Raw genomic sequence first — 53,046 nt, forward strand, 5'->3', positions numbered from 1 at the left:
CAGGTTCACGTTGTCGACGGCCGTGCTGTCGCCGAATTTCTTCACGACGTTTTCGATGCGCACGAAGGCGTCGTTCGGCTTGAGCATGTCCGTCGTCGCGTCGCGACGCACTGCATCAGGTATGCTGAATGAATCCCGTTTCATGATGGTCCGTGTTGAAAAAGTAAGCGAATGTCGGATGTCAGGCGCGACCGGCTGTACGGTCGCACGGTGCCGGCGGAGAGGGATCGAGCGATTCCTCATCCGGATCGTGTGGCGCAGGACGGCGGGTGTCGGGGGCAAGGCGCGACGATCGGCGGCGGCATCCGGCCGGCGCACGCAACGGTGGCGACACATTGCGCATGGCGATCGTCGGCGGCCGCTCGGGCACATCGCCGGCTTCGTTCGCCATGCTGGCTGTCGTGATGGTTTCATCGGTTTTCATCGGGCTTTCCACACGCATCTGTCGTCTCCAGTGCGAATTTTTAAACCCGTCAAAAACTTTTTGGATCGCGGATTTCCGTTCCGGACATTGAACGGAATCGATGTGAGAAAGGGCGGGAAAACGGGGTGCGGCTAGCGCCCGCGCGGCCATGCGGGAAACCCGGCCGGCACGATGGCCGGCGGGCGAAGCGGAGGGTGGGGAAAACGAGCGGTCGCGGCAGCGGTGCCGCGCCGCACGACCTCGCGGCCACGGCGCGGCAGCCGCATCAGAACGGCTTGGTCGGCAGGTAATTGCCGTCGAGCGTGATCACCGCGCGCGAACCGCCGTCCGGATCGTCGACCTTCTTCACGTCGCGCCGGAAATTGATCGCGCTGATGATGCCGTCGCCGAACTTCTCGTGGACGAGCGGCGGCAGCCTGCCCGACTACGAAGGCCGCGACTGGTGCTACAAGAGTCCGGATCCGAACTCGAAGGTGCCGCCGTTCACCTTCGGTGAACGCCGCACGGTCGACGACATTTCGGACAAGACGGTGCGCGCCCTGGCTACCGCATGGGTACATCTACCGAGCCAGATTCCTCATGGCGGGTCAAGCAGCGATCTCTCCGGCGATTGAGCCACCTGCTTCATCGCTCCAGTCTGTCTGCATGCTATTCGCCCGCCCGAACGCGGCAAGCTGACGCAGCTGTCAGCTTGCCCGCATCAAGACCACGTTCGACACCGCGTCAGTTGTATCCGAGAATCGCCACCGCCGCGACATCCGGCCGATCGAACGTGCCGCCGACGAGCGACGTCGTCGGCTCCAGCATCGCGGCCTGATACGACGTCACGTGTGCTTCTTTCGGCGCACCCGTTTCGTCCCAAACCGGCTCGTCGAACGCGTCGAGGCTGCTGAAAAATCCGGGTTGCGTTTTTGCAGGATTCATCTCCACTCCTTTGATATGTCGTTAATGTTTTAGCTTGCCTGCTTCAACGCCGCCGCATGCACGGGTGGGCCGTCATGCGCGGCCTCCGAGCGCGCCAGCTGCGCGCGCGTGCGCCGCGTGATGTGAATCACCGCGAACACGACCGGCGCGATCAGCAGGCCCTCCGCCAGTTCGGGATCGACCGGCAGGTTCATCACGTGCAGCGCCTTGAACGCCGCGGCCGCAAGCGACAGCACGTAGTACGAAATGGCTGCCACCGACAGCCCTTCGACCGCGTGCTGCAGATGAAGCTGGTTGCGAGCGGTGCGCTCCATGCCCGCCAGCAATCGCGTCACATCCTTTTCCTGTGCGAGATTCACGCGCGTGCGCAGCAGGTCGACGGCACGCGCGATCCGCGCGGCGATCTGCTCGTGACGCGCCCACACGCTGCGGCAGGTTTCCATCGCCGGCGCGAAGCGCCGCTCCATGAACTCGGCGATCGTCGGCATGCCTTCGATGCGCTCCTCGCGCAGTTCCTGGATGCGCGCCAGCACGAGCTTCTCGTACGCGCGCGACGCGCTGAAACGCCCGCCGGAGCCCGACAGCGCCTCGACGCGCACCGCGAGATGCGTGAGCTTCACGAGCAGCGCCGCGTCGTCGCCGGCCGCGCCGCTCGCATCCATCCGCTGCATCAGCGCATGCAGCGCCGCATGGATCTCGTCGAGCTCGCGGCTCATCTGCCGCGCAACCGGCAACGCGAGCAGCGCCATCATCCGGTACGTCTCGATCTCATAGAGGCGCTGCAGCAAACGGCCGCCCTGCTCCTCGCGGAAATCCTCGTCGACGACGAGAAAGCGCATGAAGCCGTCGGCACGCACATGCCAGTCGCAGAACACCTTGCCGCCGCCGAGCACGTTGCTGCCGACGAGCGCGGGCCCGTCGATCCAGCGGCGCAGGTCGCCGCACACGAGCCGAGCGGCGTCGCCCGACAGCAACTCCATGCGCACCGCGACGAAACGGATCCCGGCGAGCCGCGCGAACCACGCGGCCGGGATGCCCTCGATCGCGAGATCGTCGAAATAGCCGGTGTCGCGGCGCGGCGCGACGAACGTGAAGGTCGAGAATTCGGTGTGGCGTTCCCACTTCAGATGCCAGCCGGACGACGACTGCACCGCGTAGTGCGTCGCGCCTTCGTGCGGCGCTTCGATGCCGGTGTCGCGGCACAGCGCGTGCAATAGCGTTTCGTGAAGATCGGGTTGGCCGTCCGCGTAGATCGCATAGTGCGTGAGCGACACGGCTTCGGCGAGCCGCAGGAACGGCCGGGCATGCAATTCCGCGGCCAGTGCGGCGCGCAACGGATGATCGATCATCGGTACACCACTTTCCCTGTTCAACGCTGCATGTCGGCCACGCCGGCGCAATTGCCGTGCTGCATCGGACGATGCAGCCGGTGTGATTCCACTATGGCAGACACCTTGCGACAATAAAAACGCATAATGTTGATCGTTACATTCAGTTTTCCTGATACCGATGAAGATGCTCGATCACGACGTGCTGGCCACCGTCGTCGCCGTCGCCGAAACCGGCAACATGACCCGTGCGGCCGAGGCCGTGAACCGCTCGCAGTCGGCCGTGAGCATGCAGATCAAGAGCCTCGAGGACGCAATCGGTCGGCCGCTGTTCGTGCGCAAGCCGCGCAGCATCGTGCTCACGCGCGAAGGCGAGGTCTTGCTGGGATTCGCCAGACGAATGCTGGCGCTGCGCGACGAGGCATGGGCGGCCGTGGTGCGCCCGGAAGTGACCGGCAAGGTGGTGATCGGCGTGCCGGACGACTATGCGTCGTCGCTGCTGCCGTCGGTGCTGAAGAAATTCTCGGCGACCTATCCGAAGGTCGAGATCCAGGTGATCGGGCTGCCGAGTAGCGCGCTCGCGCCGCTGCTGAAGGACGGCACCGTCGACCTCGTGTGCGGCACGCGCATCAAGGGGCTGTCGGGCGACTTCATCCGCCATGAGCCGATGGCATGGGCCGCGATGACGAACGGGCCGCGCGTATGGGAGGAACGGCCGCTGCCGATCGCGGTGTTCATGCCGGGCAGCGTCGCGCGCGAGAACGCGATCCGCAGCCTCGAACGCGCGAAGCTGCCGTTCCGGACCTCTTACGAAAGCCCGAGCCTGCTCGGACTGCTGAGCATGGTCGAAGCCGGCCTCGCGGTCGCGCCGCTCGCGCGCTGCGCGATTCCCGCGCAGCTGTCGATGCTCGGCCGCTCGCACGGGCTGCCCGATCTGCCGCCGCTCGAGCTGATCCTCGCGCGCAGCACGAAATCGAAGCGCCCGCCATGCGACTTTCTCGCGGAACAACTGATGGAAGATCTGCAAAGGCAAACCGGGCAGACCAGCGACGCCTGAGCGCGATCAGGCGCCGCTGCAGGCGGCGTCACGAATCGCCCGCTCGCGGATGGCCCGCGGCCAGCAGCGCCGCGTTGACGATGCCCGCAACCGTGTCGACGAGCGCCTCGAGCGTGTCGCCATGCACGTGCCGCCCGGCGGGCGGAATGCATTCGTTGCGCCGGCCGCCCCACTGCGACCCGGCCGTCACCGACAGCGTCGCGCCGAACCGGTTGCCATGCCGCCGGCCGAAAATGCCGACACGCTGTTCGCCCAGATAGGCCTGCTCGGGCAGAAACAACCGGATGTCGACGGCGACCTGGTCGGGATCGCCGGCCCGCGCGTTCGCGTCGACAGCCGGCTCGAACACCTTGGCGATGCGGAACGTCACGTGTGAATCCCATGCGGCCAACGGGCCGCCGGCCGCGTCGACCCGCTCGAGGTCGACCGACCACTGATGCCGATCCGGCATCCGGATCGCCTGGCGCAGCAGCACGTCTGCCGCGCGAACCGTCACCATCAACTGCCGGGCTAGCTGCCTGCCCGACGGCAGCGTCTCGACCCGCACGCGCCGGCCTGCCGGCCGCGCGATGCGCACTTCTTCCGCGAGATACATGAATCCTCCCTGTCGAGGGCCAGCGCCGCGTACGACGCGGCGCACGAACGTCCACCGCGACCGGTTCACCGACAACACGGCAACCGGAGAAAAGGTGGCGGACCGAACAAGCAATCAGCGCGCCCCGGGTTGGCGGTGCTGCGATCCGACATGCAACCGGCGGGCGACGGGGCCGATCATCGCGTCGGCCTGCAGCGCGATCAGCATGCGCAGCGTGAAGTCCAGATCCTCCGCCGCGATGTCGAATTGCACGTGGATCACGTTGCGCACGGTGCGCGCGCTGACGACATGGACGCCGAGCGGGGAATGCAGGAGCGCCGCGAGCCGGGCGTGGGCGCGCGCGGCGGAACCGGCCGTCAGCGTGACGGGCAGTTGCAGGCGCGGGCGCGCCAAAGGAAACGGAATGACGCTGCGGCGCTCATCGGTGCGCAACTGGCGGCCGGCGACATCGAAAGCGGGGACGGGATGGATGAAGGTCATGGAACGGACGGAGGCCGTCGCGGCTGTTCAACACATCCCGAGCTTAGAAGAAGAGATATAAACGCCGTGCAAAAAAACGGCATTGCGGCGCAAAAAGCGGCATGCGGCAGCACCCGCGCCGTCCACCGGCCTTCCCGATTCCGGGACTCCCGGCTCGACGGAATGCCGGCCTGCCGCCCCGGCATCCACGCGCCGGGCGCTCGACTACGCGAACGCCTCGAGCGACGCCCGCCGCCGTTCGTCGACCATCGCCTCGATCAGCGAGACCAGATCGTCGGTCAACGGATCGCAGATGCCGGGCGAGCGATGCAACTCGAGATCGGCCGGCGGCAACGGCGGCAAACCGTCTGCGTCGTCCAGCACGCGCCAGTTCCCGGGGAGCGTGCAGCGGTCGATCATCGTGACGGCCGCGCCGTGGTTCACCGCGATCTTGATGCCGGTCGGGCTCTGGCTCGTATAGACGACGTGATACGGCCGCTCGGCGGTCGCGAGCGCCTGCAGCCCGCGTTGCCGGTAGCAGCAGGTTTCAGGAAACAGCGCGAGCGGCACCGAGGCGAGCGGGTCGAGCACAAAGTCACGATGCGCGGCCCACACGACGTCGTGGCGGCCGAGCAACCGCCCGCCCGCATTCGGCCCATGCCGCACCACCAGCGCGACATCGAGCTCGCCTGCCTGCAGCCGCTCGACCAGTTCGAGCGACATCCGGCAATGCACGTGCAGGCGCGCACCCTGCCGCAGCGCGTAAAACGACTTCAGCAGGTCGGGCAGCCACAACTCCGCGTAATCCTCGGGCAACCCGAAACGCACGACGCCGCGGTCGCTGCTCGTCTGCTTCAGCGCGATGATCGCGTCGTTCTGCACCTGGATGATCCGCCGCGCGTGAATCAGGAAGTTCTCGCCGTCCCGCGACAGTTCGAGCCGCCGGCTGTTGCGCATGAACAAGTGCGTGTCGAGCCGCTCCTCGAGCGTCCGGATCCGCAGGCTGATGGTCGACTGCGTGCGATGCAGCTGCCGGGCCGCCGCGGTAAAGCCGCCGCTCTCGACGACGGCAACGAATGCGCGGATCAGCTCCGGGTCGAGCGAACTCAGCTTCGACCAATCGGGCTTCTGAATGGCTGCCATCGGAATTACTCGCTTTCGAAAAAGGACGGGGCGACGAAAGATAGGACTGGCGATGCCGATTGTTGTCCAGACCCGCACGGCCCTCCAACCCCTGCCCGGGTATGACAAACCCGGAGCCGGCAGGCAGCCGTCCGCCCGCACCGCCCGTTCCGCGACACCGTCCCGAAGCACCGGCCGCCCGGCCGGCGGGCGTTCGCGCGCGGCGTTCAGGGCTTTCCCGGAGACGACGAAAACTCATACCTCGATCAGAAAACATCGATTCACCGGCCGCGCCGCGGCCCCCGACAATCGCCTCACATCAACCTCATCGACGAGACACAGCAATGACCGCACTGCAACCCAGACAGCTTTTCATCGGCGAAGGCTTCGAGGGCCCCGGCGTCAACCTCGCGCACATCAACGTGCTGATCGGCCCGCGCAACGGTCCCGCCGGGCAGGCGTTCGCGACCGCACTCGCGACGCCGTCGGCCGGCCATGCGCCGTTCGTCGTGATCGCGCAGCCGGGCATACCGACCAAGCCGCTCACGCTGTACGTGAACAAGGCGCAGATCGACGGCGACTTCCACGGCAATGCGACGTGGGGCGCCTCGCAGGCCGGCATCGCGAAGGCGGTCGCCGAAGCGCTCGAAAACGGCACGCTGCCGCCCGAAGCGGAGAACGACTGGGTCGTCGTGTCGGCGAACTGGGTGAACCCGAAGACCGACGATCTCGACGCCGTGTTCGAGAACAACTACCGCGCGTGCCGCAACGCGATCGTCGCCGCGATGGAGGGGCTGCCGCATCGCGACGCGGTGTTCGCCGCCGCGCGCGACGTATCGAACCCGTTCTACACGCCGAACAAGCACTGACCGACAACGAACGGCCGGCAAGGCCGAATCAGGAGGAAGCATGGAATACGTCCGCCTCGGCCAGTCCGGCCTGAAGGTGTCCCGGCTGTGCCTCGGCACGATGAACATGGGCACGCCCGAATGGAAGCCGTGGATCTTCGACGAAGCGCAGAGCGAACCGATCGTGCGCCGCGCGCTCGATGCCGGCGTCAACTTCATCGATCTCGCGGATTTCTATTCGACAGGCGTCGGCGAGGAAGTGGTTGGCCGCATCCTGAAGCGCAACGCGCGCCGCGAGGAGCTCGTCGTCACGACGAAGGTCGGCTACGACATGGGCAGCTATCCGAACGCCGGCGGCCATTCGCGCAAGCACGTGCTGGACGGCATCGATGGGTCGCTGAAGCGTCTCGGAATGGACTACGTCGACATCTTCATGCTGCACTTCTTCGACGTGAACACCCCCGTCGAGGAAACGATGAGCGCGATGCACGACATCGTGCGCGCGGGCAAGGCCCGCTATATCGGCGTGTCGACGATGTATACGTGGCAATTCGCAAAGATCATGCAGGCGTGCGAGCGCAACGGCTGGGACAAGCCGATCAACATGCAGTTGCAGCTGAACCTCGCATATCGCGAGGAAGAGCGCGAAATGGTGCCGTACTGCATCGACCAGGGCGTCGGCGTGTCGGTATTCAGCCCGCTCGCACGCGGCCTGCTGACCTGCGAGTCGCAATCGACGCGCAACCAGACCGACTTCTTCACCGCGCAGATGTACGGTGACGAGGCATCGCTCGCGATCGCCGAATCGGTCGCGAAGGTCGCGAAGCGGCGCGGCGTGCCGCCCGCGCAAATCGCGCAGGCCTGGGTGCTGAGCCGTCCCGGCATTGCCAGCATGCTGGTCGGCGCCGATTCCGTCGCGCAATTCGACAGCGCACTCGGCGCGCTCGAAACCCGGCTCGGCGAAGACGAACTGCACGAGCTCGAACGCAACTACACGCCGTGCGACCTGATCAACGACTACACGGCCGGCCGGCGCATCGCGCGCGCGTCGCGCCCGGCGCAGGGCAGCTTCACGGATTGAAGGGACCACACACGATGACCGAATTTCTCAGAACCGGCCACTACATCGGCGGCGAATGGCACGAACCGCATGGCGCGAGCGACGCGACCTATGCGGTGCTGAACCCCGCGACCGGCGAGACCATCGCGAAAGTCGCGAAAGGCGGCGCGGACGACGCCCAGCGCGCGATCGACGCCGCGGCGTGCGCGTTGCCCGGCTGGCGCGCGCTGACCGCGAAGGCGCGCGGCGCCCGGGTAAAACGCTGGGGCGAACTGATGCTCGAACATCGCGACGCGCTCGCCGAGCTGCTGACGCGCGAACAGGGCAAGCCGCTCGCGGAAGCCCGCGGCGAAGTCGCGTACGCGGCGAGCTTTCTCGAATGGTTCGCGGAAGAGGCGAAGCGGATGTACGGCGACGTGATCCCGAGCCCGAAGCCTGACGCGCAGATCGTCGTCACGCGCGAACCGGTCGGTGTCGTCGCGGCTATCACGCCGTGGAATTTCCCGCTCGCGATGATCACGCGCAAGGCCGGCCCCGCGCTCGCGGCGGGCTGCACGATGGTGCTGAAGCCGTCCGAGGAAACACCGCTGTCGGCGTTCGCGCTCGCGGTGCTCGCCGAGCGTGCGGGCGTGCCGGCCGGCGTGTTCAACGTCGTGTCGGGCGACGCGGTCGCCATCGGCGAGGCGCTCACGCATTCGCCCGTCGTGCGCAAGCTGTCGTTTACGGGCTCGACACGCGTCGGCAAGCTGCTCGCGAAGCAGTCGGCCGACACGCTGAAAAAGCTGTCGCTCGAACTCGGCGGCAACGCGCCGTTCATCGTGTTCGACGACGCCGATCTCGACGCGGCCGTGCAGGGTGCGATCGCATCGAAGTTCCGCAACACGGGGCAGACCTGCGTGTGCGTGAACCGCTTCCTCGTGCAGGACGGCGTGTACGACGCCTTCACGCGCAAGCTCGCCGACGCGGTGCGCGCACTGCGCGTCGGCAACGCGCTCGCGGGCGACGTCGACCAGGGGCCGCTGATCAACGAAGCGGCGCTCGGCAAGGTCGAGCGGCATGTGGCCGACGCGACCGCGAAAGGCGCGAGCGTGCTCACCGGCGGCAAGCGCCACGCGCTCGGCGGCACCTTCTACGAACCGACCGTGCTGACCAGCATGACACCCGACATGCTGATCGCCGAAGAGGAAACCTTCGGCCCCGTTGCCGGCTGCTTCCGCTTCACGACCGAGGAAGAAGCCGTCGCCGCGGCCAACGACACGCCGTTCGGTCTGTCGGCGTACTTCTACACGCGCGACCTCGGCCGCGCATGGCGCGTGTCCGGCGCGCTCGAAAGCGGGATGGTCGGCGTCAACGACGGGATCATCTCGACGGAGGTCGCGCCGTTCGGCGGCGTCAAGCAATCGGGGCTCGGCCGCGAAGGCTCGAAGTACGGCCTCGACGAGTACGTGGAGCTCAAGTACACGCTGATGGCCGGTCTCGGCCGCTGACCGCGCCCGGCGGTCCCGACGCTCGACATGCGCCGCGCGCCATCCGGCCGCGCGGCGCCCGGCACGGCTTCCCGGCGTCGTTCGATGCCCGCACGTCGCATGCCGGACGCACAACAATCCAGGAGACAGCTTGAATCAAGCCAACCTTCAATCCGGCACGGCGCGCGCATTGCCGCCGTCGCGCGGCGCCGATGTGCCGCACCACCCCGTCGCACTCGACGACGTGCCGCTCAACCGCTTCCACGTGAAGATCGCGGGGCTGACGTTCGGCGCGCATTTCACCGAAGGCTATACGCTCGGCACGATCGGCTACGCGCTGGCCGCGCTCGGCAAGCAGATGCCGCTCGATGCGTTCTGGATGGGGATGATCGGCAGCTCGGCACTGGTCGGCATCTTCTTCGGCAGCCTCGTGTTCGGCTGGTTGTCCGACCGGATGGGCCGCCAGAAGATCTTCCTGACGAGCTTCGTGATCATCACCGCAGCCGCGTTCGCGCAGTTCTTCGTGTCGTCGCCGCTCGAACTGTGCCTGCTGCGCGTGCTGATCGGCTTCGGGATGGGCGGCGACTTCACGGTCGGCCACGCGATCCTCGCCGAATTCTCGCCGCGCAAGCATCGCGGCGCGCTGCTCGGTTCGTTCAGCGTGATCTGGACGATCGGCTATGTCGCCGCGAACGTGCTCGGCCTCGCCTACAGCGACGTCGCGCCCGACGCATGGCGCTGGCTGCTGGCGTCGGCCGCGCTGCCGGCGTTCGTCGTGCTCGTGTTGCGGATCGGCACGCCCGAATCGCCGCGCTGGCTGCTCGGCAAGGGCCGCGAGCGCGAAGCGCGCGCGATCGTCGCAAAGCACTTCGGGCCGCACGTGATGCTCGACGGCGCCACCGAACCGCACGCGCACGGCGGCTTTGCCCGACTGTTCCAGCGCGACCTGATTCGCCGCACGATCTTCAACTGCGCGTTCTTCGTGTGCCTGGTGATTCCGTACTTCGCGATCTACACGTTCCTGCCGACGATCCTGAAGACGATCGGCCTCGCCGAAGGCTTCGGCGCCGACCTGATGCTGAACGGCTTCCTCGTGCTCGGCGCGCTGATCGGAATCTGGCTCACGATCCGGCTGTCGCGGCGCGGCTTCCTGATCGGGTCGTTCGCGGTAACGTGCGCGTCGCTCGTCGCGCTGGCGCTGCTGCCGTCGTCGGCGGCCATCGCGATGATCGTTGCGTTTGCCGTGTTCACGCTGACGATGTCGGCATTCAGCAATCTTGTCGGCGTGTTTCCGCCCGAGTGCTTCCCGACCGAAGTACGCGCAAGCGGCGTCGGCCTCGCGATCGCGTGCAGCCGGCTCGGATCGGCGATCGGCACGTTCCTGCTGCCGGTCGGCATCGCGACGCTCGGTTTTCACGCGACGATGTTCGCGCTGGCCGGCGTGTTGCTGGTCGGGATGATCGTGTCGATCGCGTGGGCACCGGAGACGAAGCACCTGACGCTGGAGGAGGCGGCCGGGCATTGAAAGACCGATGCGCGGCGCGCTTGCCGGAAGGGCCGGGCCTGCCGGCAGGCGCGACGCGACATCGTGTGTATCGGTACGAACCGGGCGGAAGCCCGGCGGGACACCCCGCTGCGGCACGTTCGAGCTGACTGTTCGGCAGACTGGGGCCGCCGGATTCGCGGCGATATGCTGGGGCTTTCCGTTTCCTGTGCACGACCATGCCGGCCCTTCATGTCGATCTCAGCCATGTTCTCCCGTACGAAGCGATTTACTTCGACGATCGACTGACAGTCGAGCGAAACGATCTGGACATTCCCGCGCTGCTTGGTATCGAAGGCGAAGTCACCGACGAGTTGCTCGTGTCCCTGTGCGGCGCGCCGGCCGAATCGGATATCCAGAGCTATCTCGACAGTTCAGGCTGGCTGACTTTCGCCGTCACCCACCCGGCGTTGATCCGATCCGAGAATCGGATATCCGTCCTTCGAAGCACGGACGCGTCCGTACTCGAACTAGAGACCATCGATCTTTCCGACAGCGCGGTCGTCGGACTCGGCGCGGCCATGCTCTGGAGAATCGCTCGAGCGTGCGCTACCTTGGGCATCCCTCGGATCGTCGCACTGGCCGTGGGCGGTCGAAAGGCTGCGCCGAAACCCGGCGGCCCACGACTCTACGGATACTACGCGTGGCCGAGATTCGGCTTCGATGCACCGATTCCCGGCGAGCATGATGACGAAGCAGCGCTGTTCCAGTACTTCCGCGGATACCCGATCGGGCTGGCCGACGGGTCCCTTCGATCGCTGCGGGCACTTTACGCGACGAGAGTCGGTCGCGACTTCTGGCGAGTAGCCGGGTCCCACCGGTGGATGACATTCGACGTCGCACCGCATCGCGAGTCCGTGCGGGCGCTGCGCGCATACCTGATTGAAAAGGAGATTTACGAATGACTGTAAAGCGCTGTCGCATCACGGGATTCCGGATCGAACGCACTGCGGCGAAGCGAGATCGCTCGACAATCGGGCACCGCGTAGAAACCATGCAGGTCATCGGTACGTTCATCGCGAACGCGCTCCATGACAGCCTGGCGCGCGTCATGCGCGGCTTTGCCGCGGAGCACGGCCTGCGCCCCGCCAGCCAGCCCATATCACGGCCACCAAGAAAAGTCTTCGATACGGGGCGCATCGATCACTCGAAGAGTCAGTTGCCCATCATTTCGGAAGCTGAAGCAAGGGCCGTCGGGCGCCGGAAAACCCTTCTCCATTTCGGCCAGGACCCCGATCAATGACCCAATGACCCACAGCCGGCACGGTAACCATCTTTAACGGATAACAACGCGGAGACCATGCGTGCCGGATTAGGACGAGGCTCGGGTTTTCCAACGTCCCGATCAGCCGCGTCGCATCGTCGCCCCCCCTACCCCTTCCTCGCCGCCTGCTCCCGCAGCCACGCGGCGAACGCGCGCACCGGCTCGATCGCGACGTTCTCCGGCGCGATGTCGAGCCAATAACCGAACGGCCCGATCGGCAGCACCGGCGACAGCTCCACGAGGCTGCCCTCGGCGATCTCCTCCTCGATCATCGTGAGGTCGACCACGGCAAGCCCGGCGCCCTTGCGCGCCGCGCGGATCGCCTGTTCGAGGGTCGAGAACTCGATGCTGTCGCCGATCCGCTCGACCGCGATCCCTGCCTGCTCGCACCAGTCGGCCCACAACGTCAGGCGCTTGCCCTCGTGCAGCACGTGCAGCGACGGCAGCCGGCCGAGCAGCGCATCGAGCGCGTCGCCGCGGTGGCGCGGCGCGCCAACCAGCGCATGGCGCTCCATCATCAGCAGCTCCGACTGCATGCCCGGCCGCGCCACGCGCCCGAAGCGGATGTGGCAATGGCAATCGTCGGCCGGCTCGGTGCGGATCGACAGCTCGACATCCGGCAGCACCTCCGCGAGCGAGCCGAGCCGCGGCGAAAACCACTGCGTCGCGAACGTCGGCGGCAGCGACACCGTAAGGCGCCGCTTCGCGCCGGGCCGTGCGGCGGCGATCTCGCCGACGCCGCGCTCGATCGTGTCGAACGCTTGCCCGACGAACGGCAGCAGCCGCTCGCCGGCATCCGTCAGACGCACGCCCTTGTGATCGCGCTCGAACAGCCTCGCGCCGAGCGCCTCCTCGAGCAAGCGGATCTGCCGGCTCACCGCGCCTTGCGTCACGCACAGCGAAACCGCCGCGCGGTTGAAGCTCAGATGACGCGCGGCTTCTTCGAAAAATCGCAATGCGATCAACGATGGCAGGCGTCGCATGATATGTGTTTCCTCTCCGTCTTTCGTCTGGCTGCCGGCCAGGCCGCCGGCAATCTTGCGCGCAGCTTTATCGCAGAAAAGCGCGCCGCCCGGCAGGTCGTGAAAACCCCGATATCCGTTGCACGCGGCCCATCGGCCGGCCACGTCATTCGTCGTTCCCGCCGCGCCGCCGTCCACCCGCCTACAATAAGCATCCCGCACCAAACACGACACCGCCCCGTGAGACGCAAGATGCCGGCGCTGAATGCGCTGAAAGCCTTCGAGATGGCCGGCCGCACCGGCAGCTTTACACGCGCGGCCGAACTGCTCAACGTGACGCAGAGCGCGGTGAGCCGGCAGGTGCGCCAGCTCGAAGGCCAGCTCGGCGAAACGCTGCTCGAGCGCCGCCATCACCAGCTCGAACTGACGGCGGCCGGGCGCGTGCTGCTGCGCGCGCTGCAGCAGTCGTTCGACAAGATCGAGCTGACCGTGCGCAGCCTGCAGGAGAAAACCCATCTGAACCGCCTGCGCGCCAACGTCCCGCCGACCTTCGCCGCGCGCTGGCTGATGCCGCGCCTCGGCCGGCTGCGCGACGCACATCCCGAATTCGAGCTGAGCCTCACGACCCGGATCCACGACAGCCTCGGCGAATCGCGCGTGCTCGACTGCGCGATCCGCTTCGGCGACGGTGAATGGGATGGCTTCGACAACGCACTGCTGATGCAGGAGCAGCATATCGCCGTCTGCGCCCCCGCGCTCTACGCACGGCTGCGGCAAGACGGCGCGCCGATCGACCTGAACCGCTTCACGCTGCTGCACGTGCTCGCGACCGACGACCAGCGCTACCTGACCTGGCAGCACTGGCTGAAAGCCGCCGGCATCGCCGATGTCGATACGCGCGGCGGCTACGAGTTCGACCTGCTCGACCACGCGATCCGCGCGGCGATCGACGGCCTCGGGATCACGATCGCCGACCGCCACATGGTCGCGCGCGAGCTCGCGACCGGGCAATTGATGCAGGTGCTCAACGTACACGTCGACGGCCATCAATCGTACTGGTTCGTCACGCGCCCCGAACAGACGAACCTGCCGCACATCGTGCAGTTCCGCGACTGGCTGCAACAGGAAGTGTGGCTCGCGAAACGCCACCTCGAACCTTCATCGCCGCTGCCGCAGGTGCCGCTGCGCTAGGGCCTGTTCACGCGTCGCCTGGCTGACGGGCGCCGCCCTGCCGGCTCCCGCGCCCCGACACACGCAAATCAGTCGGGGAATACCCCCGCCGGTGCCGCCGCCGCCCGCCGTCCCGGTCGACGCGGTGGCCTTGTATGACGGGCGATTCCGGTTGCCCGGCCGAGTAACGTGCGTTTTTCTCATGCTCGACGCGAAAATAAGTCGTTTGTCGTGCAATAAACGCATGAACAGAATGGCTCCTGTCCTGTTGTCGCGCGTTTCGCCATCCGAAGCGATCCGCCCGCACCCCTTGGAGGAGCCTCTTCATGCGAACCGAACGCAACTACGTGAACGGCCGCTTCGTCGTCCCGGAAAGCGACGCGTTCATCGTCGTCCACGATCCCGCCACCGAAGCGCCGTTCGCGCGCGTGCCCGCCGCGACGCCGGCCCACGCGCTCGCTGCGGCCGCCGCGGCCGCCGCCGCGCAAAAGGGCTGGCGCACGCTGCCGAGCGCCGAGCGCGCGGCGTACCTGCATCGTTTCGCCGATGCGCTCACCGCACGCGCACCGCAGATCGGCGCGGCGCTGGCTCGGGAATCCGGCAAGAGCGTCGAGGACGCGTCGAACGAAGCCGTCTACGCGGGCCAGATCACGCGCTATCACGCCGAATGGGCGCGCCGGATCGAAGGTGAAATCATTCCGAGCGACACGCCCGACGAGAACCTGTTCCTGCACCGCGAGCCGATCGGCGTCGTCGCGTGCCTGATCCCGTTCAACTATCCGGTCTACACGCTGCTGCGCAAGATCGCGCCTGCGCTGATCGCCGGCAACACGGTGGTCGTGCGGCCGAGCAACCACACGCCGGTGTCGGCATTCGAGATCGCGAAAGCCGTCGACGACGCGGGCTTCCCGCCGGGCGTCGTCAACATCCTGACGATGGATCATGCGACGGCCGAGGCGCTGTGCACGCATCCGGCGGTCGGGATGATCACGCTCACGGGCAGCGTGAACGCGGGCCGCAAGGTGCTCGACTACTGCAAGGCGAACATCGCGAAGCCGTCGCTCGAACTCGGCGGCAAGACACCCGCGATCATCGAACCCGATGCCGATCTGGAACGCGCGGCTGCGGCGCTCGTCGCGTCGAAGACCACACACTGCGGGCAGCTCTGCACCGCCGTCGAACGCGTGTACGTGCATGACGGCGTATACGACCGCTTTGTCGCGTTGCTGAAGGCGAAGATGGCCGCGGTGCGCAGCGGCGATCGCGCGGCCGATCCGTCGAACATGGGCCCGCTCGTCAGCGCATCGGCGCGCGCGCGCATCCATGCAATGGTCGAACGCGCGGTCGCGGCCGGCGCGACGCTCGAAACGGGCGGCGCAATTCCCGACGGCCCCGGCTTCTTCTACCCGGCCACGCTGCTCACCGGCTGCCGGCAGGACATGGAAATCGTGCAGGAGGAAACCTTCGGCCCGATCATGCCGGTGCTGCGCTACACGACGATCGACGCGGCCATCGCGTTCGCGAACGATCACCAGTTCGGGCTGTCGTCGGTGCTCTACACCGAGAACTACCGCACCGCGATGAAGGTGGCGAACGCGATCGAAGCCGGCGAGCTGTACGTCAATCGCACGCCGGCCGATCCGTACCAGGGCTTTCACGCGGGCTGGAAACGCTCGGGGCTCGGCGGCGACGACGGCAAGCACGGCATGCTCGAATTCACGCAGACGCGCCTCGTCGTCATGAAGTACTGACACTGACGCACGCCCCGGCGCCATTTCCCGGCGCGCATGGCAACGGCCCCCGTCGCACGTGCCGTTCCCACGATCGACCTGCACATAACAAATCTGCAGACGCCCGCTTCCAGGGCGCCTGATGGAGGAAGACATCATGCCCACCCAGCCGTCGACGCCCGCCGCGTCGCTCGCATTGCCCGGCGCCGCACACGAGTCGCGCGCGCAACGCTACCTGCAGCTGCTGCTGCTCGTGATCGCCGCCGGCGCGATCTACCCGATGCTGTACCTGCGGCAGGTGTACCAGCCGACGATGCTGCAGTTCTTCCGGATCGACGACGTGCAACTCGGCTACCTGTACTCGTCGCTCGGCACGATTTTCCTTCTCAGCTACCTGCCGAGCGGCTGGCTCGCCGACCGTCTGTCGCCGCGCTGGCTGATCTGCTTCTCGCTGCTCGCGACCGGCGCGCTCGGCCTCGTCTACGCGACCGGACCGTCGTTCAACGCGCTCGTACTGATCTTCGGCGGCTGGGGGCTGACGACGGGCCTCACGTTCTGGGCGGCCGTGATCAAGCGCGTGAACATGATCGCCGGCCCCGACGAACAGGGCCGCTTCTTCGGGCTGCTCGACGGCGGGCGCGGGCTCGTCGAGGCACTGCTCGCGACGATCGCGATCACGCTGTTCGCGTACGTGACGCAGGCGCGAGGCGGCACCGACGCGGCCGGCTTCACGCTCGTCGTGCATCTGTACGCGTGCTTCTGCATCGCGCTCGGTGTGCTGCTTGCGCTGGTGAAGGATCGACCGCGCGCCGACCGGCGCCAGGCAGCGCAGCACCGCCGCGGTGACGACCGCCGCACCAATGTGCTGACCGATCTGAAGACGCTCGCGGCGATTCCCGAGCTGTGGCTCGTCGCGGCGATCGTGTTCTGCGGCTATCAGGTGTTCTGGGCAACCTACAGCTTCTCGGCATACCTGCATGAAGGCAATTTCGGGCTGAGCGCGACCGCGGCCGGCTTCATCACGACCCTCAAGCTGTGGATGCGCCCCGTCGGCGGGATCGGCGGCGGCTTCCTCGGCGACCGCGTATCGAAGGTGTCCGTGCTGTTCTGGGCACTCGTGCTCGCGGCGCTGTCGCTCGTCGGGCTGATCGCTGCGCCGCCGCACAGCCCACAAGCGATGCTCGTCGTGCTCGTGCTGTTCATCGGCATCCTTACCTATGCGATACGCGGCCTCTACTGGTCGCTGCTCGACGACTGCCGCGTGCCCACGCACTGCGCGGGTCTCGCCATCGGCCTGATCTCGGTGCTCGGCTATTCGCCCGACGTGTTCGTGCCGCTGATCAACGGCTACGTGACGCAGACCTGGCCTGGCGCACACGGCTATCAGCTCTATTTCGGCTATATCGCGGCCATCGCTCTGTGTGGCGCGGGCGCCGCGGCATGCCTCAAACATCGTCTCAACCGCATCAATCGTGTCAACCGCCTCAAGGAGTCCGCATGAAGATCGTTTCGCTCGAAACCCACATCGTCGCCGTCCCGCCGCCGCATATTGGCGGGATGTACTGGATCTTCGTGAAGCTGAGGACCGACTGCGGCATCGAAGGCGTCGGCGAGATCTACTCGGCGACGTTCCACCCGAAGGCGATGGGCCCGATCATCGACGACGTGTTCGACCGCTACCTGCTGAACCACGATCCGCACCACGTCGAGCGGCTGTTCCGCGAGACCTACTCGAGCGGCTTCACGCAACGGCCCGACCTGACGATGATGGGGGTCGTCAGCGGGCTCGAGATGGCGTGCTGGGACATCGTCGGCAAGGCCGCAGGCAAGCCCGTGTACGAGTTGCTCGGCGGCCGGATCCACGAACGGCTGCGCTCGTACACGTACCTGTACCCGAAGAACGCGAACGGCGAATACGATTACGACGATCCCGATCTCGCCGCCGAATGCGCGGCCGAGAACGTGAAGCGCGGCTTCACGGCGGTCAAGTTCGATCCGGCCGGCCCGTACACGGCCTATTCGGGCCACCAGCTGTCGCTGGAAGTGCTCGATCGCTGCGAGCTGTTCTGTCGCCGCGTACGCGAAGCAGTCGGCAGCAAGGCCGACCTGCTGTTCGGCACGCACGGTCAGATGGTGCCGTCGTCGGCGATCCGGCTCGCGAAGCGGCTCGAGAAGTACGACCCGCTGTGGTTCGAGGAGCCCGTGCCGCCGGGTCAGGAAGAAGCGATCGCCGACGTCGCGAAGCACACGTCGATTCCGATCGCGACCGGCGAGCGCCTGACGACCAAATACGAATTCCACAAGCTGCTGCAGGCGGGCGGCGCGTCGATCCTGCAATTGAACGTCGCCCGTGTCGGGGGGCTGCTCGAAGCGAAGAAAATCGCGACCCTCGCCGAAGTGCACTACGCGCAGATCGCGCCGCACCTGTACAACGGACCGGTGGGCGCGGCCGCGAGCATCCAGCTCGCGACCTGCACGCCGAACTTCCTGATCCAGGAAAGCATCATGACCTGGGGCGGCTTCCACGCGGAGGTCGTGAAGACCCCGATCCGCTGGGAAGACGGCTACATCATCCCGTCGAACGAGCCGGGCCTCGGCATCGAGCTCGACATGGACGTCGTGCGCCGGCACACGCCGTACACCGGCGAGCGGCTGCATCTGCAGATGGGCGAGAAACCCGTCGACGTGAAGGATCTCGCGCCCGCGAAGGGCTGAGCACGAAGGACGAGACATGACCTACGACTACATCATCGTCGGCGCGGGATCGGCTGGCTGCATTCTCGCGAACCGCCTGAGCGAATCGGGCCGGCACTCGGTGCTGCTCCTCGAAGCGGGTGAACAGGACGCGTCGTTCTGGTTCAAGGTGCCGGTCGGCTTCACGAAGACCTACTACAACCGCCGCTACAACTGGATGTACTACAGCGAACCGGAAGCGCAGCTCGACGGTCGCAGCCTGTACTGCCCGCGCGGCAAGGTGGTCGGCGGCTCGGGCTCGATCAACGCGATGGTCTACGTGCGCGGCCAGCGCAGCGACTACGACGACTGGGCAGCGGCCGGGAATGCCGGCTGGGCCTACGACGACGTGCTGCCGTACTTCCGCAAGCTCGAAACGCACGCGGCCGGCGCAACCGATCCGCAGCATCACGGCACGTCGGGGCCGATCCACATCACGTCGATGAAGGCCGACGTGCATCCGATCGTCCATGAATTCCTGAAGGGTTGCGAGCAGTTGAACCTGCCGCGCACCGACGATTTCAACGGCGCGCGGTTCGAAGGTGCGGGCATCTACGACCTGAACACGAAGCACGGCGAACGCTGTTCGAGCAGTTTTGCCTATTTGCGACCCGCGCTCGGCCGGCCGAATCTCACGCTGCGCGCCGGTGTGCTCGTGCGCCGCGTGACGTTCGACGGTACGCGTGCGGCCGGCGTGATCGTCGCGGGCGAACGCGGCGACGAAACGCTGAGCGCCGCGCGCGAAGTCATTCTCGCGGCCGGCGCGGTCGATACGCCGAAGCTGCTGCAACTGTCGGGCGTCGGCGATCCGGCGCTGCTCGCGCGTCATCGCGTGCCGCTCGTGCATGCGTTGCCGGCCGTCGGCCGCAACCTGCAGGACCACCTGTGCGTGAGCTTCTATTTCAAGGCGAACCGGCCGACGCTCAACGACGAGATGGGGACGCTGCTCGGCAAGGTGAAGATCGGATTGCGCTATCTGCTGACGAAGCGCGGCCCGCTCGCGATGAGCGTGAACCAGGCCGGCGGGTTCTTCCGCGGCACGGCGGACACGCACGAGCCGAACCTGCAGCTTTACTTCAACCCGCTGTCGTACCGGATCCCGAAGAGCGATCGCGCAAGCATCAAGCCCGAGCCCTACTCCGGTTTTCTGATCGCGTTCAACCCGTGCCGGCCCACGAGCCGCGGCACGATCGAGATCGCATCGAACCGCGCGGAAGATGCCGCGAAAATCCGCATCAATGCGCTCACCACGCAAAAGGATCTCGACGAAGCCGTGCAGGGCAGCAAGGTGATCCGCGCGCTGATGCAGGCGCCGGCGCTGAAGGCGATGACGGTCGAGGAAATTTCGCCGGGGCCGCAGGTCGATTCCGACGAAGCGATGCGGCAGTACTTCCGCGAGCAGTCGGGTTCGATCTACCACCTGTGCGGGTCGTGCGCGATGGGGCCGGATGCGGCGACGTCGGTCGTCGACGCATCGCTGCGCGTGCACGGGCTGAAGGCGTTGCGCATCGTCGATGCGTCGGTGTTCCCGAACATCACGTCGGGGAACATCAATGCGCCGACGATGATGGTCGCGGAAAAAGGCGCGGATCTGATCCTGGCCGATGCGTTGCGCGGCGAGGCGGGCGGCGTGCCGGCCGGCGCGCGGGAAACCGTCGCACATTGATCCGGCGGCCGGGCGCGTCGGTACGGATCGCACACCGCAGCCCGGCTTCCCTACAGGCATCCGTATGAGGTTATAGAATCGACGACTCCGCTTCCACGTATATCCGTCATGTCGAACGTCGATTCCACGCTTTCAGAAAACCTTTTCTCGTACGGCACGCTTCAGCTCGAACAGGTGCAGCTTGCAACGTTCGGCCGATTACTGGGCGGTCATGCCGATCACATGCCCGGCTATTCGCTCGCGATGCTGGAAATCAAGGATCCCGAGGTCGTCGCGACCAGCGGAAAGACGCATCACCCGGTCGTGACCTATACCAGGTAATCCTGGCGACAAGGTCAGCGGCACCGTGTTCGCGATCACGCCCGAGGAACTGAAGCACGCGGACGACTACGAGGTCGATGCATACCGCCGCGATCTCGTCGTGCTCGCGTCGGGCGCATCGGCGTGGGTGTACGTGGACGCGAACTCACCGCGTCAGGGCTGACGGCGAAACGCCGGCACGCCGCGCGGGTTCGTATCGCCGGAGCCCGGTAAAAAACCGGCGCACCGCTCGTCGCGATGCGCCGCGTTTCATGCACGAGCCGACCCGACCGGTCAGTTCACGCCGGTCCGCTTCTCCACGAACCGCCGTACATACTCGTCGGCCGGCCGCGACAGGATATCGTCCGGCGTGCCGACCTGCACGAGCGTGCCATCGCGCAGGATCGCGATCCGGTCGCCGATGCGCAACGCCTCGTCGAGATCATGCGTGATGAACACGATCGTTTTCGAAAGCGTCGCCTGCAACTCGAGCAATTGATCCTGCATCTCGGTGCGAATCAGCGGATCGAGCGCGGAAAACGCCTCGTCCATCAGCAGCACGTCAGTGTCGGCCGCCAGCGCCCGCGCGAGCCCGACACGCTGCCGCATCCCGCCCGACAGCTCGTCCGGGTAATGCTCGCCATACCCGTCGAGCCCCACCTTCGTCAGCCAGTTGCGCGCGGCATCGAGCGCGTCGGGCCGGTTCTCGCCGCGCGTGCGCAGCGCGTACGCGGCATTGTCGAGCACGGTCTGGTGCGGCAGCAGCCCGAAATTCTGGAACACCATGCTGACCTTGTAGCGGCGCAATTCCCGCAATCCGTTCGCATCGAGCCTGATCACGTCGTTGCCGTCGATCACGATCTCGCCGGCCGTCGGTTCGATCAGCCGGTTGAAGTGACGCACGAGCGTGGATTTCCCCGAGCCCGACAGCCCCATGATCACGAAGATCTCGCCCGACGCGATGCCGAGGCTCACGTCGTTGAGGCCGACGTTGCAGCCCGTTTCCGACAGCACGTCGGCCTTGCGCTTGCCCGCCCGCAACAGGTCGAGCACGCGCGGATGCGCGGCCTCCGGCCCGAACAGCTTGTATACGTGCCTGACGTCGATGGTTGCCATGTGTGCCTCCGTGGCTATGCGCGCGACGATTGCGCCGGCGGGTTCGAATCGGTGCCGGACGGCGCCGCCTTGCGCGGCAGACGGTACGGCACGCGCGACGCGCCCTTCTGCCGGCGCTGCTGCGCAAGCCGCCGCCGCGCGCGCCGCTCCTGGCCGAAGCCCTGGCTGATGCGGTCGATGACGATCGCCAGGATCACGATCGCGATGCCGGCCTGCGTGCCCTTGCCGACGTCGAGCGTCTGGATACCCGCGAGCACGTCCTCGCCGAGCCCGCGCGAGCCGATCATCGACGCGATCACGACCATCGACAGCGCCATCATCGTCGTCTGATTGATACCGGCCATGATGCTCGGCCGCGCGAGCGGCAACTGCACGTTGACGAGCAACTGCCAGCGCGTCGTGCCGAACGCGCGCGCGGCCTCGGTCACGTCCGGATCGACCTGGCGGATGCCGAGGTCGGTCAGCCGGATCAGCGGCGGCAGCGCATAGATGATGGTCGCGAGGATCGCCGGCACCTTGCCGAGCCCGAACAGCATCAGCACCGGAATCAGGTAGACGAAGCTCGGCAGCGTCTGCATCACGTCGAGCACCGGCAGCAACAGCCGGCGCAGCCACGCGCTGCGCGACGCGAGAATGCCGAGCGGCACGCCGATCGCGACCGACAGCACCGTCGCGACGAGCATCAGCGCGAGCGTCTGCATCAGCTTGTCCCACAGGCCGAAGCAGCCGATCGCGTAGAGCAGCAGCATGAACAACGCGCCGAGGCCCGCACGGCGCGTCGCATTCCATGCGATCGCGCCGACCACGAGCAGCACGAGCCACGGCGGCGCCACGCGCAGCACGCCCTCGAGCGGCACCAGCAGATAGCGCAGCAGCAGCGCGCTGACGTGGTGAAAGCTGTCGCCGTATCGCGCGACGAAGGTTTCGACCGCGCCGTTCACCCAGTCGGCGATCGACAGGTGCAGGAAGAAGCCGTTCATGTTCGTTCTCCGGCGCGCCGCGACGGCGCGCATGATGCCGCCGCCCGCGTTACGCGCCCTTCAGGCCGGCCGCGATCTTCTGCGCGACATCGGCCGGCACCCACTGCTTCCACATGTCCGGACGCGTTTTCAGGAACTGCGTCGCCATGGCCGCGCCGTCGATCTTCTTCGTCGTCATGTCGAGGATCGTCTGGTTCAGGAAATCCATCGGGAAGCCGACCTTCTCGAACACGGCCACGAGCGCGGGATTCGCGTCGTAAAACGGCTTCGACACACCGATCTTCAGGTGCGACACCATGTACGCCGACGCGCACGGGTTCGTCGCGTGCTCTTCGCGCAGCGTCTTCCAGCACGCTTCGTTGTACGCGGGCATCTTCAGCGCGACGAACCGGTATTTCGCCATCAGCGCGGCCGGCCCCCAGTAGTAGAACAGGATCGGCGCGCCGCGCTGGTACGCGGATGCGATCGCCGCATCGAGCGCCGCGCCCGTGCCCGGATGGAAATTCGTATACGACGCATCGAGCTTCAGCACGCGCAGCAGACGCGTATTGACGCGCTCGCAATCCCAGCCGGTCGGGCAGTTCAGGAAGCGGCCCTTGTCGGGCTCCTCTTCATCCGCGAATACCTGCCTGAACTTCGGCAGATCCTCCACCGATGCGAGGCCCGCCGCCACCGGCTTGAGGTTGCGGGCCGGGTCGCCCTTCACCACGTACTCGGGCACGTACCAGCCCTCCTTCGTGCCGCCCGGCAACGTATCGCCGACGAGCTTGACGGTGCCGGCCGCAACCGCCTTCGCGACAATTTCGCTGCGGCCCGTCCACTGCTCGGACCACACCTGCAGATCGTTGCGCGCGAGCGCCGTTTCCGTCGCGGCCGTACTGCCGGGCACGACATCGGTCTTGCAGCCGTAGCCCTTCTCCATGATCTGCCGCAGCACTTCGGTCGAGAACGACCCGCTTTCCCACGTGACGCCGGCGAAATGGACCGTCTTGCCGTCCGCGCACGCGCCGGCGGCCGCATGAGCCGCGGGCGCCGACAGGATCGCCGCGGCGGCGAGAAGGGCTGTCTTCAGTCGTCGAATCTGCATGATGGGTCGTCTCCAATCTGATCTGTTGTTTGTGCATCGCGGCATGCGCGCGGCGGCCGAAAAACGTGTGCATGTCCCGCGTCCACGTCCGGTCAGCCTGCATGTTTCAACCGCCAATTTGTTTAGGGAAACGAGTAATTCCGATCATTTCGATCGGGTTCGCCAATCTTTCCCGATCCGGGCTCCGGCGGCCGAGGCGGCCCGTCGCGCGCCCCATCGGCGAACCCGATTCCATCCATCGAAATTACTCGCTTTCGATTCCGTTTCGGCTTGGGAACAATGCGCGGTGTCATCGGAGGAGACCGGACCGGACGCCGCCCGCCGCCACGCCACCGCACCCGCGGGCCGGCGCCGCGCCGCTTCGCCCAGGATGACGGGACGCGCCGCACCGGGCGCGCTCACGACAACCGATACAAGCTGGACACCCGGAGATCTGAATGAACAAGACACTGACCGCGCTCGCCGTGACCGCCGCCTTCGCGTCGCCCGCATTCGCGCAGAGCAGCGTCACGCTGTACGGCGTGATCGACGAAGGCCTGGACTACACGAACAACGTCGGCACCGGCCACGTCTACGAAATGGCGAGCGGCTACGCGCAGGGCAGCCGCTGGGGCCTGAAGGGCAACGAGGATCTCGGCGGCGGCCTGAAAGCGGTCTTCCAGCTCGAAAACGGTTTCGACGTGAACAGCGGCCGGCTCGGCCAGGGCGGGCGCATGTTCGGCCGCCAGGCGTACGTCGGCCTGAGCCAGACGCAGTACGGCACGCTGACCTTCGGTCGCCAGTACGACTCCGTCGTCGACTATCTCGCGCCGACCACCGCCAACGGCAACTGGGGCGGCTACCTGCTCGCGCACCCGTTCGACAACGACAACACCGACAACTCGTTCCGGCTCGACAACACCGTGAAGTATGCGAGCCCGAACTTCGCGGGCTTCCAGTTCGGCGGCGCATACAGCTTCAGCAACAGCACGGGTTTCTCGGACAACCGCGCGTACAGCTTCGGCGCGCAATACCAGAACAACGGGCTGCTGATTGCCGCCGCGTACCTGCAGGCGAACCACCCGGGAGACGGCTCCGCCGGCGCGATCACGTCGAATGACGCGAGCTACATCGCCGAGCGCATGCGCGTGTTCGGCGCGGGCATCAACTACACGTTCGGGCCCGCGACGGTCGGCTTCGCGTACACGAACTCGAACTACAAGAACCCGACCGGCAACGGCTATCTCGGCACGCCGGGCGCGATCATCGCGCCGGGGGCGACGGTCAGCGCAATCAAGTACCAGAACTTCGAAGTAAACGGCGCATACCAGATCACGCCGGCGTTCATGATCGGCGCGCAGTACGTGCTGTCGCTCGAGAAATACGACGCGTCGACCGGCGACGCGAAGCCGAAGATCCACTCGGTCGGGCTGATGGCCGACTACAACCTGTCGAAGCGTACCGACGTGTACGTGCAGGCCGCGTACCAGCACATCGCCGGCGACAAGACGGATTCGATCCTCGACCAGGCCTTCATCCCCGGCACCGACGCGCCGTCGTCGACATCGAATCAGGTGGCCGTGCGTCTCGCGCTGCGTCACAAGTTCTGACGCGGTTTCGCCGTCTTCACGCGACACCCCGCGCGGTCTGCCGCGGTGTCTTTGCCCGCTCGCAGGCGCATGCCTGCCGGCGGGCTTTTTGTTTCGGGGCGCGCTCAGGTGATTGGGCCGCCGGGCCGTGCACGCCCCCGTCAACGATGACAGGACAACCGCCCATGCTCCGCCGATACACTGTGGGCCATCTCGACCTTCGGCGTTCACGCTGCCGGACGTTGCTTTCATGGCGCATACGATCGGCCGCTTCCGGGCGGCCCGCCCCCACCCCGATCCGATGGAGTTTCGCTTGAGCTTGAATCACTCGCGCATCACGCTGCTCGACTTGCAACCGAACGCCGGCCTGCGCTCGCGCGACGCACTTCTCCCGGCGCCGCCCGCGTTCGCCCAACCAGGCCGCCCGCAATGAGTACCGGGCCGCGCAACGCGCGGATCGACATGCTGCGCGGCGTGTCGATCCTGCTCGTGCTGCTGCATCACTTCAACATCCCGTATTCGCTGCGCGACACATCCGTCGCGCGCCTGGTCGGCTGGGAGGCCCTGCATGCGGTGGTCCGCAACGGCAACTACGGCGTGACGATGTTCTTCGTGATTTCCGGCTACCTGATCACGTCGAATGCGCGCCGCCGCTGGGGCAGCCTCGCCGCGCTCGACGTGCGCGCGTTCTACGTGTCGCGCATCGCGCGTATCGTCCCGTGCCTGCTCCTGCTGCTCGCGCTCGTCAACGGGCTGGCCGCGGCCGGCGTGCCCATCTTCGAAAATCACGCGCCGCAAGGTGTCGCCGTGTCGTTCTGGCTCGTGAATCTCGCGTCGCTCACGTTCTGGATGAACGTGTTGATCGGCGCGGCCGGATGGGTGAACTACGCACTCGGCGTGCTGTGGTCGCTGTCGGTGGAGGAAGTGTTTTACCTGTCGTTTCCGCTGCTGTGCCTCGCACTGCGCCGCGAAGCGCGGCTGTTCGCGTTCTGGACGGTGGTCATCGCGATCGGTCCTGTGTACCGCTTCACGCATGCGGGCGACGAAGGCGGATTTCTCTATGCGTATTTCGCGTGCTTCGACGGCATCGCGATCGGCTGCTGCACCGCGCTGCTTGCAGCGCGCGCCCGCTGGCAGGTGCTCGCCGCAGCGCCCGTGCAATGGCTGGCGGCGCTTGCGATGAGCGTGCTCTATCTCGCATGGCCGATCTCGGAAAGCCATGTCGTCGGCGTGTCCGCGATGGCGCTCGGCACCGCGGTGCTGCTGATCGGCGCGCACGCCAACGGCACGAACACGCCGGGCCGCGCACTGGCGCCGCTGCGCTGGAGCGGCCGGCTCAGCTACGAGCTGTATCTGTTCCACCTGATCGTGCTCGGTGCATTGCGCACGTTCTGGCCGCCATCGGCCACTCATGGCGATCACAAGCTGCTGTTGCTGATCGCGTATCTGCTGCTGTCGGCTGCCTTGAGCGCGGCGATCGCGCGCGGGATTGCGACACCGCTGGAACGCGTCGTCAAGCGCGCGGGGATGCGCCCGTCGGCGCGTGTGCCCGACGGCGCGCGGTTCTGATTCCGGGATGACCGCGTCACGACTCACAATCGTTTGCAATGACGCGTCAGGTCGATCGCTATGATTTGCCGGTCGCTATCGCACCGGGATCGGCCTGTGTCATCCCGCCAGCGACAATCAAACATCAACGATTCGACCAACACGATGCATTCGGGGGCCACTGCCATGGAGCGCAACGAAGACTTCAAACCGCCAGGCACCGCCGGCTTCTGGCGGAGAACCGCCGCCTTTGCGATCGACTCGATCGTCATCGGACTGATCGGGCTCGCGCTCGCGATCGTGTTTTTCGATGTCCTGTCGGCGATCGGCGAATGGGGAAGGCTGATCGGCTTCGCGATCGGCTCCATTTACTTCGCCCTGCTCGAAGGCGGGCGTCGGCATCAGTCGCTCGGCAAGCGGGTGATGAAGATCCGCGTTGCCGACAACGCCGGCCCCGGCCATGCCGGCCCGGGATACCTGCGCGCGTGGGCGCGGTACGCGTTGATCGCCGTTCCGCTGATTCTCGGCGGCATCGGCTTCATCGACCTGCCCGCGCTTCAGGACCCGGGCATGGCGTGGCTGACCACCGCGAACGGCGTGATCGTGTTCTTCTGGGGCGTGGCGCTGCTTTATCTGCTCGCGTTCAACCGGCCGAGCCGCCAGTCCGTCCAGGACCTGCTGACCGCCACCCGGGTCTTGCATGTCGGGGGCGACGTCGAGCATGCCGCGCCGGTTGGCCGGAAACACTGGGCGATTCTGGCTGTCGTTGGCGTGCTGCTGATCGTCGGCGGCCGTGTTGCCGCCACGCGGTTCGCCGCGACCGATCACCTCGCTGACGTCCAGCGGATCCAGCGCGCTGTCTCCGCCGTTCCGGGCGTGCTCCAGAGCGGTGTCTGGATCGGCAACATGCGCGCGGCTACACCGGCGGGCGACACGTCGACCACCCTCACCACCATCACCGTGAGCGCGAGCACGCCAACGCTGCTGAACAAGACCGGCACCACCGCCGTCGCGCATGCGGCGCTTGCCGCATCGCCATGGCTGAAGACGCAGGATCGGGTCACCGTGGTGAGCGTGCGCGCGGTCAGCCTCGGTATCGCGACGTGGCGAAAGCAGTTTTTCATGAGCCGGTCACCTGCCGAATGGGCCGCGACGCCCGGCGCCGCTGAGGAGCCCGCCCAATGAGCGACATCAGCATCGACCTGCCGTTCTGGATCTTCCCGGTGATCTATGGCGCCATCTACTGGCCACTGACGCTTTTTTTCGGATTGCTCTGCCTGTATGTCGGCGCGATGCGCGTGCGCGGCATCGGTCGCGCCGCGTTTATCGTCATCGGGCTCCTGCTCGTCGGCGATGCGGCCATCGGGATCTACCACGCCTTTTTCGTCAGTTGAGCAGCGTCGGTGCTGCCGTACCCGCGGCCGGCATTGCATGCCATCCGGTCCGCGGGTCCGCCGTCGCTCCTGCACGGTGACGGCAAACTCGTGCGGCTGCGTTGTCTGCCGCATTGAGAGCGGCATCGGCGCGCATGCCGGACGCCGCGGCATGACCGTCAGCCGCAAGCGTCCGCAGGTTAAATGAAAGAAAAGGAAGCGGTTCGCTGTATCGCCATCACGCTGTCTGCCCGACCTCGGCCCGGCGCATGGTTACGATTCGCGCGGGCGGAATGTTGGCCCACACGATGCGGCTGTCGGCGGCGGCCAAGCCCGAATTGCCCAGCGGGTGGCGATCGGGCGGTCGCAAGTCGTAGGTGAACTGGATCATCGCACCGTCGTCCGACAGCACGCGCCGGCACTGCTCGACGATCGCCGTCACGGCGTCACGCGGCAGCGTGCGCAACGGCAGGCACGATACGATCGCGTCGACCCGCGCGGCCGGCGGCAGCAGCCGCTCGAGCTGCCGCGCATCGCCCGACACGATCGTGATGCCCGGAAAGCGCGTGCGCAGGTGCCGCACGAACGCGGGCGACCGCTCGACCACGACCAGCCGCCTCGGCGCGATGCCGCGTTCGAGCAACGCGGCCGTCACCGCGCCGGTTCCGCCGCCGAGTTCGACGACGAGCCCGTCGCCGTCCGGCACGGCATCGGCCATCTCGCGCGCAAGATGCCGCGAACTGGGACATAACGCGCCCACCGAGGCAGGACGGCCAACCCACTCGCGCACGAACAGCGCCGAGACACGCAACGCGTTCGGCCAGGTCATCGAACCTCCGTGCCCTGTCGCGCGTCCTGCGTCGACGTGCCGACGACTTCGCCGCGCCATGCAACGGCCATACGGGTCTTCTTCATGCGCATCCTCCCGACGAATCGTTCCGCCGCAGGAAGCGCGACGATGAAACGATTCTAGGAAACGCGAACTTAAGATGACGTGAAGATTGCCGGCCGATCCGGCCCGCCGCCCGCTGCGGGCCGCACCGCCGCCGACTCAGCGATCGACGCGCTGCTGAAAATGCGCGGGGTAGCGCTCGCCGACGATCGTGATCTGCCGCAGCGTCACCTCGATCGCCGACAACTCGTCGGTCGTCAGCACAACCGCGGCCGCACCCACGTTCTCGTCGAGCCGATGCAGCTTCGTCGTGCCCGGAATCGGCACGATCCACGGCTTGCGGGTCAGCAGCCACGCGAGCGCGATCTGCGCACGCGTCACGCCCTTGTCGGCGGCGATCCGGCCGAGCAGGTCGACGAGGCCCGCATTGGCCTTGCGGTTTTCCTCCGAGAAGCGCGGCACGACGTTGCGGAAGTCGGTCGCGTCGAACGTGGTGTTCGCATCGATCGCCCCCGTCAGGAAGCCCTTGCCGAGCGGGCTGAACGGCACGAAGCCGATGCCGAGTTCCTCGAGCGTCGGCAGGATCCGCTCTTCGGGCTCGCGCCACCACAGCGAGTACTCGCTTTGCAGCGCCGCCACCGGCTGCACCGCATGTGCGCGGCGAATCGTCTTCTCGCCGGCCTCCGACAGCCCGAAGTGAGCGACCTTGCCCTCGCCGATCAGATCCTTGACCGTGCCCGCGACGTCCTCGATCGGCACGTTCGGATCGACGCGATGCTGGTAGAACAGGTCGATGCGATCGACCTTCAATCGCTTGAGCGCCGCATCGGCCACTTCGCGGATATGCGACGGACGGCTATCGACGCCCTTCATCGCCTCGCCGTTCTCGAAACCGAACTTGGTCGCAATCACGACCTGGTCGCGAAACGGTGCAACCGCCTCGCCGACCAGTTCCTCGTTGACGAACGGGCCATACGCTTCGGCCGTATCGAAGAACGTCACGCCGCGCTCGAACGCCGCGCGAATCAGTGCGATGCCGCTCGCCTTGTCGGTCGCCGGGCCGTAGCCGTAGCTCAATCCCATGCAGCCGAGCCCGATTGCCGAGACTTCGAGGCCGCTCTTCCCGAGCTTGCGTGTTTGCATGAATCTCTCCTGCTGAAAGTGAATGACGATCGACGGATGCTGTGGAAACCAGTGTAGGTCGATGTATTTCACTCAACAATCGGCGTACCATTTCATGCGTTACTGAGGAAATTTCATCAATGTTGCGCACTGGCCTCGGCGAACTGACCACCTTCATCACGATCGCGGAACAGCGCAGCTTCAGCGGCGCCGCCCGCATCCTCGGCGTGTCGCCGTCGGCGCTCAGTCATGCGATCCGCCATCTCGAAGCGCGGCTCGGCGTGCGCCTGTTCAATCGCACGACCCGCTCGGTCGCGCTGACCGAAGCCGGCGAGCAATTGCTGCTGCGCGTACGGCCTGCCGTCGCCGATCTCGAAGACGCGATGAACGACGCCGCGACCGCCCGCAACCGGCCGTCAGGCCAGATCCGGATCAGCGCGTCGGAATCCGCGGCGCGGCCGCTGATCCGCCATGTGCTGCCCGGTTTCGTCGCGCGCTACCCGGACATTCACGTCGAGTTCGTCGTCGACTCGCGGCTGATCGACATCGTCGAACACGGTTTCGACGCGGGCATCCGCGTACGCGAGGATGTGCCGCGCGACATGATCGCGGTGCGCTACGGCGACGCGGTCCGCTTCGTCGCCGTAGCGTCACCCGACTACCTGGCCCGGCACGCGGCGCCGGCCACCCCGCAGGACCTGACGCACCATCGATGCATCCGGTTCCGGTTCGAAAGCGGCGCGCTCTATCGATGGGACCTGACGCGCGACGGCAAGCGCGTCAGCGTCGACGTCGACGGGCCGATGACGCTCGGCAACCTGAGCCTGATGGTCGAAGCGGCGCTCGCCGGCATCGGGATTGCATGGGTCACGCAATCGCGGGTCGCCGAACATCTGGCCGCCGGCCGGCTGGTGCGCGTGCTGCCCGAATGGGCGCAGGCATTCGACAGCCTGTGTCTGTACTATCCGGCGAACCGGCATCCGCCGACCGCGCTACGGCTGTTCGTGGAAGCCGTGCGCGAATGGGCGGCCGGCGCAGGCGACGCGTTGCACGACTGACGCGCCGCCGCCCTGCTATCTCACCGCAGATTGGTCTTCGCCAGCTCGACGATCTCGTCGCCGCGCCCGCTCAGGATCGCGCGCAGCATGAACAGGCTGAAGCCCTTCGCGTGCGCGATCTCGATCTTCGGCGGCATCGCGAGTTCGTACTTCGACGTGACGACGTCGACGACCGCCGGCCCGTCATGCGCGAACGCGGTACGCAATGCCTGTTCGACGTTCTCCGAATGCTCGACGCGCACGCTGAAAATCCCCGCGCCCTTCGCGATTGCCGCGAAATCGGTCGGGCTCAGGTCGACGTTCGTGTCGAGATAGCCGGCCGCCTTCAGCTCCATCGACACGAAGCCGAGCAGGCTGTTGTTGTAGACGACGATCTTGATCGGCAGGTTGAGCTGGCGTGCGCTCAGCAGATCGCCGAGCAGCATCGACAGGCCGCCGTCGCCCGACAGCGACACGACCTGGCGCCCCGGGTGCGCGCCTTGCGCACCGAGCGCCTGCGGCATCGCGTTCGCCATCGAGCCGTGATTGAACGAGCCGTGCAACTGGCGCTTGCCGTTCATCGTCAGGTAGCGCGCGGCCCATAGCGTCGGCGTGCCGACGTCCGCCGTGAAGATCGCATCCTCCGCCGCGACTTCGTCGACGATCTTCGTCAGGTACTGCGGATGAATTGCGCGGCCGGGCGGCGCGGCCACCGCGAGATCGTCGAGCCCCTTGCGGGCGGCGGCATAGTGCTTCAGCGCGTTCTCCAGGAAGCGCCGCTGCGTCTTGCGCGTGAGGCGCGGCAGCAGCGCCGCGATCGTTTCCTTCACGGTGCCGACGAGCCCGAGCGCGAGCGGCGCGCGATGGCCGAGCTGCGACCCCTTCCAGTCGATCTGCGCGACCTTCGCATTGGCTGGATAGAACGGCCGGTACGGGAAGTCCGTGCCGAGCATCAGCAGCGTATCGCACGACTCCATCGCGTGATAGCCCGAGCTGAAGCCGATCAGCCCGGTCATCCCGACGTCGAACGGGTTGTCCCATTCGACGAACTGCTTGCCGCGCAGCGCATGCACGACCGGCGCGCCGAGCGTGTCGGCCAGCGCGACCACTTCGTCGTGCGCGCCCTGCGTGCCGCTGCCGCACAGCAGCGTGACCGCATCGGAACCGTTGAGCAGCGCCGCGAGCCGGTCGAGGTCGGCATCCGCCGGCAGGATCGACGGCGGCGCCGATTCGCTCCACGCCGGCGTTTCTTCCGGGCCGTCGCCGAGCGCAATGTCGCCCGGCAGCACGATCACCGCGACGCCACGCGCCTCGATCGCGGTGCGCATCGCGCGCGCGAGCACGCGCGGAAATTGCGACGCGTTGGTCACGAGTTCCGCGAAATGGCTGCATTCGCGGAACAGCGCCTGCGGATGGGTTTCCTGGAAATAGCCGAGGCCGATCTCGGTCGACGGGATGTGCGCGGCGATCGCGAGCACCGGCTGGTGATTGCGGTGACAGTCGTACAGCCCGTTGATCAGGTGCAGGTTGCCGGGGCCGCAGCTGCCCGCGCATACGGCGAGCCGCCCGGTCGATGCGGCATCCGCGCCGGCCGCGAACGCAGCGCTTTCCTCATGCCGCGTATGCATCCAGCGGATCGTGCCGAGCTGGCTCAGGCTGAACGACAGGCCGTTCAGGCTGTCGCCCGTCACGCCCCAGATCCGTTCGATGCCCGCTGCCGCCAGCGTCTTCGCCAGGTATTCCGCCATCGTCTGTCGTGCCATGATGCCCTCGCTCGTCGATGCGTCGTCACGCGACTGATCCGGCAACGGCCGCCGCCGCCGCTGACGGGACGAGCATACGCGATCGCGCCGCGCGGTGTCGCGACGACGCAGACATCATGTGCCGCCATGCGGTCGCGCCCCGCCGCGCGACCGTTTGCCCCTTACGCTCCTTTCGGCACTGTCGGGCAATCGTCGCCGTTTCGTCGGCGCTTGGTCCGAAATCTGAAACCCGCCCGCCGTTCAGCTCCAGTCGGACGCCGACTCGTCCGGGTCGACCAGCGTGAGCCCCGCCGCCGGCAGCGGCAGCGCGGTCTTGTAGCGCACCTGTTTCAGCGCGAAGCTCGACCGGATGTTCGACACGCCGGGAATCGTCGTCAGCCGCTCGATGATGAAGCGCTCGAGCGTGCGCATGTCGGGCATCACGACGCGCAGCAGGTAGTCGGCGTCGCCCGACATCAGGTAGCACTCCATCACCTCGGGACGCTGCGAGATCGCTTCCTCGAACCGCTGCAGCGCGTCCTCGACCTGTTTCTCGAGGCTGACCTGGATGAACACGTTGATCCGCAGCCCGAGTGGCTCGGGATCCAGCAGCGTGACCTGCTGGCGGAACAGCCCGAGCTTCTCCAGCGCGCGCACGCGGTTGAAGCACGGCGTGGCCGACAGGTTCACCGCGCGCGCGAGTTCCGCGTTCGTGATCCGCGCGTTCTGCTGAAGCTGGTTCAGGATGCCGATGTCGATGCGGTCGAGCCGCCTGGGGTTGCTGCTCATGGTCGAAATATTCCGCAAGAGTGGCCACAACCGGAATATTTACACTATCCACGCACAAAATACCAATGAAATCAGACGCATATTTTGCAGATCGGCGGGTAACATGATTCGACCGATTGCCACTGATTGCGCGCCGCCCCGAAGCGGTGTGCGGGAGACCTGCGATGACGGACCTGTCCAACGGTATCGATGCCACGCGGCGCGCGGGCCTCGCCCACGCCCACGCCCACGCCGACGCCGACCCGGAAGAAACCGCCGAATGGCTGGAGTCGCTCGACGCCGTCGTCGCGCACGTGGGCAAGGAACGCGCGCAATACCTGCTCGACCGGCTCGCCGCGCATGCGCGCGGCCGCGGGCTCGCGGCGCCGCGCGGCCCCGTCACGCCGTACGTGAACACGATCGCCGCGCACGAACAGCCGCCCTATCCGGGCGACGTCGAGCTCGAAGAGCGGCTGTCCGCCGCGCTGCGCTGGAACGCGCTCGCGATGGTCGTGCGCGCGAACCGCGCGTATGGCGAACTGGGCGGCCACATTGCGAGCTATGCATCCGCGTCCGACCTGTTCGAAACCGGCTTCAACCATTTCTTCCGCGCGGCAACGGCCGACAGCCACGATGCAGGCGGCTCGGGCGGCGACCTCGTGTACTTCCAGCCGCATTCGTCGCCGGGCGTCTATGCGCGTGCGTTTCTCGAAGGCTTTCTCGACGAAGCGCATCTCACGCACTACCGCCGCGAAATCGCCGGCCCCGGGCTGTGTTCGTATCCGCATCCGTGGCTGATGCCCGACTTCTGGCAGTTCCCGACCGGCTCGATGGGCATCGGCCCGATCAACGCGATCTATCAGGCGCGCTTCATGCGCTACCTGCAGCATCGCGGGCTCGCGAACACCGGCGGTCGCACCGTGTGGGGCTTTTTCGGCGACGGCGAAATGGACGAACCCGAGTCGCTCGGCGCGCTGTCGCTCGCCGCGCGCGAAGGGCTCGACAATCTCGTGTTCGTGATCAACTGCAACCTGCAGCGGCTCGACGGCCCCGTGCGCGGCAACGGCCGCGTGATCGACGAGCTCGAGGCGCTGTTCGCCGGCGCCGGCTGGAACACGATCAAGGTGCTGTGGGGCTCCGACTGGGATCCGCTGTTCGCGCACGACCACGCCGGCGCGCTCGCGCGCGCGTTCGCCGGCACCGTCGACGGCCAGTTCCAGACTTTCTCCGCGAACGACGGCGCATACAACCGCGCGCGCTTCTTCAGCCGCGACCCGGCGCTCGAAGCGCTCGCCGCGCAGCTCACCGACGCTCAGATCGACCGCCTGCGCCGCGGCGGCCACGACGCACGCAAGCTGCACGCCGCGTATGCACGCGCGCTCGCGCATCGCGGCCAGCCGACCGTGATCCTCGCGAAAACGATGAAGGGTTACGGGATGGGCGCGGCCGGTCAGGGGCGGATGACGACCCATCAGCAGAAGAAGCTCGACGTCGACGACCTGAAGGCGTTCCGCGACCGCTTCCGGTTGCCGCTGTCGGATCTCGACGTCGAGCAGCTAACGTTCTACAAACCAGCCGAAGACAGTCCGGAGATGCGTTACCTGCATGCTCGCCGGGCTGCCCTGGGCGGCTATCTGCCCAGAAGGCGGATGGCGGCGTCGAAGGGGCTGACCGTCCCGCCGACGCCTGCCTGGGGTGCGTTCGCGCTGGACGCGGCGGGCCGCGAGATGTCGACGACGATGGCGCTGGTGCGCATGCTCGGTGCGCTACTGAAGGATCCCGAGCTCGGCCCGCGCGTCGTGCCGATCGTCGCAGACGAAGCGCGCACGTTCGGGATGGCGAACCTGTTCCGGCAGGTCGGCATCTACTCGCCGGTCGGACAGCGCTACGAACCCGAGGATCTCGGCTCGATGCTCTACTACCGCGAGGACACGCGCGGGCAGATTCTCGAGGAAGGGATTTCGGAAGCGGGCGCGGTGTCGTCGTGGATCGCCGCCGCGACCGCGTACAGCGTGCACGACCTGCCGATGCTGCCGTTCTACATCTACTACTCGATGTTCGGCTTCCAGCGCATCGGCGACCTGATCTGGGCCGCCGCCGACCAGCGCTCGCGCGGCTTTCTCGTCGGCGCGACGTCGGGCCGCACGACGCTCGGCGGCGAGGGCCTGCAGCATCAGGACGGCAGCAGCCATCTCGCCGCATCGACGATTCCGAACTGCCGCGCGTACGATCCGGCGTTTGCCTACGAAGTCGCGACCATCGTCGATGCCGGCATGCGCGAGATGGTCGAGCAGCAGCACGACGTGTTCTATTACGTGACCGTCATGAACGAGAACTACGCGCAGCCGTCGATGCCCGACGACGATCCGGCCGCACGACGCGCCGGTATCCTGAAGGGCATGCACCGGCTGCCGTCCACGTCGAGCGCGACCGCACACGTGCAGTTGCTCGGCGCGGGCGCGATCCTCGGCGAAGTGCTTGCCGCGCAGCGGATGCTGAAGGACGACTGGGGCATCGATGCAGACGTGTGGAGCGTCACGAGCTTCAGCGAACTGCAGCGCGACGGGATGGAAGCCGAGCGGCTGTCACGGCTCGGTGCGACGGCGGAGGCGTCGTACGTCACACGGCTGCTTGAAGCAACGCAAGGCCCGGTGATCGCCGCGACCGACTATGTTCGCGCGGTGCCCGAACTGATCCGCGCGTACGTGCCGCGCCGCTACGTGACGCTCGGCACCGACGGGTTCGGCCGCAGCGACACGCGCGATGCACTGCGCGCGTTCTTCGAAGTGGATCGCGCGAGCATCGTGCTCACCGCGCTGAAGGCGCTCGCGGATGACGGCGAACTCGATGCGGCCATCCTGCGCACAGCGCGCGAGCGGCTCGGCAAGACGGCGCAGCAGCAGCCGGGGGCGGCGCCGTGGCAACGTTGACGGCGCGCCAGGCGCTGCTTGCATCCTGTCTTTTGCGTATACGGGATGGGACGATTCGAACACGGCGACGCGCGGGGCCATGCCTGTACTGCCGCATTCGAACGCGTTGAGACTCGCGCCGGATCACACCGACGCGCCCCGCTTGCCGATCGCGCGAAGCCGTTGCGCGAATCCTGTGCGATGAGTCGTCGACAAAGCGCCCGGATCCTGTTGCGAGCGCCGCCCGCGCGGCACATGCGGAAGGTTGGCGCAATACCGCCTTCGCATGTGGTAAATAAAACTACACGAGTCATCACGGGCCGCGCCGCCCACCACGTCTAACACGCTCTGCTCCATCACCATGCGCTACAACGGCAGCGCATGCGTCGACAGAATCTCCTTGAGCACCATGAACGAACGCACCTGCCGCACCCCGGGCAGGTACAGCAGTTGATCGGCGTGCAGCCGGTTGAAGCTCTCGTTGTCGCGCGTGCGCACCAGCATGAAGTAGTCGAACTCGCCGGTCACCACGTGGCATTCGACGCACCCCGACACTTTCTGCGCGGCCTTCTCGAATTCGGCGAACGCCTCCGGCGTCGAACGATCGAGCACGAAGCCGATCACGACCAGCATCCCCGCACCGAGCGGCTTCGGATCGAGCAGCGCGACGATGCCGCGGATCAACCCTATTTCCTTCAATCGCTCGACGCGCCTCAGGCACGCCGGCGCGCTCAGCTTCACCTTCGCGGCGAGACTCACGTTCGAGATCGACGCGTCCTGCTGCAACTGCCGCAGGATCGCACGGTCGATGCGATCGAGCGCCGGCGCGGCGTCGACCGGCACTGCGTTACCGCGATCTAATTTCATTGCGTCTCCTGTTGATTTCACGAATCAAAATTATTTCAATCATTCATATCTCATCGATAACGTAGGTCTTCACGATTTATTTCGCAAGCTCATTTCTCGCGGTCCTGCCTATCATTTTTCCATCGGGACACGGGCCGCGCACCGCGCCCCACCGATCCGGTTTCCCGCCCACCGCCCTTCGGAGCTTGTCGATGAATCTGCACCGTTTTCCCCGTTATCCGCTCACGTTCGGCCCGACGCCGATCCAGCCGCTCAAGCGCCTGAGCGCGCATCTCGGCGGCAAGGTCGAGCTGTATGCGAAGCGCGAGGACTGCAACAGCGGCCTCGCGTTCGGCGGCAACAAGACGCGCAAGCTCGAATACCTCGTCCCCGACGCGCTCGCGCAAGGCGCCGACACGCTCGTGTCGATCGGCGGCGTGCAGTCGAACCAGACCCGCCAGGTCGCGGCCGTCGCCGCCCATCTCGGGATGAAGTGCGTGCTCGTGCAGGAGCACTGGGTCAACTACGAAGATCCGGTGTACGACCGCGTCGGCAATATCCAGTTGTCGCGGATGATGGGCGCCGACGTACGGCTCGTGTCGGACGGCTTCGACATCGGCATTCGCCGCAGCTGGGAAGAAGCGATGGAGAGCGTGCGGCAGGCCGGCGGCAAGCCGTATCCGGTTCCGGCCGGGTGTTCCGAACATCCGCTCGGCGGCCTCGGGTTCGTCGGCTTCGCGGAAGAAGTACGCGAGCAGGAAGCGCAACTCGGGTTCAGGTTCGATTACGTCGTGGTCTGCTCGGTCACGGGCAGCACGCAAGCAGGGATGGTCGTCGGCTTCGCTGCCGACGGGCGCGCGGATCGCGTGATCGGCATCGACGCGTCGGCAACCCCCGAGCGCACGCACGAACAGATCACGCGCATCGCACGGCATACGGCCGAACTGGTGAGCCTCGGTCGCGATATCGACGAAAAGGATGTGGTACTCGACACGCGCTATGCCGGACCCGAATACGGGCTACCGAACGACGGCACGCTGGACGCGATTCGTCTGTGCGCACGGCTGGAAGGCATGCTGACCGACCCAGTCTACGAAGGGAAATCGATGCACGGAATGATCGACAAGGTGCGCCGCGGCGAATTCGAGCCGGGATCGAAAGTGCTCTATGCGCATCTCGGCGGGGTGCCCGCGTTGAGCGCGTATGCGGAGATCTTCCGCAACGGCTGATGTCCGGTCGATGTCGGTCCGGCGCGCGTCGGTGCGCGCCATGAGATGGAACCGGCCCGGGCGGTGATTGTCCGCATCGGGCCGCGGTCATTTTGCGATTCGGCGCATCCCGCGCCGCCGCTTCCCATCCCTTCCAGCGCCCCTTCCCACTACGTTCGAGCGCTCGCGCCAAACTCGGTGCATGCTCGCAGCGATTCGAACTTTCTCGTAAAAAAAATTCAACGATGCGGATCGATTCGAAATCATTCGTACGTGTACGAACATCTGTCCGCCCTATTTAGTAGACGTTCTATTTAAATCGGTACCCCACTTACCGAAAATTGACCCGGTCAATTCGATCGCAACGTTTCGCAAACATTCGCGCCATGCGAATGCGAATCTCAAAACGTCGGCGCAACGCATCCGCCCGGCGGCAAGTCAGGCAGCGTCACCGTCCATCGATTGTCAATTCCGCGCAATAGAACCGCCGCATCCGGCATTCGCCGTTTGCACGATCTTGTGCGCCGAATCCGGGCGACAGCCGACGGGAGATCAAACAGAAGGTAGCAACTGGGTATATGGATACGTCTTTCGAAGTACGACGCGCCCGCGCGCCGCAGAACGCCGGGGGATCAATGGCACGGGCATCCGACGTCGCGCTGATTTCGGCTTGCGCGCTGGCCGCGACACTGGTTCTGCCCGCACCGGAAGGCGACGGGGCGGCTGAACTCGCAAACGTGGCCTGCGCGGCGACGTTCGCGCTGGTGCTGTTCCCCGCATTCCGCCTTTACCACGTGCGGCCGGGCCAGTCGGCATGCCGCGCCGCGGCCGTCACGGCGTTCGCATGGCTGCTCGCCCAGGCATGCGCCGCGCTCGTGATGCGGGCCCTGCCTCCCGCGCTGAGCGTTTCGCCGTACTGGCATCTGCTGTGGACCACCACGAGCGGCATTGCCCTGGTCGGATCGCGGCTCGTCGCCCGCACGACGCTCGACCGGATCGCACGCACCCACGACGGCGCTCGCCTGGTCGCCGTCGTCGGCGCCGGCACGCATCGCGACGCGCTGCTCGAGCGCATCGACCGGTTGCCCGCGGCCGGCTTTCGTGCGGCCGCGGCACTCGACTTCGGTGTCGAGACATACGGCAACAGCGTCGATGTGCCGTCGTTTCGCTCGCTCGACGCGTTCGCGCGGCATGTACGCGAACGCGGGATTCCGGAAATCTGGCTTGCGTTGCCGATCGACGACGCACGCACCGTGATGGCCGTGCTCGACGCGTTTCGCGACGATCTCGTCAGCATCCGGCTCGTACCGGACGTCAGCAAGCTCGCGATGTTCGACGGCGACGTGATCGATCTGGTCGGCGCACCGGCGATCAATCTCGTCGCATCGCCGCTGTCGTCGCGCGCGCTGCTGCACAAAGCCGTCTTCGACCGGCTGTTCGCGGCCGCCGTCCTGACCTTTACCGCACCGCTGCTGCTCGCGATCGCGCTGGCGATCCGGCTGTCGTCGAACGGGCCCGTGCTGTTCCGGCAGCAGCGCAAGGGCGCCAACGGCCAGACATTCACGATCCTCAAGTTCCGCACGATGCGGCTTCACGACGGCGGCGGCCCGGTCAGGCAGGCCACGCGCGACGATCCGCGCATTACGCGAGTCGGCGCATTCCTGCGCCGCACGAGCCTCGACGAGCTCCCGCAGTTCATCAACGTGCTGCGCGGCGAGATGTCCGTCGTCGGGCCGCGTCCGCATGCGCTCGAACACGACGACCTGTACCGGAAGATCGTCGACGGCTACATCCATCGCTATCGCGTGAAGCCCGGCATCACTGGGTGGGCGCAGGTCAACGGCCTGCGCGGCGAAACCGATCGTATCGAGAAGATGCAGCGCCGCATCGAAGCCGACCTCTACTACCTGCGCAACTGGTCCTTCGCACTCGACATGCGCATCGTCATGGCCACCGCGCTGCACGGCTGGACCCACCGCAACGCGTACTGACTCGCACGCGGCACGCAATCGCACGGCCCTCCATCAACGATAAGGATTGCAAATGAAAACCGCACTGAACGCGCGGAGCGGCTCCGCGTCTGCGTCCGTCTCGCGCGGGCTGCTGACCGCGACGCTCTGCATCGCGCTGTCGGCCTGCGCATTCGCGCCCGGCATGCGCATGAGCACCGCGCCCGACCCGAGCGGCGACACGGCCGCCGACGGCGCGCCGCCGTTCCGCATGACGCGGATCGACGCCGGCCTGATCCGCGATCTTGACGCCCGGGCCGCGCGCCAGCAGGACATCCAGTCCGGCCAGCTCGCCGCACCGGCCGGCCCGTACCGGATCGGCGCCGGTGACGTGCTGCAGGTCACCGTCTGGGATCACCCCGAACTCGCCGCCGCCCAAGGTGCCGCGCCGCAGGGAACGCCGCGCGCGGCCGACCCCGTTGCCGGCTTCGTCGTCGATCCGCACGGCAAGCTGTCGTTTCCGTTCGCGGGCGACGTGCAGGTGGCCGGCCTGACCGTCGACGCGGCCCAGGCCCGGATTGCCGCGGCGCTGGCACGCGTCTATCGCGATCCACAGGTGACGCTGCGCGTCGCATCGTTTCGTTCGCAGCAGGTCTACATCGACGGCGAGGTACGCACGCCGGGCGCGCAGCCCGTCAACGACGTGCCGATGACGCTCTACGAAGCGCTTGGCCGCGCGGGTGGCCTGAGCCCGAGCGCCGACCAGAGCCGCATGACGCTCGTGCGCAACGGCGAGACCCATTCGCTCGACCTGAGCCGGATGCTGCGACAAGGCGTCAACCCGGCCGACGTCGTTCTCGCGGCCGGCGATCTGCTGCACGTCCCCGCCCGCAGCGACTACGGCGTGTACGTGATGGGCGAAGTCAACAAGCCCGCGCTCGCGGTACCGCTGCGCGACGGCCGCCTGACGCTCTCCGACGCGCTGTCGCAAGCCGGCAGCATCAACGCCGGCACGGCCGACGCGGCCCAGATGTTCGTGATCCGCGGCTCCGGCACCGACCACCCGCAGGTGTTCCACCTCGACGCGCGCTCGCCGGTGTCGATGGTGCTCGCCAACGAGTTCGAGCTGCAGCCGAAGGACATCGTCTATGTCGACGGCAACGGCCTCGTGCGCTTCAGCCGCGTGCTCAGCCTGCTGCTGCCGGGCGTCAATACCAGCGCGGCCGCCGCGCTCGCCGTCAAATGACGCCCGTCGCCACCCTGCTCGTCGTATGCATCGGCAACCTGTGCCGCAGCCCGATGGCCGAGGCGCTCTTTCGCGTGCGCCTGCCCGGTATCGACGTGCAGTCGGCCGGCATCGGCGCGCGCGACGGTCAGCCGGCCGATCCGCACGCCGTTCACCTGATGCGCGAGCACGGCTTCGACCTTGCCGCGCATCGCGCACGCCGCCTGCCGCCGGCGCTCGGCGCGCGCGCCGACCTGATCCTGACGATGGACCTCGCGCAGAAGCGCTGGCTCGAGCAGTGCGTGCCGGCGCTGCGCGGCCGCGTGTTCAGGCTCGGCCTGCCCGACCCGGCGGCCGGTCTGCCGACCGGCTTCGACGTACCGGACCCGTATCTCGGCCCGCGTGCGGCGTTCGAGCACAGCCTGCGGCTCATCGAACGCGGCGTCGACGCGTGGTGCGCGCGCATCGCATCGCCGCCTTCCCTCCCTTCCTCGCATTCCGAGTCGAACCGATGACCTCCACTCCCTCTCGCGAGCGCGAGCACGCTCGCGACGCCGAACTCGACCTCGCTGGCGCGATCGACGTGCTCGTTTCCCGGCGCTGGCTGATCGCCGTCGTTACCGCCGCCTGCGTCGGCGCCGGTGCGCTGTACGCCTTCCTTGCGCATCGCCAGTACCAGACCGACATCATGGTGCAGGTCGAGGACAGCGGCGACACGTCCGCCGCCAAAAGCATGCTCGGCGACGTGTCGTCGCTGTTCGACATCAAGTCGAGCGCGTCGGCGGAAGCGCAGATTCTCGCGTCGCGGCTCGTCGTCACGCGCGCGGTCGACGAATTGCGCAGCTACATCGTCGTGCAGCCTAAGCGCTTCCCCGTCGTCGGCGAATTCGTGTCGCGCTTCCATCCCGGCCTTGCACGCCCCGGCGTGTTCGGCCTGGGCGGCTACGCGTGGGGTCGCGAGTCGGCCGAGCTCACGCGCTTCGACGTGCCGAAGTCGCTCGAAGGCGAACGCTTCGAGTTGTCGATGCTCGACGCCGGCCGCTACCGGCTCGCCGGCGCCGCGCTGCCCGCGCCCGTCACCGGCACGATCGGCCACCCGCAGGCGTTCGACACCACCGACGGTCCGGTCGCGATCGACGTCGCGCGCATCGATGCGCTGCCGGGCGCCCGCTTCACGCTCGTGCGGGAATCGCGCGCCGGGACGATCGACACGCTGCGCCGCGGGCTCGATGTCCAGGAGAAGCTCAAGCAGTCGGGCGTCATCGTCGCGACGCTGCGCGGCACCGATCCGCAGCGCGTCCAGGCACAGCTCCAGGCGATCGCGAATCACTACATCCGCCAGCATATTGAGCGCAAGTCCGCCGATGCCGCACAGTCCCTCGCGTTCCTCAATGCGCAGTTGCCGGTGCTCAAGAAGCAGCTTCAGGATGCCGAGCAGCGCTATACCGACCTGCGCAACGCGAACGGCACGATCGATCTCGACGCGGAGGCCACGCTGCTCCTGAAGCAATCGGCCGACGCGACGACACGCCGGCTCGAATTGCAGCAAAAACGCGACGAAATGGCGTCGCGCTTCGCGGCAGGCCATCCCGCCATGATCGCGCTCGACGCACAGATCGCGACGCTCGCGCGCGAGCGGCAGGCGTTCGAACACCGCATGCGCAGCCTGCCCGACCTGCAGCAGGACGCCGTGCGACTGATGCTCGACGTGAAGGTCGACACCGATCTCTACACGGCACTGCTCGCCAACGCACAGCAGCTCGAACTGGTCAGGGCCGGCAAGACCGGCAGCGTGCGGATCGTCGACATGCCGGTCGTGCCGGAGGACGCCGTTCGCCCGAACCGGCCCGTCGTGATCGCCGCGGCGGCGCTGATCGGCCTCGTGCTCGGCGTCGCGCTGGCGTTCGCTCGCGACTATCTGTTCGGCGGCGTGCGCGATGCCGACGAGATCGAGCGGCATCTCGGTATCGACGTTTACGCGACCGTCCCCGAATCGGTCGGCCAGCGGCGCATCGCACGACACATCGCGCAACACCTGCCCGCACCGCACCTGCTGAGCGCGCTCGATCCGCACGACCCCGCGGTCGAAAGCCTGCGCAGCCTGCACACCGCGCTGCGCTTCGCGATGCAGGGCGCGCGCAACAACGTACTCATGCTGACGGGCCCCGTGCCGGGCGCGGGCAAGTCGTTCGTCGCGGCGAATTTCGCCGCGCTGCTGGCCGCGGGCGGCGAACGCGTGCTGCTCGTCGACGGCGATCTCCGCAAGGGCTATCTTCACGAATCGCTGGGCGTCCCGCGCGAAGCGGGTTTCGCCGAGCTGCTGTCCGGGGCCATGCCCCCGGCGGACGCGATCCACCGAGACGTGCTCCCGAATCTCGACTTCATCGCGACCGGCACGCTTGCCGAGCATCCGGCGCAATGGCTCGCCGACCATCGCGTCGCGGCGCTGCTCGCCACGCTGTCGTCGCGTTACGACCGCGTCGTGATCGACGCGGCGCCGATTCTCGCCGTCAGCGACGCAGTCGCGCTCGGCAGGCATGCGGGCACCGTACTGCTCGTCGCGCGCGCCGCATCGACGCGCATCGCCGAACTCGGCGAAGCCGGCCGCCGCCTCGCGCACAACGGTGTCGCGGCAAGCGGCGTGGTGCTCAACGGCGTCGACCCGCGCACCGGCCGCTACGGTTCGCGCTACGGCGCGTATCGCTATTCGCAGTACCGCTACGGGCCGCCGGGCGACGGCGCCGGGTCGTCGGTCCGGCGCGCGCTGCGGGCCTGCCGCTCCCGATTCCATCGCGGAGGCGCGCGATGAGCGAAATCCGCAGCCTCGAACGCGCCGCCCCCAGCGAAACCCGTCACGCGGCGGTTCCGCACACCGCCGACACGCGCACCCAAGGCTCGCCGCCGCTGCGCATCGCGTTCGTCGTGGAAGCCGCCGGCGGCGGCGTAGCCGTTCATCTCGCCGACCTGATCGACGGGCTGGGCGCTTCCGACGGTGTCGAATTGCACCTGATCGTGCCCGACGGCGCGCGCTTCGACGAACGCATCCTCGACGAACGCGTACTGTCCCGTTGCGCGAGCGTGCATCGCATCCCGATGCAGCGGGCCGTGGGCTGGCGCGACGCGCTGGCTGTCGCGCGCGTATACCGCCGCCTGCTGCATATCCGGCCGGATATCGTGCACAGCCACAGCTCGAAGGCCGGTGCGATCGCGCGCCTGTGTGTCGGGCCATGGCGGCAGGTCTATACGCCGCATGCCGTCTACACGCTCAATCCGTCACTAACCGATACGCAGCGCCGCTTCTACGGCACGATCGAGCGGCTGCTCGGCCGGCTGTGCACGCACCGGATCATCGCGGTATCGCGTGACGAGGCACGGCATCTTCACGACGCGCTCGGCATCCCCGCTCACCGCGTGACGACGATCGTCAACGGCGTCAAGCCGCCGGACACGATGCCGCGACGCAACGCGCGGCATGCGCTCGGCCTCCCGGACGACGCGATCGTCGTCGGCTTCGTCGGTCGCTTCGACCACCAGAAAGGCGTCGACCGGCTCGTGCGGATCGCACGCGGCGTCTATCGACAGTGCGGGCGCGGCGTGCAGTTCGTCGCGATCGGTCCCGGCGATTTCAATGCAGCGGCCGGCCCCGAGGCCGAGTATCTGCCGCCGAACCTCCACGTCGCGGGCGCCGTCGAGCGCGCAAGCCGCTACTTCTCCGCATTCAACCTGTTCGCGCTGCCGAGCCGCTACGAAGGATTTCCGTACGTATGCCTCGAAGCGATGGCCGCGCGCGTGCCGATCGTCGCGTCGCGCGTTGCCGGCGCGGCCGAGCTGATCGATGCGTACGGCATCGGCATCGTCGTGCCGAACGAGGACGACACGACGTCGTTCGCGCGCACCGTCGTGGCGCTCGCCGACGAAGCGGCGCAACGCGATCGCATGCGCGCCAACTGCGCGGCGGCGCTCGCTCCGTTCTCGGCCGCGACGATGGTCCGACGCACGCTCGATCTCTATCGCGCACTTGTCGCACAAGGAAAAACCGCATGACGTCATCTCCCCATATCGCATTGCTGCATGCGTACAGCACGCGCAACTCGGGCGACGGCCTGCTCGTCGACCTGTCCGTCGGACTGCTGCGCGAGGCCTTCGGCAACGCGACCCGCGTGTCGATCGTCGCAGCCGACCCCGCATCGTTCCCCGCCTACGACGACGTGCGCGCGGCGCCCGTGCTCGCGGATCGCGGCTGGCGCCGGCTGACCGCCGCGGCCGGCGCCGTGCTGCACGGGCGCGCCAACGGCCGGCTGCGCCCGCTCGGCGAACTCCTCGGCGAGGTCGATCTGGTCGTCGGCGTCGGCGGCGGCTACCTGCGTGCACGCAACACCCTCGAAGCGATCAAGCTGGAAGCGGGCCATCTACTGCAGATGCGCGCCGCCCGTGCGTCCGGCAAGCCGGCCGTCTACCTGCCGCAGAGCATCGGCCCGGTGATGTCGGCACGCACTGTCGACGCGCACCTGCAAGCGCTGCTCGCGTCCTTCGACACGGTGTTCGTTCGCGACGATCGTTCCGCGGCGTGCCTTGCCGCGCATCCGAACGTGCGGCGAGCACCCGACCTCGCGGTGCTCGATTTCGCGCATCGCCACGGTGCGCTCGCGCCGCCCGCCGACGGCCCGATACGCCATGTCGCCTTCGTGTTGCGCCATGCCCCCGCGTGGAGCAAGGCGCGGCGCAACCTTTACGATGCGTCGATCGCGCAGCTCGTCGAGCGGGTGCGCGGATCGTGCCGCGTCAGCTTCGCGGTCCAGAGCACCGGGCGCGGCAACGACGACCCCTCCTACTACCGCAGCCTGGGCATCGAGGACGCCCTCGTTCCGTTCAAGACGCTACTGGCGCACGACCGGCCCGACGCAGCGGTATCGGTCCGGCTGCATGGCGCGCTCGAATCGATCCTGCATGGCGTGCCGGCCTTCCACATCGCCTACGAACGCAAGGGATTCGGCGCGTATGCAGACCTTCGGCTCGACGACTGGGTCGTCAACGGCGCCGACTTCGATCCGTCCCGCGTGACCGGAACACTGCTCGCCGACGGCGCGGCGAAAGCGTTCTGGTGCGCCGCGTACTCCGGCCTCGCGCCGATCCGTGCGGCGCGCGCCCGCGTGATCGACGCACTGCGCGCCGCCCTCGACACCGGTCGGACGTCCCGATGCTGACGCGCCTCCTGCTCCGGTTCTCAGCACTCGGCCTGAAGTTCGCGCTCGCGATCGTCATCGCGCATGCCCTCGGCTTCGCCGCGCTCGCCACCTACGGGCTCGCGGTCGCGGTATCCGTGATCGCGTCGAAAGCGCTCGGGCTCGGCTTCAGCCCCGAACTGAACCGCAGACTGAGCGAAATCAACCCGCTGGCCGCGATCGGCGAGGCACGCGCGCTGAGCGTCGGATACGGCGCGTTGTATCTGCTGATCGCCGCGTCGTTCGCCGTCTCGACGACGAACGGCGCCGTCGTCGCGCTGCTCGACCGGCTCTCGCTGTCGACGCCGCTCGCGTGGTGCGCGCTCCTCGTCGCGCTGTCCGAGCACGCGGCGTTCGAGGTCAACGGGTGGCTGTTCTCGCTGCACCGGCCGCGCGCCGGATCGGCCTTGCTGTTCGTGCGTACCGGCGTCTGGTCCGGCCTCGCGTGCGCCGGCCTGCTCACCGGCGTGCTGGATTCGATCGAGACGGTATTCGCGCTATGGATCGTGGCAAACGCAACGGTCGTCGCCATCGCGTGGCGCAAGATCGATTCGCTCTCGCGACAGATGCGCCGCACCGGGCTGCTCGCCCCCGAGCGACACCCGCGACGCATGTGGACCGTCTGGCGGCACGGCCTGCCGTTCTATGGGGCGGCCGTGATCCTGGCGTCGCTGCAATACGCGGAACGCTTCATCGCCGGCAGCGACATCGGCGCGGACGCGCTCGGCCAGTATGTCTTCGCGTGGTCGATCGCGAATGCCGTACAGACGATCGCATTCGCGACGGTGGCGGCCACGGCCGGCCCGCGCCTCGTGCGCACGCTCGCCGACGCGCCCGACGCCTTCCTGCGTCGCACGCTGCGCGCGGTCGCGGCAAGCGCCGCCGTGACGGTGCCCGTGTCGGCCGGCATCGTCGCGGCGCATCGCGAGCTGTTCGCGCTCGCGCACGCGCCCGCCGATCGGGGCCATCTCGCGTTGCTCGCGGTGCTGCTCGTGTCATTCGTGCTGCGCGCGGCCGCCGACGTTCTGTGGAGCGCCGCGATCGCGCTGCGTGCCGGCGGCATCGTGCTGACGGCGATTGCCGCGCTCGCGCTGCTCTACGTGCCGGCCGCCCGGTATCTGATCGGCGCGGCGGGCATCGAGGGCGCGGCACTCGCCCATCTCGCGACCAGTATCGGCGTCGTCGCCGCGCTCGCGCTTATCGTCGCGCGCCACGGCGGCGATCGGCATGCCGCACGCGCGCTGGAGGGGCCGTCGCATGCTGGATAAGCTGCTTCACGCGGGCCCTCGGCTAGGCAAGGGGCTAACACGCACCATCGCCACGCTGGCCGTGGCCGCGTACTGGATCATCTATGCAAAGGCCGGCGCGTTCCTGCCGGAATTCGTGTTTCGGGACGCGGAGAAAATCCAGACCCAGATCGGTGGCGCGAACACCTACGACGGCACGTCGTTCGATGCGGTGGCCAGGTTCTACGCCGCGCTCGGCACAACGGGCACGCACCTGTTCGTCGCCGCCGTCGGCGCGCTGTGCATCTGGCGCATGCTCGGCCACGGCAGGCGCGCAGGCGCGCTGGCGGCATCCATGGTCCTGCTCGCGCCCTGCGTGTTCTTCAACCTGTTCGTCGCGAGCAAGGACACGCTCGTCGTGCTGATGGCGCTCGCGCTGACCGGTGTCGCGCAACGCCGCTCGACGATTGCAACGCTCGCCGCGGCCGTCGCGCTGTACGGCGGCTACGCGCTGTTCGTGCGGCACTATTTCGCGCTGATTCTCGCGCTGGCGGTCGCCGCGCTGCTGTTTAGGCGCGCGTCGTGGCGCGGCAGGGCGTTGCTGGCGCTTGCCGTGCCGGCCGCGCTGTTCCTGTTGCCGAACGATGTGTACTACCTGCTGCAACATCCGCGCGACATGGCCGCCGACTATCTCGCGTACGGTTCGCCGTTCGGCGCGCGCACGAGCTTTCGCAACCCGTTCCCCCCGGAATCGTTCATCGCTTTCTGCGCGAACTATGCATATGGCGTGTTGCGCCTGAACCTGCCGGTGCTTTTCATGCCGGGGCTCAAGGAATTCGCGATGCAGGCGTTCGTGTGGATCGCGCTGGCCGCCGTATGGCGACGCCCGCGCGGCAGCGCGCGACCGGCTGCCGACCTGCCCGCCTGTCTCGTCATCGGCCATGTCGCCGTGTCGATGCTGTTCGAGCCCGATCTCGGCAGCTATACGCGTCACCTGTCGAGCGTCGCGCTGTTCTGCGCGATGCAGTTCGACGCCCGCCTGCCGCGCCGCTTGCGGCCCGGCGGCGCGCCCGCTTCCGCCGCCGACCGGCGTCGCCCCTCGTCACCGCCCCGCTACCATCCATGACCACGCTCGACCGGCCACGCGCTTTCTTTCCGAATCTCCAGTGCGCGCGCGCCTGCGCGGCGCTCGCGGTCGTCGGCTATCACATGAACGTGCTGCCGTTCGGGCAGGCCGGCGTCGACGTGTTCTTCGTGATCAGCGGCTTCATCATGTCGGAGGTCGCGCCGCGCGAAGGCCGCGCGTTCCTGCGCAGGCGGCTGATCCGCATCGTGCCGCTGTACTGGCTGACGACGCTCGGCGTGTACGCGATCGCGACATGGCGGCCGCAGTGGCTCAATTCGACGACCGCACGCGTCGACTATCTCGTCAAGTCGCTGCTGTTCGTACCGTACGTGAAGGAAAACGGTCATTGGGGGCCGCTGAACCTGAACGGCTGGACGCTCGAGTACGAAATGCTGTTCTACGTCGTCGTTGCGCTTGCGCTCCTGCTGGTCCGCCCCCGCCGTGCAACCGTCTGCACGGCGCTGCTGCTCGCGCTGTTCTGTCTGTACGTCGCCGCCTGCGGTACGGGCAGCGCCACTGCCGATCATCTCGGGCAGCCGTTCCTGCTCGAATTCGGTCTCGGCGTGCTCGCCCATCGCGCGCTCGCAGCGGGAATCGCCGGCCGGGTCGCGCCACACGCATGGTTCGCGCTCGTTGCCGCAGGCGTCGCGGCGATCGCGCTGCTTCAGCTCGCCTGCGGCACCCCCGCCGGCTTCGTCCGTGTCGCGGCATGGGGCGTGCCGGCGTGCATGCTGATCGTCGCACTGGTCGCACTCGACCTGAACGGCCGCTCGGTCACGAACGCGCCGAGCGCGGCGCTCGGCGCGGCCAGCTATTCGATCTATCTGCTGCATCCGTACGTGATCGGCATCGGGACCCGAATCGCGGGTGCGCAAGCCAGCCTCGATACGCCGGCTGGCATCGTGACTGCACTCGCCATCCTGGGCGCCGTATGCGGAGCGGGATACGCCTGCCACGTCATGATCGAAAAACCGATGCTGGCGATGTTGAACAGGCTCGGCAGGCAGCCGCGGCGCGAGCGGACGGCGACCTGAATGCCGCGTGGCCGCCGTGCGACGCACGGGTGGCCGGCGCGATCCGTCGCACGGGACACGCTTCGCTCGCGTCGTGCCGACACCCGAAACCGCGCACGATCCGGGCGGGCAGAAATTGCCGATCTTGACGCCAATCGCCGATTTTGCGCGGCGCTCCGATACCGCAATTCATGCAACAAATGCACATCGGACCCAAAATCGTGCAAGACAGAGTGTTCTCGCATGCGCACTCGTACTTGTTCAATATCCACACCCGCAATCGTTTCGTAATATCCACGGCTATATCGACGAACCGGCACGAATGCTTGAGACCGGTCCACATTTTCCGATCCGGGGTGGAATATTCAGTTCATCCGTCGCACTGAAGCGCCGGCGATCGCCGGCATGTCGAGCGCCCTCTCCAGGTTGCCGGTCATGCCGCGGCCGGCAAACCCCGCTGCGTCGCGCGCACCTCGCGACCCGCACACCGGCGCTCGCGCACGGTGGGCCGTATCGCTGCACCCCTGGCGCTTCGCCGCGGCGCTGCTCCTGCCCGGCCTGGTCCATGCGCAGCAAATACCCAGCGCCGGGCAATCGATGCGCGACATCGAGACCGCGCGGCCGTCGCTGCCCGCCGTCACCGCCCCGAAGATCGACATCGCGCCCGCCGAACCCGAGCCTGCGTCGAACGACGATGCGGGCCCGCGCGTCACGGTCAGCGCCTTCGCCATCGAAGGCAATGCGGCCATACCCGCCGCCCGGCTCGCCCCGCTGCTCGGCGATCTCGTCGGACGCGACCTGAGCTTCGCCGATCTGCAGCGGGCCGCCAACCGGATCACGACGTACTACCGCGAACACGGCTACGTCCTTGCCCGCGCCTATCTCCCCGGCCAGGACATCGAACATGGCGTCGTGCGCATCGCCGTCGTCGAAGGTCGCTACGGACGGATCGAATTGCACAACGGCACGCGTGTATTCGACCGCGCCCTGCGTCAACCGCTGGCGTCGCTGCAACCCGGCGAGGTCGCGCACGGCAACCGCCTCGAACGCAGCCTCATCCTGTTGAACGAGATGCCCGGCGTCGTGGCGAAGAGCACGCTGCGGCCCGGCGCCGAACCGGGCACGACCGATCTCGTGATCGATGCCGAACGCGATCGCTTCGCCGCCGGCTCGATCGAACTCGACAACTTCGGTGATCCGCTGACCGGCCGCTACCGCGCGACCGGCAGCATCGACGTCAATGCACCGTTGCGCGTCGGCGACCGCTTCTCGCTGCGCGGACTGACGAGCAACACCAATCAGCGCTATTACCGCACGTCGTATCAACTGCCCGTCGGCCCGCTATCGACCCGCGTCGGCATCGCCTATTCGGACATGGACTACCGGATCGGCCGCGACCTCAAGGACCTGCGCTTCCACGGCGGCGCCGACGTTCGCTCGGCATTCGTCACGCAGCCGCTGCTGCGCAGCAGGCGCGCGAGCCTCGACGCGCAGTTCGTCTACGAAAACAAGCATCTGCGCGACGTGTACGGGGCATTCGACGTGGTCAACGACAAGACCGTCGATCTGTGGTCGTTCGGCGTGAGCGGCAACCAGCAGGATGCCTTCGGCGGCGGCGGCAGGAGCGGCTTCTCCGCCACGCTCGGCATCGGCCATCTGAGCGGCAACGATCCGCTCGACATGGACTACTACGTTCATACCCAAGGCCAGTTCGCGAAGCTGAACGTCAGCGCGCTGCGGCTCCAGGCGCTCGGCTCGCGATTCCAGCTCTATACCCAGTTCAGCGCGCAGCTGTCGTCGCGCAATCTCGATGCTTCGGAAAAATTCAACCTCGGCGGCCCGTACGGCGTGCGTGCATTCGCGCTCGGCGCCGGCAGCGGCGATCAGGGTTGGCAGGCCACGGCCGAACTGCGCTATCTCGTCGCGCCCGGCTGGCAATTGAGCGCATTCGTCGACACGGGACGCATTCAGCTCAGCAAGCAGCGATGGTCGCGCGAGCGCAACACCGTGCAGTTGTCGTCGCTCGGCGTCGGGGCGAGCTGGTTCGGCACGCGCCACCAAGTCAGCGTGACCGCCGCGCTGCCGGTCGGTTACGCCGATCCGGTAGCGTCGGCCACACGTTCGCCGAGCGTCTGGCTTCAGGCCGCGCAGTATTTCTGAGCGGCGGTCGACGTGCGGCCCGCCAGACAGGGGCGGGCTGCAAGTAATGCGGGCGGCATAGCCGCCCGCATCATCGGGATTCGCACTTTTTGCGTCTCTTCGATTTCTCCATTTCGTTAGGTATACATACCAATACGAAGCGGCCACCCTGTATTTTTTTCAGAGGAACACAACTCCATGAACAAGACCTACGCACTGGTATGGAACCCGACTCAGGGATGCTGGCGCGCCGTTGGGGAAACCGCGCGCCGGCGCGCCAAGCCCGGTAGCGCCAAGCG

Annotated in this window: 46 protein-coding genes and 3 pseudogenes; 32 read left to right on the plus strand and 17 right to left on the minus strand. The window is 67.2% G+C overall.

What is annotated here, in order from left to right; all coding sequences use genetic code 11:
• The 5 genes and pseudogenes from DIE13_RS29345 to DIE13_RS29365 all read right to left on the minus strand — a co-directional run.
• A pseudogene (locus tag DIE13_RS29345) lies at positions 1–144 on the minus strand (polyamine ABC transporter ATP-binding protein); the annotation flags it as partial.
• 37 nt (positions 145–181) lie between these two features.
• Complete coding sequence (locus DIE13_RS29350; protein WP_124830533.1) at positions 182–424, minus strand: hypothetical protein; 243 nt, start codon at positions 422–424, stop codon at positions 182–184.
• Between the two features lie 265 nt (positions 425–689).
• A pseudogene (locus tag DIE13_RS29355) lies at positions 690–839 on the minus strand (cyanate hydratase); the annotation flags it as partial.
• Between the two features lie 308 nt (positions 840–1,147).
• Entirely contained in the window at positions 1,148–1,348 is a 201-nt protein-coding gene (locus DIE13_RS29360) for a hypothetical protein (RefSeq protein WP_124830534.1), read from the minus strand.
• Positions 1,349–1,377: 29 nt separating this feature from the next.
• Entirely contained in the window at positions 1,378–2,697 is a 1,320-nt protein-coding gene (locus tag DIE13_RS29365; protein WP_124830535.1) for a DUF3422 family protein, read from the minus strand.
• A 160-nt stretch (positions 2,698–2,857) separates the two neighbouring features.
• Between DIE13_RS29365 and DIE13_RS29370 the strand changes: the two genes are divergently transcribed.
• On the plus strand, positions 2,858–3,733 hold the full coding sequence (locus DIE13_RS29370; RefSeq protein WP_014900463.1) for a LysR family transcriptional regulator: 876 nt from the start codon (positions 2,858–2,860) through the stop codon (positions 3,731–3,733).
• A 28-nt stretch (positions 3,734–3,761) separates the two neighbouring features.
• On the opposite strand, the gene DIE13_RS29375 is transcribed toward DIE13_RS29370, so the two are convergent.
• The 3 genes from DIE13_RS29375 to DIE13_RS29385 form a co-directional block, all read right to left on the minus strand.
• Entirely contained in the window at positions 3,762–4,328 is a 567-nt protein-coding gene (locus DIE13_RS29375) for a hypothetical protein (protein ID WP_124830536.1), read from the minus strand.
• A gap of 114 nt (positions 4,329–4,442) precedes the next feature.
• Positions 4,443–4,808 (minus strand): hypothetical protein, encoded by a 366-nt coding sequence (locus DIE13_RS29380; RefSeq protein WP_124830537.1) that lies wholly within the window; start codon positions 4,806–4,808, stop codon positions 4,443–4,445.
• 204 nt (positions 4,809–5,012) lie between these two features.
• Positions 5,013–5,930: a LysR family transcriptional regulator gene (locus DIE13_RS29385; RefSeq protein WP_124830538.1), complete on the minus strand. Its 918-nt coding sequence runs from the start codon at positions 5,928–5,930 to the stop codon at positions 5,013–5,015.
• Positions 5,931–6,253: 323 nt separating this feature from the next.
• On the opposite strand from DIE13_RS29385, the gene fae reads away from it, so the two are divergent.
• The 6 genes from fae (at position 6,254) to DIE13_RS29415 (ending at position 12,069) form a co-directional block, all read left to right on the plus strand.
• The gene (fae, locus tag DIE13_RS29390; protein WP_098554625.1) at positions 6,254–6,778 is read left to right on the plus strand and encodes a formaldehyde-activating enzyme; all 525 of its coding nucleotides are present in this window, start codon (positions 6,254–6,256) and stop codon (positions 6,776–6,778) included.
• Positions 6,779–6,818: 40 nt separating this feature from the next.
• Entirely contained in the window at positions 6,819–7,838 is a 1,020-nt protein-coding gene (locus DIE13_RS29395; protein WP_124830539.1) for an aldo/keto reductase, read from the plus strand.
• Between the two features lie 14 nt (positions 7,839–7,852).
• Positions 7,853–9,304: an NAD-dependent succinate-semialdehyde dehydrogenase gene (locus DIE13_RS29400; protein ID WP_124830540.1), complete on the plus strand. Its 1,452-nt coding sequence runs from the start codon at positions 7,853–7,855 to the stop codon at positions 9,302–9,304.
• Between the two features lie 169 nt (positions 9,305–9,473).
• On the plus strand, positions 9,474–10,808 hold the full coding sequence (locus tag DIE13_RS29405; protein ID WP_226278860.1) for an MFS transporter: 1,335 nt from the start codon (positions 9,474–9,476) through the stop codon (positions 10,806–10,808).
• 197 nt (positions 10,809–11,005) lie between these two features.
• On the plus strand, positions 11,006–11,731 hold the full coding sequence (locus tag DIE13_RS29410; protein WP_124830541.1) for a hypothetical protein: 726 nt from the start codon (positions 11,006–11,008) through the stop codon (positions 11,729–11,731).
• Positions 11,728–12,069: a hypothetical protein gene (locus tag DIE13_RS29415; RefSeq protein ID WP_124830542.1), complete on the plus strand. Its 342-nt coding sequence runs from the start codon at positions 11,728–11,730 to the stop codon at positions 12,067–12,069. The genes DIE13_RS29410 and DIE13_RS29415 overlap by 4 nt, the downstream gene beginning before the upstream one ends.
• Positions 12,070–12,197: 128 nt before the next feature.
• On the opposite strand, the gene DIE13_RS29420 is transcribed toward DIE13_RS29415, so the two are convergent.
• Entirely contained in the window at positions 12,198–13,073 is an 876-nt protein-coding gene (locus DIE13_RS29420; protein ID WP_124830543.1) for a LysR substrate-binding domain-containing protein, read from the minus strand.
• A 231-nt stretch (positions 13,074–13,304) separates the two neighbouring features.
• Here DIE13_RS29420 and DIE13_RS29425 point away from each other — a divergent pair, with 231 nt between their 5' ends.
• The 6 genes and pseudogenes from DIE13_RS29425 (at position 13,305) to DIE13_RS29450 (ending at position 20,835) form a co-directional block, all read left to right on the plus strand.
• Positions 13,305–14,243, plus strand: a complete 939-nt coding sequence (locus tag DIE13_RS29425) for a LysR substrate-binding domain-containing protein (protein ID WP_096500608.1) — start codon at positions 13,305–13,307, stop codon at positions 14,241–14,243.
• Between the two features lie 305 nt (positions 14,244–14,548).
• Positions 14,549–15,973 carry an aldehyde dehydrogenase gene (gene aldA, locus DIE13_RS29430; RefSeq protein WP_124830544.1) on the plus strand — a complete coding sequence of 475 codons (1,425 nt, stop codon included), beginning with the start codon at positions 14,549–14,551 and terminating at the stop codon, positions 15,971–15,973.
• Positions 15,974–16,109: 136 nt separating this feature from the next.
• On the plus strand, positions 16,110–17,453 hold the full coding sequence (locus tag DIE13_RS29435) for a nitrate/nitrite transporter (RefSeq protein ID WP_175751153.1): 1,344 nt from the start codon (positions 16,110–16,112) through the stop codon (positions 17,451–17,453).
• Complete coding sequence (locus DIE13_RS29440) at positions 17,450–18,667, plus strand: mandelate racemase/muconate lactonizing enzyme family protein (RefSeq protein ID WP_124830546.1); 1,218 nt, start codon at positions 17,450–17,452, stop codon at positions 18,665–18,667. Before DIE13_RS29435 ends, DIE13_RS29440 begins: the two co-directional genes overlap by 4 nt.
• 16 nt (positions 18,668–18,683) lie before the next feature.
• Positions 18,684–20,351: a GMC family oxidoreductase gene (locus DIE13_RS29445; RefSeq protein ID WP_124830547.1), complete on the plus strand. Its 1,668-nt coding sequence runs from the start codon at positions 18,684–18,686 to the stop codon at positions 20,349–20,351.
• Positions 20,352–20,459: 108 nt separating this feature from the next.
• Positions 20,460–20,835 (plus strand): annotated as a pseudogene (locus DIE13_RS29450) (gamma-glutamylcyclotransferase family protein).
• A gap of 110 nt (positions 20,836–20,945) precedes the next feature.
• On the opposite strand, the gene DIE13_RS29455 reads toward DIE13_RS29450, so the two are convergent.
• From DIE13_RS29455 to DIE13_RS29465, 3 genes are read right to left on the minus strand one after another with little or no spacing between them, the layout of a single operon-like run.
• The gene (locus DIE13_RS29455) at positions 20,946–21,767 is read right to left on the minus strand and encodes a glycine betaine/L-proline ABC transporter ATP-binding protein (protein WP_124830548.1); all 822 of its coding nucleotides are present in this window, start codon (positions 21,765–21,767) and stop codon (positions 20,946–20,948) included.
• 14 nt (positions 21,768–21,781) lie between these two features.
• On the minus strand, positions 21,782–22,747 hold the full coding sequence (locus tag DIE13_RS29460; RefSeq protein WP_124830549.1) for an ABC transporter permease: 966 nt from the start codon (positions 22,745–22,747) through the stop codon (positions 21,782–21,784).
• A 49-nt stretch (positions 22,748–22,796) separates the two neighbouring features.
• Positions 22,797–23,834 (minus strand): ABC transporter substrate-binding protein, encoded by a 1,038-nt coding sequence (locus DIE13_RS29465; RefSeq protein WP_124830550.1) that lies wholly within the window; start codon positions 23,832–23,834, stop codon positions 22,797–22,799.
• Positions 23,835–24,271: 437 nt separating this feature from the next.
• On the opposite strand from DIE13_RS29465, the gene DIE13_RS29470 reads away from it, so the two are divergent.
• The 5 genes from DIE13_RS29470 (at position 24,272) to DIE13_RS29490 (ending at position 28,344) form a co-directional block, all read left to right on the plus strand.
• Entirely contained in the window at positions 24,272–25,423 is a 1,152-nt protein-coding gene (locus DIE13_RS29470; RefSeq protein ID WP_124830551.1) for a porin, read from the plus strand.
• A 229-nt stretch (positions 25,424–25,652) separates the two neighbouring features.
• Entirely contained in the window at positions 25,653–25,835 is a 183-nt protein-coding gene (locus tag DIE13_RS29475; RefSeq protein WP_124830552.1) for a hypothetical protein, read from the plus strand.
• Positions 25,832–26,971: an acyltransferase gene (locus tag DIE13_RS29480; protein WP_124830553.1), complete on the plus strand. Its 1,140-nt coding sequence runs from the start codon at positions 25,832–25,834 to the stop codon at positions 26,969–26,971. Before DIE13_RS29475 ends, DIE13_RS29480 begins: the two co-directional genes overlap by 4 nt.
• A gap of 165 nt (positions 26,972–27,136) precedes the next feature.
• On the plus strand, positions 27,137–28,135 hold the full coding sequence (locus DIE13_RS29485) for an RDD family protein (protein ID WP_185731223.1): 999 nt from the start codon (positions 27,137–27,139) through the stop codon (positions 28,133–28,135).
• Positions 28,132–28,344 carry a hypothetical protein gene (locus tag DIE13_RS29490; protein ID WP_124830555.1) on the plus strand — a complete coding sequence of 71 codons (213 nt, stop codon included), beginning with the start codon at positions 28,132–28,134 and terminating at the stop codon, positions 28,342–28,344. The genes DIE13_RS29485 and DIE13_RS29490 overlap by 4 nt, the downstream gene beginning before the upstream one ends.
• A gap of 217 nt (positions 28,345–28,561) precedes the next feature.
• Here the strand turns inward: DIE13_RS29490 and DIE13_RS29495 are convergent, their stop codons facing one another.
• Together DIE13_RS29495 and DIE13_RS29500 are read right to left on the minus strand one after the other, a co-directional pair.
• Positions 28,562–29,152 (minus strand): class I SAM-dependent methyltransferase, encoded by a 591-nt coding sequence (locus DIE13_RS29495; protein ID WP_124830556.1) that lies wholly within the window; start codon positions 29,150–29,152, stop codon positions 28,562–28,564.
• Between the two features lie 222 nt (positions 29,153–29,374).
• Complete coding sequence (locus tag DIE13_RS29500) at positions 29,375–30,358, minus strand: aldo/keto reductase (RefSeq protein ID WP_124830557.1); 984 nt, start codon at positions 30,356–30,358, stop codon at positions 29,375–29,377.
• Between the two features lie 119 nt (positions 30,359–30,477).
• On the opposite strand from DIE13_RS29500, the gene DIE13_RS29505 reads away from it, so the two are divergent.
• On the plus strand, positions 30,478–31,395 hold the full coding sequence (locus tag DIE13_RS29505; protein ID WP_124830558.1) for a LysR family transcriptional regulator: 918 nt from the start codon (positions 30,478–30,480) through the stop codon (positions 31,393–31,395).
• A 20-nt stretch (positions 31,396–31,415) separates the two neighbouring features.
• Here DIE13_RS29505 and poxB read toward each other — a convergent pair whose 3' ends face one another.
• Together poxB and DIE13_RS29515 are read right to left on the minus strand one after the other, a co-directional pair.
• The gene (gene poxB / locus DIE13_RS29510) at positions 31,416–33,137 is read right to left on the minus strand and encodes a ubiquinone-dependent pyruvate dehydrogenase (RefSeq protein WP_124830559.1); all 1,722 of its coding nucleotides are present in this window, start codon (positions 33,135–33,137) and stop codon (positions 31,416–31,418) included.
• A 240-nt stretch (positions 33,138–33,377) separates the two neighbouring features.
• Positions 33,378–33,905 (minus strand): Lrp/AsnC family transcriptional regulator, encoded by a 528-nt coding sequence (locus DIE13_RS29515; protein ID WP_098554607.1) that lies wholly within the window; start codon positions 33,903–33,905, stop codon positions 33,378–33,380.
• A gap of 164 nt (positions 33,906–34,069) precedes the next feature.
• Between DIE13_RS29515 and mdeB the strand changes: the two genes are divergently transcribed.
• Positions 34,070–36,814, plus strand: coding sequence for an alpha-ketoglutarate dehydrogenase (gene mdeB / locus DIE13_RS29520; protein WP_124830560.1), 2,745 nt, complete (start codon positions 34,070–34,072; stop codon positions 36,812–36,814).
• A gap of 345 nt (positions 36,815–37,159) precedes the next feature.
• Here mdeB and DIE13_RS29525 read toward each other — a convergent pair whose 3' ends face one another.
• A complete protein-coding gene (locus tag DIE13_RS29525; protein WP_124830561.1) occupies positions 37,160–37,660 on the minus strand; it encodes an Lrp/AsnC family transcriptional regulator in 501 nt (166 codons plus the stop codon).
• Between the two features lie 191 nt (positions 37,661–37,851).
• Between DIE13_RS29525 and DIE13_RS29530 the strand changes: the two genes are divergently transcribed.
• The 12 genes from DIE13_RS29530 to DIE13_RS33885 all read left to right on the plus strand — a co-directional run.
• Positions 37,852–38,868 carry a 1-aminocyclopropane-1-carboxylate deaminase gene (locus DIE13_RS29530; protein ID WP_124830562.1) on the plus strand — a complete coding sequence of 339 codons (1,017 nt, stop codon included), beginning with the start codon at positions 37,852–37,854 and terminating at the stop codon, positions 38,866–38,868.
• 614 nt (positions 38,869–39,482) lie between these two features.
• Entirely contained in the window at positions 39,483–40,838 is a 1,356-nt protein-coding gene (locus DIE13_RS29535) for an undecaprenyl-phosphate glucose phosphotransferase (protein WP_233410067.1), read from the plus strand.
• A 52-nt stretch (positions 40,839–40,890) separates the two neighbouring features.
• On the plus strand, positions 40,891–42,042 hold the full coding sequence (locus tag DIE13_RS29540) for a polysaccharide biosynthesis/export family protein (RefSeq protein WP_124830564.1): 1,152 nt from the start codon (positions 40,891–40,893) through the stop codon (positions 42,040–42,042).
• The gene (locus DIE13_RS29545; RefSeq protein WP_124830565.1) at positions 42,039–42,536 is read left to right on the plus strand and encodes a low molecular weight protein-tyrosine-phosphatase; all 498 of its coding nucleotides are present in this window, start codon (positions 42,039–42,041) and stop codon (positions 42,534–42,536) included. Before DIE13_RS29540 ends, DIE13_RS29545 begins: the two co-directional genes overlap by 4 nt.
• Positions 42,533–44,830, plus strand: a complete 2,298-nt coding sequence (locus DIE13_RS29550) for a polysaccharide biosynthesis tyrosine autokinase (RefSeq protein WP_124830566.1) — start codon at positions 42,533–42,535, stop codon at positions 44,828–44,830. The genes DIE13_RS29545 and DIE13_RS29550 overlap by 4 nt, the downstream gene beginning before the upstream one ends.
• On the plus strand, positions 44,827–46,065 hold the full coding sequence (locus tag DIE13_RS29555) for a glycosyltransferase (protein ID WP_124830567.1): 1,239 nt from the start codon (positions 44,827–44,829) through the stop codon (positions 46,063–46,065). Before DIE13_RS29550 ends, DIE13_RS29555 begins: the two co-directional genes overlap by 4 nt.
• Positions 46,062–47,225, plus strand: coding sequence for a polysaccharide pyruvyl transferase family protein (locus tag DIE13_RS29560; protein WP_124830568.1), 1,164 nt, complete (start codon positions 46,062–46,064; stop codon positions 47,223–47,225). Before DIE13_RS29555 ends, DIE13_RS29560 begins: the two co-directional genes overlap by 4 nt.
• The gene (locus DIE13_RS29565; protein WP_124830569.1) at positions 47,219–48,511 is read left to right on the plus strand and encodes a polysaccharide biosynthesis protein; all 1,293 of its coding nucleotides are present in this window, start codon (positions 47,219–47,221) and stop codon (positions 48,509–48,511) included. Before DIE13_RS29560 ends, DIE13_RS29565 begins: the two co-directional genes overlap by 7 nt.
• Positions 48,501–49,595 carry a hypothetical protein gene (locus tag DIE13_RS29570; RefSeq protein ID WP_244097725.1) on the plus strand — a complete coding sequence of 365 codons (1,095 nt, stop codon included), beginning with the start codon at positions 48,501–48,503 and terminating at the stop codon, positions 49,593–49,595. The genes DIE13_RS29565 and DIE13_RS29570 overlap by 11 nt, the downstream gene beginning before the upstream one ends.
• Positions 49,592–50,629, plus strand: a complete 1,038-nt coding sequence (locus DIE13_RS29575) for an acyltransferase (protein WP_124830570.1) — start codon at positions 49,592–49,594, stop codon at positions 50,627–50,629. The genes DIE13_RS29570 and DIE13_RS29575 overlap by 4 nt, the downstream gene beginning before the upstream one ends.
• Positions 50,630–51,205: 576 nt before the next feature.
• Entirely contained in the window at positions 51,206–52,768 is a 1,563-nt protein-coding gene (locus tag DIE13_RS29580; RefSeq protein ID WP_124830571.1) for a ShlB/FhaC/HecB family hemolysin secretion/activation protein, read from the plus strand.
• A 177-nt stretch (positions 52,769–52,945) separates the two neighbouring features.
• On the plus strand, positions 52,946–53,046 hold a 101-nt coding region (locus DIE13_RS33885), incomplete at its 3' end, for an ESPR domain-containing protein (protein WP_148094091.1).

The organism is Burkholderia sp. Bp9016, from assembly GCF_003857765.1.
GTDB lineage: Bacteria > Pseudomonadota > Gammaproteobacteria > Burkholderiales > Burkholderiaceae > Burkholderia.

Coding starts and splice junctions, on each gene's coding strand:
- DIE13_RS29350 (WP_124830533.1), bottom strand. CDS start 424: ATGAAAACCGATGAAACCATCACGACAGCCAGCATGGCGAACGAAGCC.
- DIE13_RS29360 (WP_124830534.1), bottom strand. CDS start 1,348: ATGAATCCTGCAAAAACGCAACCCGGATTTTTCAGCAGCCTCGACGCG.
- DIE13_RS29365 (WP_124830535.1), bottom strand. CDS start 2,697: ATGATCGATCATCCGTTGCGCGCCGCACTGGCCGCGGAATTGCATGCC.
- DIE13_RS29370 (WP_014900463.1), top strand. CDS start 2,858: ATGAAGATGCTCGATCACGACGTGCTGGCCACCGTCGTCGCCGTCGCC.
- DIE13_RS29375 (WP_124830536.1), bottom strand. CDS start 4,328: ATGTATCTCGCGGAAGAAGTGCGCATCGCGCGGCCGGCAGGCCGGCGC.
- DIE13_RS29380 (WP_124830537.1), bottom strand. CDS start 4,808: ATGACCTTCATCCATCCCGTCCCCGCTTTCGATGTCGCCGGCCGCCAG.
- DIE13_RS29385 (WP_124830538.1), bottom strand. CDS start 5,930: ATGGCAGCCATTCAGAAGCCCGATTGGTCGAAGCTGAGTTCGCTCGAC.
- fae (WP_098554625.1), top strand. CDS start 6,254: ATGACCGCACTGCAACCCAGACAGCTTTTCATCGGCGAAGGCTTCGAG.
- DIE13_RS29395 (WP_124830539.1), top strand. CDS start 6,819: ATGGAATACGTCCGCCTCGGCCAGTCCGGCCTGAAGGTGTCCCGGCTG.
- DIE13_RS29400 (WP_124830540.1), top strand. CDS start 7,853: ATGACCGAATTTCTCAGAACCGGCCACTACATCGGCGGCGAATGGCAC.
- DIE13_RS29410 (WP_124830541.1), top strand. CDS start 11,006: ATGCCGGCCCTTCATGTCGATCTCAGCCATGTTCTCCCGTACGAAGCG.
- DIE13_RS29415 (WP_124830542.1), top strand. CDS start 11,728: ATGACTGTAAAGCGCTGTCGCATCACGGGATTCCGGATCGAACGCACT.
- DIE13_RS29420 (WP_124830543.1), bottom strand. CDS start 13,073: ATGCGACGCCTGCCATCGTTGATCGCATTGCGATTTTTCGAAGAAGCC.
- DIE13_RS29425 (WP_096500608.1), top strand. CDS start 13,305: ATGCCGGCGCTGAATGCGCTGAAAGCCTTCGAGATGGCCGGCCGCACC.
- aldA (WP_124830544.1), top strand. CDS start 14,549: ATGCGAACCGAACGCAACTACGTGAACGGCCGCTTCGTCGTCCCGGAA.
- DIE13_RS29435 (WP_175751153.1), top strand. CDS start 16,110: ATGCCCACCCAGCCGTCGACGCCCGCCGCGTCGCTCGCATTGCCCGGC.
- DIE13_RS29440 (WP_124830546.1), top strand. CDS start 17,450: ATGAAGATCGTTTCGCTCGAAACCCACATCGTCGCCGTCCCGCCGCCG.
- DIE13_RS29445 (WP_124830547.1), top strand. CDS start 18,684: ATGACCTACGACTACATCATCGTCGGCGCGGGATCGGCTGGCTGCATT.
- DIE13_RS29455 (WP_124830548.1), bottom strand. CDS start 21,767: ATGGCAACCATCGACGTCAGGCACGTATACAAGCTGTTCGGGCCGGAG.
- DIE13_RS29460 (WP_124830549.1), bottom strand. CDS start 22,747: ATGAACGGCTTCTTCCTGCACCTGTCGATCGCCGACTGGGTGAACGGC.
- DIE13_RS29465 (WP_124830550.1), bottom strand. CDS start 23,834: ATGCAGATTCGACGACTGAAGACAGCCCTTCTCGCCGCCGCGGCGATC.
- DIE13_RS29470 (WP_124830551.1), top strand. CDS start 24,272: ATGAACAAGACACTGACCGCGCTCGCCGTGACCGCCGCCTTCGCGTCG.
- DIE13_RS29475 (WP_124830552.1), top strand. CDS start 25,653: ATGGCGCATACGATCGGCCGCTTCCGGGCGGCCCGCCCCCACCCCGAT.
- DIE13_RS29480 (WP_124830553.1), top strand. CDS start 25,832: ATGAGTACCGGGCCGCGCAACGCGCGGATCGACATGCTGCGCGGCGTG.
- DIE13_RS29485 (WP_185731223.1), top strand. CDS start 27,137: ATGGAGCGCAACGAAGACTTCAAACCGCCAGGCACCGCCGGCTTCTGG.
- DIE13_RS29490 (WP_124830555.1), top strand. CDS start 28,132: ATGAGCGACATCAGCATCGACCTGCCGTTCTGGATCTTCCCGGTGATC.
- DIE13_RS29495 (WP_124830556.1), bottom strand. CDS start 29,152: ATGACCTGGCCGAACGCGTTGCGTGTCTCGGCGCTGTTCGTGCGCGAG.
- DIE13_RS29500 (WP_124830557.1), bottom strand. CDS start 30,358: ATGCAAACACGCAAGCTCGGGAAGAGCGGCCTCGAAGTCTCGGCAATC.
- DIE13_RS29505 (WP_124830558.1), top strand. CDS start 30,478: ATGTTGCGCACTGGCCTCGGCGAACTGACCACCTTCATCACGATCGCG.
- poxB (WP_124830559.1), bottom strand. CDS start 33,137: ATGGCACGACAGACGATGGCGGAATACCTGGCGAAGACGCTGGCGGCA.
- DIE13_RS29515 (WP_098554607.1), bottom strand. CDS start 33,905: ATGAGCAGCAACCCCAGGCGGCTCGACCGCATCGACATCGGCATCCTG.
- mdeB (WP_124830560.1), top strand. CDS start 34,070: ATGACGGACCTGTCCAACGGTATCGATGCCACGCGGCGCGCGGGCCTC.
- DIE13_RS29525 (WP_124830561.1), bottom strand. CDS start 37,660: ATGAAATTAGATCGCGGTAACGCAGTGCCGGTCGACGCCGCGCCGGCG.
- DIE13_RS29530 (WP_124830562.1), top strand. CDS start 37,852: ATGAATCTGCACCGTTTTCCCCGTTATCCGCTCACGTTCGGCCCGACG.
- DIE13_RS29535 (WP_233410067.1), top strand. CDS start 39,483: ATGGCACGGGCATCCGACGTCGCGCTGATTTCGGCTTGCGCGCTGGCC.
- DIE13_RS29540 (WP_124830564.1), top strand. CDS start 40,891: ATGAAAACCGCACTGAACGCGCGGAGCGGCTCCGCGTCTGCGTCCGTC.
- DIE13_RS29545 (WP_124830565.1), top strand. CDS start 42,039: ATGACGCCCGTCGCCACCCTGCTCGTCGTATGCATCGGCAACCTGTGC.
- DIE13_RS29550 (WP_124830566.1), top strand. CDS start 42,533: ATGACCTCCACTCCCTCTCGCGAGCGCGAGCACGCTCGCGACGCCGAA.
- DIE13_RS29555 (WP_124830567.1), top strand. CDS start 44,827: ATGAGCGAAATCCGCAGCCTCGAACGCGCCGCCCCCAGCGAAACCCGT.
- DIE13_RS29560 (WP_124830568.1), top strand. CDS start 46,062: ATGACGTCATCTCCCCATATCGCATTGCTGCATGCGTACAGCACGCGC.
- DIE13_RS29565 (WP_124830569.1), top strand. CDS start 47,219: ATGCTGACGCGCCTCCTGCTCCGGTTCTCAGCACTCGGCCTGAAGTTC.
- DIE13_RS29570 (WP_244097725.1), top strand. CDS start 48,501: ATGCTGGATAAGCTGCTTCACGCGGGCCCTCGGCTAGGCAAGGGGCTA.
- DIE13_RS29575 (WP_124830570.1), top strand. CDS start 49,592: ATGACCACGCTCGACCGGCCACGCGCTTTCTTTCCGAATCTCCAGTGC.
- DIE13_RS29580 (WP_124830571.1), top strand. CDS start 51,206: ATGCGCGACATCGAGACCGCGCGGCCGTCGCTGCCCGCCGTCACCGCC.